The sequence below is a fragment of the Grimontia sp. AD028 genome (assembly GCF_000973155.1).
In the GTDB taxonomy this organism is placed as follows: Bacteria; Pseudomonadota; Gammaproteobacteria; order Enterobacterales; family Vibrionaceae; genus Enterovibrio; species Enterovibrio indicus.
The window spans coordinates 1-57,671 of the sequence record NZ_LASY01000026.1; the positions used below are offsets into that span (position 1 = coordinate 1).

Sequence of the window (57,671 nt, forward strand, 5' to 3'; positions counted from 1 at the left end):
CTGATCGGCATTAAGCCGATGGGCTCCCTTTTCTTCTTAAATGCATATCTGTTTATTCAGGATGTGACCTTAAAATGCGCAGTGCTTCTTTTGCATGCTCAACCGCATCTCGACCAATCGAAGTTAAGTAACCACCGTCTTTTGCTGTTATCAGCTTTTTGTCATAAAGGCGTTCTGTTGCAGCCACAAGATCAGGATCCGCATCACTGTGAACCTTGATACCCATGAGATCAGAAGAACGAGAAAACTTCACCAGGACGTTCATTTCGTCGACCAGTTCAGACGTAAATGGCATAGCGCCTCCAACATTTATCCGTGTTTCGTTACCCTTGAATATAGTTGGTCGTGACACATAGAATTTGTGCCGAGATCAAGAACTGATCGATAAGCACAATCAAGCAGCTACAAATAGACAGAAGTTTGAATCACGCCACATCCTGAGCACGTTTTCGACCTAAGAAACTGACTTCGTTACCGGATTCTGGCGCCAAAGGCACCATTCGCGACAAAGTCAGTGATCCCAAAGCAAGGCCGGTACCGACTAAGAAGACTGTTGTTGGTGAGTACAACCACACCACACCCAGAGCAGCAGGAATCACTACTGCCGCAATATGGTTAATGGTAAAGCTCACACCTGCCGTAGATGCAATGTCTTCCGGATCAGCAATCTTCTGGAAGTAAGTTTTAATCGCGATTGCCATAGCGAAGAACAGATGATCTACCACGTATAGCACTCCCGCCATCGTTGCACTTTCCACAAAGGCATAGCCGGTAAACACACACGCCAATCCGACATACTCGACGGTCAGGGCGCGTCGCTCACCCACTCTGCCAATCCAGGCACCAATTTTGGCTGCAAACAGCATGTTGAAAAGGTAGTTGATGATAAATAGTAGACTGACATCACCCACGGAATAGCCGAACTTCTCAACCATCATGAAACCGGCAAAAACGATGAAGATCTGACGACGAGCTCCACTGAGGAAAGTCAGGCCGTAATAAAGCCAATATCTTTTGCGAAGAATCAGCTTACGAGTCTGAGCGTGTGGACTTTCGAAGGAAGGGAATATTGCCCACAGAACAATTACTGCTGCCAAACTGACGAAGCCAAACAGCATATACACGATGTTATAGCTGACCGCCATCCACTCCATTAACAGCCAAACGGCGGCATAAGCGACAAGGCTTGCCGCCCCCTTCCAAGCCAGTACCTGTCCCATGAAGTGTGCGCTTTTATCTTTATCTATCCACTGTAAAGTCAGCGACTGATTAACGGTTTCGAAATAGTGAAAGCCAATCGACATCACAATCGTGGTCAAATACAGCCCCCATACCGTTGGAAACCAACCTGTCACGGCAACACCGAGACACATCACAGCCAGAAACAGCAAGGCAAAACGCTGCTCTTTGATAAACAACAAGAGGTAAATTGCCGTAAACGCCAAGAAGCCAGGGACTTCGCGCAGACTTTGCAGCATGCCGATTTCTTTACCGGTAAACGCGGCCTTTTCTACCACAAAGTTGTTGAGTAATACGTTCCAGACAGAAAACGCCATGGCCATGATAAAAGCCATTGCGATAAGAAGGTGGGCGGGAGTTCTAAAGCGTTCCACGTTGTTGTTTCTCGATATTTATTGAAAGTCGTTTCCGCCAATGTAACTGCGAATCAATAAATAAGCTAACGGGAATCGTTGAAGTCATTGTTCAAAAATCATGAACAAAAAAAGAGCAGCCACTTGGGCTGCTCTTCTCAGGGGGAATAACTTTAGTGATTAAGCTTGAATACCAACAATCAACCAAGGCGCGTTTGGTTGTGTCATATCACGCTCAAGGTGCCAGATATCAGTAATGTCTTCTTCAACACCTTCCTGACGGTCAGTGTAGCGGCCGCTGAACTGCAGGCTCAGTTGAGCAAGTTTGCCGTCGTAATCAGCACGGACGATTTCCGCATCGACATACATGACTTCAGTGTGCTGCTCGCCTTCCAGCTTACGGCGCTCTTCAGCCAGATCGTTATATAGCTCAGGCGTCACGTATTCCTGAATAGTTTCAAGCTGGTTGTGGTTCCATGCACCTTGCAGGATACGGTAGTGCTCACGCGCACCGTTTACAAATCCAGCCATATCGAAGTTCGGTGGGAAGTTAAAAGGTACATCGTTATTTACTGCACCAAAACCACCCGTCGAAGACGTCGCCGCTGACTCACGGAACTGAGGCTGTTGTTGCTCGTGGTAGTAACCTTTGTTTTGCGGCTCTTGGCCACCAGCGTAAGCCTGTTGATGCGGTCGGTTCATCGAACCGTTCTTCGCCGCCATCAGGCTCTTGAAGATCTTAAACAGCACGAATGCTATCAGTGCGATGATCAGGAAATCCATGATTTGGAAGCCTTCAAATGCTCCCCCCATCATGGCTGCGATCAGACCACCAGCTAGCAGGCCGCCCAGCAAACCACCCATCAAGCCTTTCTTAGAAGACGACTTCGCTGCAGCTGCAGGATCGTTTTGCTTATTGATAGAGTTAGTGTTGGTCGGTTGGGATTTTGGTGCTGGCGCCGTCTTAAAGCTTTTACCGAAAGACTTACCGCCACCAAACTTCTTCGCCTCAGCGTGTGGTGCAGATACCACCATCACGAACATCAGCGCGAATAGAGTAAAAAAGCGTTTCATTGCAAACCTTTTGTTTCAATGTCAAATAACGCAACAAGCGTAAGGTACTTTCATGCTATGTCAGCGGCACGGAAAGTCAAACCCTGTTACGGGCGAATATGTTACCAATCGTTTAAATTTCCTTCTTTTACTCACTCGGAATTGCGATTGAGCTTTATCCTTTTGGCAACTTTTTGAGAAAAATGCGGTAAACCGTTGAGGAGATAGCGATCGTTAGTGAACAATTGCCTTACAATGCAGTCCATATTCACAGAGAGAAAACAACAGACTGAAAGGTTGATGCGATGAACGATACACACAGTAAAACCGTCGGGTACATTTTATGGATCTTCGGTTTTCTCGGTGCACACCGTTTTTATTATGGTAAGCCTGTGACAGGAACCATCTGGCTGTTCACATTCGGACTTTTGGGGATTGGCTGGTTGATTGACCTATTTCTTATTCCATCCATGGATCGCGAAGCAGACCTTCGCTTTAACAGCGGACAAGTCGATTACTCTGTCGCTTGGATATTGCTGACCTTCCTAGGCATCTTCGGTATTCACCGTATGTATATGGGTAAATGGGTGACTGGTATCATCTATCTCTTTACTGGCGGCTTCTTCATCGTTGGTGTGATTTATGATTTTTGGACACTGAACGATCAGGTTTCGATTAAAAACGCCGAACGTTTCAGCTAAGCTTTTGCTTTCAAAGCCTCTCAGTTGTTGGCATTTAGCTAAACTGAGAGGCTCGTAACTTGCCCTTTCCCGACCCCACTCCTAAAATATCGAACATTGTTCACTATTTGCAGCAGAAGTAATGGCACGCAGGAACGACCACAGCCGCGAAGAGCTGGTAGAAATGACGCTTAACTGCGTTGAAAAGTATTTAGACACCCAGCCTTACCATGCCCTGAGCTTGCGAAAAATCGCCGCTGAGATCGGGTATGTCCCCAGCACCTTGGTCAATGTCTTTGGCAGTTATAACATTCTGCTACTGCATGTTGTCGCTCGCACGCTGGACGATCTGCGTCATCAGGCCCAACAAAAGCTGACCGACACATCAAACTGCCGTGAAGCCCTGTTTACACTCGCGCATCTTTACCTCGAGTTCGCATCGAAAAACCCTTACCGTTGGCAACTGGTGTTTGAGCACAGCATGAAGGGTGACAAGCTTCCAGATTGGCAAAGTGATCGAATTCAAAGCATGACAGGGATGCTGGAAAGCCTGCTTAAACAACTTTCTCCCACCAAAAACGATGAGGAAGTGGTAGAGGCAAGCCGCGTACTCTGGGCAGGAGTTCATGGCATCACGCTGCTTGCAGTTGACGACAAGTTCTTCACCTCAGTGCCAGTCAATGGCGCAGAGCTTATCGATAACCTGCTGACAGGCTACCTTAAGAGCTGGACAGACGCTTAATAGCCGGGAAGGAAAGGATGACAAGCCAAACCGGGCTTCTGAAACAGCGACGTTTCCTGCCTTATTTTATCACCCAAGCACTCGGCGCGTTTAACGACAACGTCTACAAGAATGTCCTGTTGATCCTTGTTGCATTTGCTGGTCCCGGCGTCATCGGGATAAGTACCGACCTTTTCATCAACCTCGCTGCTGGCCTGTTTATTCTCCCCTTTTTTCTGTTCTCAGCTTTCGCCGGAGAACTCGCGGATAAATTCGAGAAATCCCAATTTATCCGCGGCGTGAAGTTACTGGAAATCGGCATTATGAGTCTCGCTGCCATTGCTTTTATCTACGAAAGCTACATGGCACTTTTAGTTCTTCTTTTCTTGATGGGTACGCAATCTGCTTTCTTTGGCCCTGTGAAATACGCCTTACTGCCTCAAACCCTAAAACCTCAGGAACTGGTTTCGGGCAATGCTTTGGTTGAAACCGGTACATTCCTAGCGATTTTACTTGGCACCATGGTGGCCGGGGTTATCGCGAATATGGATGGAGCACGAGATATTGCTGCTATCTCAGTAGTGGCATTTGCAGTGCTGGGTTATTTGAGCGCCCGTTCTATTCCTGAGGTAGCTGCCGGAAACCCTTCTCTCAAAATCCGTTTCTCTCCTATCCGGCAAATGAAAACCACGCTGGCGATTGCCCGTAAAGATAAAGTCGTGCTGCAGTCAATTCTCGGGATCAGTTGGTTTTGGTTTCTCGGTGCCAGCTATCTCACGCAATTCCCCAACTACGCCAAGCTTCACCTTGGCGGTAATGAAGCGACCGTTTCGTTTCTACTGACGCTTTTCTCCGTCGGCATTGCTGTTGGCTCTTTGCTTTGTGACAAGCTTTCGGGCCATCGTATTGAACCAGGCATTGTGCCAATTGGTGCACTGGGATTGACTATTTTCGGCATTCACCTGATGTTCTCGACACCTGCGGTGCCTTCAACTGCGGCAAGCTTTGTAGAATTTATTGCCGACCCGTCTCTGTGGTGGGTGTTTGTCGATTTACTCTTGATTGGCATATTCGGAGGGATTTTCATTGTTCCTCTGTATTCCATGATGCAGGCACGTTCAGAAGATAGTGAGCGCTCACAGGTCATTGCCGCCAATAACATTTATAACGCTCTCTTCATGGTGACCAGCGCCATTCTCGCCATGATTTTTCTTGGTGTCGTGGGCATCAGTATCCCCGAATTTTTCCTGGTACTCGCCCTGCTGAATCTTGTTGTCACCCTCTATGTCGGCAAGCAGGTACCACTGTTCGCGTTGCGCTTTGTTATTTGGTTCTTAAGCCACAGCTTCTATCGCGTGACCCACAAAAATCTCCAAAACATTCCAAAAGAAGGCGGCGCATTGCTGGTATGTAACCATGTCAGCTATGTCGATGCCTTGATACTGGCAGGCGCTTGTCCACGCCCTATTCGTTTTGTGATGGACGAAGATTACTACCACCTGCCCGTCCTGAATTATTTCTTCCGTGCCAGCCGTGTCATTCCTATCAAGCTCACCAGCGGATCCATCCGTTGTGCGCTCAAGGAAGTCAAAACACAACTGAATGACGGCGAGATAGTGTGTATTTTCCCGGAAGGCCAGCTCACGTCAGATGGTGACATGCAGCCATTCAAACGTGGCATAGACCTAATTCTGAAACAGTCACCAGTTCCTGTGATACCTATTGCTTTGAAAGGTTTATGGGGAAGTTATTTCAGCCGTGAAGGTGGTCGTGCCCTGCTCAAATTACCAAAACGGTTTTGGTCAAAAGTGGAAGTCGAGGCGGGAAGTCCGGTTCAGCCAGAAGATGCAAGATGCGACCGATTGTTTAGTGATGTGAAAACGTTAAGAGGTGATTATCGTTAATTCAGCTGTTCGCTTGTCAGCCAATCAGCTAACGCGAGGCGGGAGATTTTTATCCCGCCGTCTAGCAAATGCTTCGGTATCGAGTATGCGGCTTTAGGCACCTGATGTGGCGGCAGCAACGACTTTGCATAAGCCAGAAAGTCACCTTGATTAACATTGCCCATCACCAACGCAACAGGAGCCTGTCCCCACTTGGCATCCACTACGGGCAAAATAAACAATTGCTCAATCCCTTCAAAGCCAGAAAGCGCCCTTTCAATACTTTCCGGCTGCACATTCTCGCCGCCACAGATAAACATGTTATCCAAGCGGCCAAGAATCTGAAGCTCGCCCTCTACCCATTCACCTTTATCTTTAGTCGCAAACCATCCGTCCGACAAAGGCTCCAACTTTCCGCCAATCAGGTAACCCGATGAAAGCATGTCTCCTTTCACCATGATTTCACCAAGGCTGGAAAGCATAAGTTCACGATGCGGAAGCGGGCGACCTACCGAGAAAAGTCCATTCGCCCGTTTCGCCGTGATGGTCGATGCCATTTCTGTCATCCCATAACCACACCAACAGCCAATGCCTTTTGCTTCTGCTTCATCCACCAGCGCTTGGGGTATCACTGCACCGCCCAAAAGTACGGATGTTAACGAAGAAGGATGCTCTCCTTCCAGCAATCGCTGCAATTGCGTCGGTACCAAGGAAGCGTGAGTCACACCTTCTAAAGCTGAGCGCAACGCATCACCTTTGGTGTCTGCAATCTTCAGAGTCGCCCCACGCTGTAACCACCGCCAGATAATGGCAAGACCGGAAACATGAAATAGCGGCAGGGAAAGAAGCCAGCAATCACTCTCACTAAATGGCATCAATGAAAACAATCCGCTGGCACTCGTCAAATGGGCATTGGCATTGTGAGTGACCGCTTTGGGTGTCCCCGTCGAGCCGGAAGTCAGCACAAGAGTCAGGATATCTTGGGTATCAAATGGCACCACTTCAGACTGTTGCCAATAACCAGAGGGACATGCGGTGTGCGGATCGATAGCCATCTCAACCCCCGCTTTCTCGAGTACCTCTTTCTGGAATGCTGGAGAGAAAGCTGGATTCAGCAACAGTGTTTTCAAGCCTTGTTGCCAGGCAGCAAGAATAACCAAAAGGGTTTGGTAATCATTTCGAGAGGAGATGGCTACATAGCGATTATGAGGTTTGGGCAGCAACGGCATACTGCCAATATCTGAAACAAGGCGCTGCCAGCTGATGGCCTCGCCTTCCAGAAACAAAGCAGTATGTTGGGGTTTAACCTCACCCCAGTAAAGCCAGGGCAAAGTGTCGAAGCTTATTGGTGCGCCTGCCATACCACTTCACAGTCAGTCAGTCTTCTAAGTGGTAACTCACAACCTGGCCACGCTTTCTCTAACTGCGCCCCAAACAATGAGACCGTATCGAGCCCTGGCACGGTCTCTGGCGTTAGCCAGTGGGCGATGCGAGCCAATGTATTGAGACCAAAACTGGATTCAATACTGGAGCTGATCACCGCTTCCATACCCATAGTATGTGCTTGTTCAACCAGTGATTTCACTGTTTTGAGCGAACCCACTAAAGTGGGTTTAATCACGATCGCAGACAATCCGGTTTTGTATTCTAGCGAAAAGCCTTCATCGCGCAGGGTTTCATCCCATGCAATGGCAATGCCGGTTTCTTCACTGAATGCGAGGCTTTGCTCGGGCGTCTGACAAGGCTCTTCTAAAAAGGCGATGCGGGAACGGAAAGCGGGATTCACATAATTGGCAAACTGCGCTGCTTTTGCCGGCGTCCACTGGCGGTTGGCATCCAGTCGAAGGCGCAAGTCCGGAAGGATTTCCAGAAACATGTTCACCACCATGCCGTCGCGAATAGGCTCGTAGAGGCCCACTTTAATTTTCGCCACTTTCTCGCCCGGCAATTCAGCGAGCTTTTCAACCAGCTCATCTGGATCGCCGCTACACAAGGGCGCTGTGAGGAAATTACCTTCAGCAGGTATTTCACCTTCAAGATCTGCCAGTGCAACGGACAAACCAAAAGCGACGGATGGATAGAGCAAGTCCCAATCTATTTCGCCGCCTTCCAGCCACTGCGCTAAACAAAGCTCAATCTGAGTTTGTGCTTGCTCGATGGATTCAGCGCTGAATTCCGGCAAAGGCGCAATTTCCCCTCTGCCAACTTTCTCACCGTTTTTAAGTTCGACAATCAAGCCATCTCGCTGCGCCAGACGGGTGTGACGCAAAATCACACCACTGTCCATCGGCAACGAATAACGGTAAAGCGTTGCGTGCTTCATCTTCCCGACCTGTTATGGGTTACGTGGGAATTTGTCGAAGTCTGGGCGACGCTTTTCATTGAAAGCGTTGCGGCCTTCCTGACCTTCTTCGGTCATGTAGAACAACATGGTCGCGTTACCCGCCAGTTCTTGCAGACCCGCCTGACCATCACAGTCAGCATTCAGAGCCGCTTTCAGGCAGCGCAGCGCCATTGGGCTGTGCTGAAGCACTTCACGACACCAACGTGCAGTTTCACGCTCAAGCTCCGCGTAAGGCACTACGTGGTTAACCAGACCCATATCCACCGCTTCTTGCGCATCGTAGAAACGGCAAAGGAACCAGATCTCGCGGGCTTTTTTCTGACCCACTATACGCGCCATGTAAGATGCACCCCAACCGCCGTCGAACGAGCCGACTTTCGGGCCAGTCTGACCAAATTGCGCGTTGTCTGCTGCTATCGTCAAGTCACACATCATGTGAAGCACATGACCACCACCCACAGCGTAGCCAGCTACAGAGGCAATCACAGGCTTAGGACAGGTACGGATTTGGCGTTGGAAGTCCAGCACGTTCAAGTGGTGTGTGCCTTCGTCGTCACGGTAGCCGCCGTAGTCGCCACGGATCTTCTGGTCACCACCAGAACAGAATGCATGTTCACCCTGACCGCGAAGTACAATCACACCTACTTTTTCGTCGTAGCGTGCATCGGCCAGCGCTTTGATCATCTCTTTCACGGTTTGAGGGCGGAACGCATTGCGGACTTCAGGACGGTTGATGGTGATTCGCGCGATACCGTCTTCCGATTTTTCAAAAAGGATATCTTCATAGCCTTCAGAGCAATCATTCCACACCACTGGTGCATACAGTTCCTGTTCGGTTAAACCTGTTGTTCTAGCCATAGCATTACCATCTAAATCATTAAGTTAATTAGGTTCAATCAGCCGCTTAATCGACTGGCAATACAGCAAAGGCTGCTCTGCATGAATGTTGTGGCCGGCGTCCGGGACAATGGAATAAGACAGTCCCGACTGCATCGCCAATGCCAGAAACTTATTGTCCTTCTCACCACACAGGTAGTGCACCTTTGCTGGCAACATTCTGAGCAAATCGCCCAGAAAATCCTGTTGGGATAAGGATGTAGCACGCAGCATGCTTGCCACTTTTGTACCGAGGTTATCACTGCGCTTAACGATCAAACTTTGTCTTTGCGCATGATTTAGTGAGGAAAATACAGGTTGTTGGTACCAATCTTGAAGCACATCAACAATGGGCTCATTTTCAAAACGCACCGCCCATTGTTCATCATGTTCACGCCTTTCCGCTCTCTCGGATTCAGGTAAACCTGGATGCCCATTTTCGATAATAAGCCCAGCTAAAAGCGTGCTTATTACTTTGAGAGAGCCAGGGCAGTGAGTGGCGAGATACATCGCAATGCGTGCGCCCAGCGAATAGCCCACCAGCCAAAAAGGTGAAGACAATGTCTCGTTGATTGTTGCTATTACTTTGATGCAGGTATCTTCAAAGCCGACCGCTTCGATATGTTGGCTACCACCGTGTCCCGGCAAATCGATAGCCAGGCACAGATACTCTTTGGAAAGCTCATCAATGACAGGTTGCCAATCCCTATGGTCGCCAAGTAGGCCATGAAGGAAAACAAGGGCAGGTTTGTCTGCCTGCCCTTGGAGGGAATAATTCAATCTTTCAGAGCAGTTCTGCATTGGCAATGTCACCAAACAGCGCTTTAAGTGCCTTGCCACATTCGCCTGCCCCAACCTTGAGTTCAATGACCGTCGTTCCCGGCGTAGACTGCGCATCGATGCATTGTGCTCGCGCGGTTTCCAGCGATGAAGGGCATATATAATTGAGCCCGAACATCGCAGCAGCATGAGAAAAATCGATGCCATGCGGCATGCGATAGAAGGTTTCTTTGTTCTGATCAGGCACCGGTAACATATCGAAAATGCCGCCGCCATCATTGTTAATGATGATCAGCGCAAATGGCAGCGGATTGTTTGCCAGTAACGCAAGGCTGTTGAGGTCGTAGAGTGCGGAAGTGTCGCCCATCAGCATCACCATAGGCCGCTGTCTGCTGCGTTGAACGCCTGAGGCAGTAGCAATCAGACCATCGATGCCCGATGCACCGCGATTGGCAAATACGGCTTTTTCTGGCAGTTGACTACACATGTCCAACAGGCGGATTGCCATGCTGTTTCCAATGAAGATGTCGCTATCTTCCGAAAGCCAATGACTGAAGTCAGCAGCTAAGGAGACTTCTGACAGCGATTCACCAGACAAACCGTTAAAAGCCACCAATCGCTCAAAATATTGTTGGCTCGCCACAACCAACACATCAGCCCAATGCGCGTGTTCGTTATCACGGGTGATATCAGAAAAAGCCAGCGCCATATCAGCCAATGGCGCATTGATACGCAACCCCTGTTTATGACTTGGGTCCAGCCTTTCTGGATGTTTCTCTACCAACCAGTACGTCCCCTCAAACTGGTTAATAAACTGGCCGAGGCGCTTTGACACCAAACGGCTGCCAAATTGAACGATAATATCAGCTTGGTTCAGCACTTCAGCACACGCAGGGTTTTGCAGCCAAACATCAAAGCCTGCGAATGCAGAGCCTTGGCTCGCTTGCGGGTCGCAGAGAATAGGCCAGTGAAGTTTCTGAGCCAGCGCATCAATGGCTTGGCGCTCTCGTAAAGAGGCCTTACCCACCACCAACACACCTTTTTGTTGCTGGAGCTGAGCCCAATCGCGCAAAGGCTGGCTTAAATCTGCGCGTGAAGGCGTGAAGGACAAGTAAGGCTCATCACTCTCCAGCCAGGTTCGTACTGGCTCAAGGTATACCGAAGCGTCTTCCATTTCCCCGTATAAAGGTTCAGGGAACGGACAGTTGATATGATAACTCCCGCCCAGTTCTGACTGACGATGGAGCCCCTCTGACACTGTCGACAATAGCCAAGCTGGCGAAATATGTTCTGTAGGAGATGGAAGGAAACTCGTTATTTCTGCGTGCTCGCTGAAAATGCCCTGCTGACTGATTGCCTGGTTGGCGCCACATTGAATAAGCTCAGGCGGACGGTCTGCCGTCAGCAGCACCAGCTTTTCACGGGTTAAACGGCTTTCTGCCACAGCTGGCAGCAAATTCGCCACCGCTGTACCGGACGTGACAATCACAGCGACAGGATTGTCAGAGGCTTTCGACAATCCCAGCGCTAAAAAGCCTAAACCACGTTCATCGAAGTGGGTATGTAGACGAATAGAGGAATCAAGGCTTTGGAGTCTTTCCGCTTCCAACGTTAGCGGTGTTGAGCGCGAGCCCGGTGCAATACAAATGTCTTTCACACCCGCACGTTGCAGCGACATCAAAATCAGTCGTGCCCAGATACGGTTGATGGTTGAAGGCTTCATCCGGCCTTTTTCTCCATGTGTTTGTCCGGCGAAGGACCCAGCAGGTTTCTGAGTGTCGCCATTTTCCGGTCGAGCTCTTTCCACTCGCTTTCCGCCACTGAACCCGGCACGATGCCTGCACCCGCAAATAGATGCACCTTGTTATCAACAATCAGGGCGCTGCGGATAGCGACACAGAATTCACTTTGCTCAGGGCTAAGGTAACCCACCGAGCCGCTGTACCAGCCGCGAACGAAGGGTTCATTCTCAACGATAAAATCCACTGCTTTCTCGCGGGGTAAACCTGCCACCGCAGCGGTTGGCTGTAATAAATCCAGTAATGTGGAAGAAGGTACGTCAGGGATTAGATTCGCTTCAATATCGCGCTTTAGGTGCTGCACATTGCGAAGACGCACTAAGTGCGGAGTGACTTCAACATCCAATTGCTCGCTGTGGGGATTCAGTCGTTGGGTAATATCATCAACAACCAAACGGTTCTCATAGATGTTCTTACTGTCATTGAGCAGCCAAGTCGCCAGTGAGAGGTCTTCCTCGGCGTCTTTGCCGCGACCTATGGTACCTGCAAGAGCTTCAGTATAGAGTTCGCTGTCATTGCGCCAGAATAGACGCTCTGGTGTCGAGCCAACAAAACAGTGCTTTTCATCCAACGCCAGCAGGAAGTGAAAGTTGGACTTATTGATCTCTACAGAAGCTTTAAGCAGGCTGGCTGCGGGTAAGGCTCGATCAAGCTCAAGCGTTGTCTTACGCGCCAGTACCACTTTCTGCAGTTCGGTTGTTTCAATCGCCGACAACGCATCACCAATCATGGTCGACCATTGGCCAAACTCTGGCTGATGCTGGGTTGCCAACACGTCGCAATCCAGATGGGATAAGCGTTGGGATTGAATGATTAGCTTAGATAATGCCGAGCGAACTTTTAACAGGTCCGCGCAAACGTTCAGCGTGATGAACCACTGCCCATCACGGCAAATAATCTCAATCTGTGGAAGGAAAAAGAAAGACTTGAGACAGCGTTGATTGCGCTCTGTGCGTCCATCGAACGACCGCCCTCCCCAAATGCGTTGGCCTTTAGCGAGTTGATGCTCTGCACAGGCAGGATCAGAAAAGGTTTTTACCTGCCCAAGCGCCAATACCTGTTCTTTACCATCACGGGTTTGCCAGTAGAATTTAGGAAATAAGGGCTGCGAGTGAAACCAATCCAGAGGGTCAGTATTCATCGACCAACAAAATGGCTCAGATAACTGAGGAGGTAATGGTGTTGTAGCTAACAGGGATTCTACAATTCTATCAATAGCTTGCCGCAAATTTGTCAAACTAACCTCGCTTAAAGCCACTGCCCACAAGCAATAGTTCTTGTGGGTAAATGTTCAAGTTCCCAGAAGTTGATGCTTCGAGGCACTGGCGGTGTGGCTAAGAAAACAATCATTCCTCCTCAATGCTACGACGACCTTTGCATGCATTGCCTTCATCTAGATCAATTTCACGTGCTACTTTTTAAAAATTAATCGCCTGCCACTTTTACCCGCTGTGACCACTCTGAACGGCCAAATAACATCCAATGTCTTCTGAGCCGTGGCCTAACGCTCTCTCATCCATCCAATTTTTACCAACATTTCCTTTTGATAATTCGCACTAAGGCACTATCAATTGTGACGAAACTCACCTCTAACAGAACAAAACACCCGTACTTAGGATTTAATCACTGATTTTGGGTGTTTTCGCCATTTCTTACTATTGACTACTTATAAATCGACTTTTATTAGTGTAATTTACTGCAAAACAGCAATATTTAAGCTCAGGAACCAAGATGCAAGAAATCGGGATGTCGACCAAGCTGGACAACGTTTGTTACGACATACGTGGCCCAGTGATGAAAGAGGCGAAACGCCTCGAAGAAGAAGGCCACAAAATTCTAAAACTGAATATCGGCAACCCAGCCCCATTTGGTTTCGACGCACCAGATGAAATTCTGGTAGACGTGATCAGAAACCTGCCAACTTCTCAGGGTTATTGTGACTCCAAGGGAATTTACTCGGCGCGTAAAGCGGTGGTTCAGCACTACCAAAAACGCGGTATGCTGGATTTGGATGTTGAAGATGTTTACCTTGGTAATGGTGTCTCTGAACTGATCGTCATGGCTATGCAAGCACTGCTGAACGGTGGCGACGAACTCTTGGTACCTTCTCCTGACTACCCACTGTGGACAGCGGCAGTATCACTGTCTGGCGGTAAACCCGTTCACTACATGTGTGATGAAGAATCGGACTGGTACCCAGATCTGGATGACATCAAAGCCAAGATCACGCCAAATACAAAAGGTATTGTGCTGATCAACCCAAATAACCCAACGGGTGCAGTTTACAGCAGAGACTTCCTGTTGGAAATTGCGGAAATCGCCCGTCAAAACAACCTGATTATTTTCGCGGACGAAATCTACGACAAGATCCTGTACGACGGTGCTCAACACCATTCTATGGCGCCGCTGGCACCGGATGTTTTCTGCGTAACCTTCAGTGGCCTATCGAAATCTTACCGCGTGTGTGGCTTCCGCTCTGGCTGGATGATCCTGTCAGGCCCACGCCATCTTGCAAAAGGCTATATCGCAGGACTGGAGATGCTGGCGTCGATGCGTTTGTGTGCAAACGTACCCATGCAGCATGCTATTCAGACAGCACTAGGTGGTTACCAGAGTATCAATGAACTGATTCTACCGGGTGGCCGTTTGCTGGAGCAGCGAGATAAAGCGTGGGAGTTGTTGAACCAGATCCCGGGTATTAGTTGCGTGAAACCAAAAGGCGCGCTGTATCTGTTCCCAAAAATCGACACCAAGAAATACAGCATTCATAACGATGAAAAGATGATGCTGGACTTCCTGCTACAAGAGAAAGTGTTGATGGTGCATGGTACGGGCTTTAACTGGCACAAGCCAGATCACTTCCGTATTGTCACACTGCCTCGCGTAGATGATTTGGAAATGGCGATCGGCCGTTTCGAGCGATTCCTAACGACGTATCGTCAGTAAACTTCTATGAAATTAGGAGCTGGAACCACATTCTGCGATCCAGCTCCTAGGTCCTAGGTCCTAGGTCCTCATTCTTTAATCTGTTTTCTTTCCACACCAGCGCGAAAGCCAACCCAACGCACGCCCCGGCTAAATGCGCCTGATAGGCAACACCTGCGTCGATCAAGTCCGCAGTCATCGAGTCCCCGCCTGTGTAGGCTTCAAATCCCAGCTTCAAAATCACGCCGATGAGCATCACCCACCCCAACGGCATTTTGTTTTGAATATCCCGCACCACGCCCCAAACAAATAAGCCATGTAACACACCTGAAAGCCCGGCATACCAATCAAAAGGGCTGACGAACATGACCGCGCCTATCACTGCCATCATCACCCACACCATAGGGATAAGACTTCTGCTGCCATAGTATTCGCGATGAAGAAAAGCGAGCACCACCAGCCCAGCTAGATTCATAGCAAGGTGGATACCATTGGTGTGTGTTAGGTTTCCTGTTACGATTCGCCACCATTGCCCTGCAAGAATATCTGTACGATCCCACACCATCAGTTGATGGATAGTAGGGATTTGGGCAATGAGTATGATGATGGCGAGTAAGCCAACAAACCTAAGATGAGCCAATATGTGCTCCAAGCTTCGTGATATTAGTAAGTTATAGCGTACCGTGGTCATGAACCAGAAAGCCAGTCGATATTGTCCGCAGTGCGGAAAAGCCAACAAAGCCTGCATTTGCACTTTCATCCAGAAGATTGAAAGTGATGTGCCTGTGATCGTTCTTCAGCACCCTTCAGAGGTCAAGCAGCCCATCGGTACGGCGCGTATTCTTTCTCTGTCGCTCCCTAACTGTCGACTCATCGTGGGAGAAGACTTCAGCAACAATGACGAGCTGAACCAACTTTTGGACAGCGATGTTCATTACGCCCTGCTTTACCCAGCAGAGACATCTGAGCCGATCGGGAACTGGCAACTAGATGGAATGGCTCAAAACAAACAACGCGGTATAATTTTACTCGACGGCACCTGGCGAAAAGCCTTTAAAATGTATCAGCTTTCCAAAAACCTGCAGGCACTTCCTTGCGTGAAGCTGGATGATATCCAGAGTGGAAATTACCGCATCAGAAAATCCCCGGTCGATGGAGGCCTTTCAACCGTTGAAGCCGGCTTCTATGCCCTGTCGACAATGGCAGGAGACAGCGTGCCTTTCGAGCCACTAATCAATGCCTTCAATGAAATGATTGAGTTTCAGATAAAACAAATGCCGCCCGGTGTGTTTGAGCGGCATTATGGGGGAAGGGGTAGAGATTTGAGATTTGAGATTTGAGATTTGAGATTTGAGGACATGGTTTCTAACCTACTCTCTCCCATCTATCATTTCTCGTTATCTGCTCGTTCTCTAATCTGCTCTTTCTTCAGTCTGCTCTCTCTGCTTCTCACCTAATCGGATATAGCGGCCCCTGACTTGACGCGGTAAACATGGTGGCGTGAAGGCGTTGAGCATAGCCGTCTGTCATGCCTGATATGTAGTCAGCAATAGCACGGCGACCGCTTTTTCCTTCCGCGATTTCCTGTTGCCATTGAGCGCGTATCGCGACAGGTAACAACCTTTGTGGGTCCGCATCGAACGCATCGAACAGTTCCATTACCAATTGCTGGCCCTTGTATTCGATCACCTGAAGCTCCGGTTTTTGCACCACAAATTCACTGACAAAAGCTTTCAGTACTGACAGTACATAGTCCATGGTATCTGTCAGCTTGGCATTCCATTGAAGCAAGGGATCGTCAAAACGATTCACGCCATCCTGTACGGAAGGCTCGATGGCTATCGAGGTCAGTAGCGTATTCACCAAAGCGCCAATGGCATCTTTTCGCTCATAGTGCGGACCAAACATTTGATCGCTCAAATGTCCGATATTGGCTTCCAGCCAAGGATCACCACATTCCGCGAGTTTGCTGGCTACGGCTTCCTGCCATTGGTCGCGGTGAACAATACCCATCACAATGGCATCTTCAAGGTCGTGGACACCGTATGCGATGTCGTCTGCCAGTTCCATGATCGAACAATCAATAGATTTGTATTGTGTACGGCCATGCTGCTCTTTCGTTGGTGCCAATTTCAACGAGGTAAACAGTTTAGCGTCACTTTCAGACATGCCACCCAACACCCAGTTAAACCTTTCCAGGTCATCTTGATAGATACCCTTGGCTGGGTGCCACTCAGAGGCTTTCAGGTGACGAAATTCGACAACATCAGGCGGAAGCACTGAGCGCATTACAGATGCAATCGGTACGGGGTATTTCAGCAGGCCAAGTAAAGTACGACGGGCAAGGTTCATGCCGTCATGTTCGGTATAAGGTTCGAGCAAGGTAACGATGCGAAAGGTCTGCGCGTTTCCTTCAAAGCCGCCGTCGTTGCGCATCATATAGTTCAGCGCGATTTCACCACCATGACCGTAAGGCGGATGACCAATGTCGTGTGCAAGGCACAAGCTTTCCATCAAGCTGGTTGAAGGCAAGATATCGCGAAACTCAGGTTGCTTTTCTTTGATTTGAGCGAGGATGCCCGTCCCTATCTGGGAGACCTCAAGTGAGTGTGTCAGACGCGTGCGGTAAAACTCGCTATGTTCTGCGCCGAGCACCTGTGTCTTCGCCTGCAAACGCCGGAACGCGGCAGAATGCAGAATCCGAGCACGATCTCGCTGAAACACAGAACGCTTGTCATTACGGCGTTTTTTGTTTTCTTCAGCGAGACGCGTTTCCCAATCAGGTGATAGTGCAAATTCAGTCATCGCTGATTTCATCCAAAGAGAGCTCAAAACTTGGCGCAAACGTCGTCATAAAATATTCAGTCGCCTCACTGCCACGCTCGCTCATGGTTTTTTCCAGGCGACGTCTGGCTTGCAGGAACTCATGATTGCCCGCAGAAAGCTCTTCAAGACATTTAAGATAGGCACAAATGGCATCAGCCTGCTTCACCAAACGATAGTCATCTTGATTGATGGCTTCACTGTCGATAAGCGGCCGGTAATCCTCGCGAAATTCTTCCGGCAGCATGCCAACCAGCTTGTCTTCGGCTATTTGCTCGATTTTTTTGTATTCATCAGCGATGGCTGGGTTGAAGTACTTAATTGGTGTCGGCAGATCGCCTGTCAGCACTTCACTGCAATCATGAAACATCGCCAGCAGTGCAACACGTTCCGGAGAATATTGTCCACCAAACTTTTTGTTTTCTATCAGCGCGAGCGCGTGAGCAACAAAGGCAACCTGGAGGCTGTGCTCTGAGATATTTTCATTAGAAACATTGCGCATCAACGGCCAACGGTAAATAAGCTTCATACGCGCGAGATGGGCAAAGAAATGGCTGGTTTTCTGACTCATGGCTTCCTTGACGTCATTAGAACAGTTCTTTACTCATTCTGTTGTCGTCAGGCGGATTTCTCAAGCCTTATTCTTGATTTGCGGGATTTGGGGAGAGCGTGCTCCCCAGCACACAGCGGTTGAGATAGTAAATTGACTTTGGGGTATCAGAGCACGATACGGTCGCGGTTTTTCTCAACAATTGAGTCGCCAATACCTTTCACGCCCTTCAAATCATCTGCCGATTCAAATGCGCCATTAGTGTTTCGGTAATCTACGATTGCCTGCGCTTTCGCCTTACCGATACCGTCCAAATACTTATCCAGCTCTTCTACTTCAGCAGTGTTGATATTCACTTCAACCGGTACACCTTGCGCACCATCCTGTGCTGATGCCAAAGGCGAAAGTATTAGTGAGATGGCAAAAACGATTGCCGATACCATTGATTTCATGTCTTTTCCTCTTTTGAGTGATTAATACCAATCGTAGTAAATATCAGCTCATCCTAGCTTGTTAAAATACTCGATAACTGCGTTGGAAAATTTGACTGTAGAATAACTACTTATCGAAATTTTCCGCCTTGTTCTCGAGCATTTTTCCTGCGCTATTTCTGATCACCTACTTACTGTGATTGGTATAACAAAGGCCACCATAAAGGCTGAGGAAAAAGGTTCGAGTTGAAGGGATGAAAAAAACGACGGGGGACATAAAGTCCCCCGTCGATGCAACTTATCAATTACAGTCGCCTTGCAATCATATCAAGTTGGATTGATTTATTGCTCAACAGCGTCAAGTGTGTAAGTCACTTCAGTGCTTTCTTTCAGCTGTGCGATGACAGATTCCAGATCGATGTTAGCGGTGTTACGCGCAACACGCTCCGCCATCTGGCTTTGTAGACTGATTTCTTCGGTTGCTGGTTCTTTCACTGCATCTAGGGCAACAACCAGTACATCGCCATTGAAGGTGCGGGTAAAGCCGTATTCTGCTTTGCCTTCAGCCGGTGTTGCCATAGTGAACGCAAGCTCAACCACTTCACGCTCCTGAGAAACGCGCGCCAGCTCAGCTGCTTCACCAAACGCATAGCCTGATGCATTCAGACCCGCGTCATTGCCTTCACTCAGCTCCGACACTAAGGTGTTTGCCAATGCTTCAGCAGCCTTCTCACCTTCCTGACGCTTCAGCAAATCTGTCACTTGAGTTTCTACCTCTTCGAAAGGCAGCACAGTCTCAGGGCGAACTTCGTCTACACGCACAACCACAACATGCTCAGGAGCAATCTCAATGATGTCAGAGTTCAGACCGTCTTCACGCACTTCCGGTTGTTGCAGAGCCTGAGCAACAAGAGGGTTGGCCAGTGCACCTTGCAACTCGCTCAGAGATACGAAATCGGTTTTCTCTACCTTCGCATTCACTGAGTTCGCCGCTTCATCAAGGTTATCTGGCATTTCGAACGCTTTCTCTGCCAGCTCGTTGGACAGAGCGTAGAACTTCTCAACCGCGTGGTTTTGCTTCAGTTGTGCCATGATGTCATCACGCACTTCCGCAAAAGGCTTTGCATCAGATGGCTTGATATCATCCAGCTTGATGATGTGGAAACCAAACTCAGACTGAACCACTTCAGACACATCACCGTTGTTTACCAGCGCAAATGCCGCTTCTTCGAATGCTGGATCCATGACACCTTTATCGAACCAATCCAGCTCACCGCCTTGTTCAGCACTGAAAGTATCATCAGAACGGGTTTTCGCCAGCTCAGCAAAGTCAGCACCGCTATTCAACTCAACCAAGACTGCTTCTGCTTTTTCTTTTGCTGCGTTGTCATCACCCTGAATCATGATGTGGCTGACTTTACGCTGCTCAGCAGTGCCGTAATTGGCTTTGTTTGCTTCGTAGTAGTTCTTCGCTTCTTCTTCCGTCACGTCAGCAACGTCAGCGATACCTTCACCAGAGAGCTCAACATAAGAAATCTTGAATTGCTCAGGACGAACGAACTGCGATGGGTTTTGCTCGTAGTAAGCCTGCTTTTGCTCATCATTGATATCCGCTTTATCAGCGAAATCTGCGAGCGGCAGAGTCAAAGTGCGAACCATGCGCGTTTGACCTTCAAGCTTGTACAGTGCTTCCAGTTCACCTTCCAGCGCGAATTCACTGCTGATCAAGGCATTAACGAACTGTTCGCGAACCAGATCCTGGCGCACATACTCAGCAAACTGGTCAGGAGACAGACCGTTACGGCGAAGTGCTGCCAAATATAAATCGTTGTCAAACAGACCTGTTGAACCTCGGAAAGCTGGCATATCACGAATGGTTTGTTTGATTTGTGCATCGCTCACACGAAGACCTAAGTTCTTCGCTTCCTGATCCAACAACGCCTGATTCACCATACGGTCCAGAACATTGCGGCGGAATTGAGCCAAATAATTAGGATCACTCAACAGAGTAGAGAAGAAGTCACCGGCCTGTGCTTGCATCTGTGCACGCTCATTTTGGTAAGCTTGCTCGAATTGATTGCGGCTAATTTCTTGATCACCTACTGTTGCCGCAGGTACCACGGTGCCACCTGCCAGGTAGCCGCCAACACCAGCGAAAACAAAGGAAAAGATAATAAGGCCTAAGATGATCTTAACCGCGATGCTGTTTACGCCTTCGCGTAGTCGCTCCATCATAACGCGCCGTCACTCCTGCTTATTGAAACGTTCGTCTTTCATACAGCTTCTCTTGCACAGCAAAAAGCCAGTGCACCGATAGGCACTCAGTCAATTTGTATCAAGAGGAGTTGTTTCGATTAAAACTAAAAAAGCGCATCGAGAGATGCGCCTTTACACTCTGATTGAGCCTGATTATACGCTGATGTCGCACACTTTACAGCTTAAAACTAGGACTGGTGCGACAAAGAGCAAAACGAAGCGTTTAAGATTAGTTAACCGCGTCTTTCAGAGCTTTACCAGCTTTAAAGCCTGGGACTTTAGCAGCTGCAATTTTAATTTCCGCACCAGTTTGTGGGTTACGGCCTGTACGTGCTGAACGCTCACGAACAGAGAAAGTACCGAAACCAACCAGAGCCACTTGATCACCGTCTTTCAGGCTATCTGATACTGCTTCAATCAGTGCATCCAGAGCGCGACCCGCTGACGCTTTAGACAGGTCAGCATTTTCTGCAATTTTATCAATTAACTGCGACTTGTTCACTTTTTCATCCCCTTTACAAACGAACCACAAATCCCATTTTTTGCGGCGGCAACCGATTAATGGCGCCAATAGTTATTAAAACAAGACTTAAAAACGCTGTAGCTGTTATGAATTAAGGGCTTGCAGCGTTTTAATTAACTTAGCCCTCAAAAAAAACGCTGACAAGCCTTTTACCGACTGTCAGCGCTTTACGTTGCTTAATTTTGCTGCACGTCACTCTTTTGCGACGAAACCAGCTCTATTCCGAGAGGGTTGTCTTGTAGCGCCAGAGTCAGAACTTCGTCGATCCAGCGCACAGCGTGGATGTCGAGGTCTGCTTTGACGTTTTCAGGGATCTCTTCCAGATCACGTTCGTTCTCTTTTGGAATGATCACTGTTTTGATGCCACCACGGTGAGCTGCCAACAGCTTCTCTTTCAGACCACCGATTGGCAGCACTTCACCACGCAGGGTAATTTCACCCGTCATGGCAACATCTGCACGCACAGGGTTGCCCGTCAGGCTAGATACCAACGCCGTACACATGGCGATACCCGCACTTGGGCCATCTTTTGGTGTTGCACCTTCTGGTACGTGCACGTGGATATCACGCTTCTCGTAGAAGTCGTTATTGATACCCAGCTTCTCAGCGCGAGTACGAACCACAGTCATCGCTGCCTGAATCGATTCCTGCATCACATCGCCCAGAGAGCCAGTTTGTGTCAGCTTGCCTTTACCTGGCATGGATTCGGTTTCGATGGTCAGCAGATCGCCGCCCACTTCCGTCCACGCGAGACCGGTTACCTGGCCAATACGGTTGCTCTCGTCCGCTTTGCCGTAGTCAAAGCGTTGAACGCCCAAGTAATCTTTCAGGTTGTCCTGATTGATAACGATGGTTTTGGTGTCTTTATTCAGCAGAATTTCTTTCACTGCTTTGCGGCAAAGCTTGGAAATTTCACGTTCAAGGCTACGCACACCCGCCTCACGGGTGTAGTAACGGATGATACCGATGATCGCTGAATCTTGGATTTCAACTTCTTTCGGCTTCAGACCGTTGCGCTTCACCTGCTTATCAACCAAGTGCTGCTTGGCAATATTCAGCTTCTCGTCTTCGGTGTAACCCGACAGACGAATCACTTCCATACGGTCAAGCAACGGGCCTGGAATGTTCATTGAGTTCGATGTCGCTACAAACATCACGTCTGACAGGTCGTAGTCCACTTCCAGATAGTGATCGTTGAACGCATTGTTTTGCTCTGGGTCCAGCACTTCCAGCAGCGCAGAAGATGGATCGCCGCGCATGTCAGAAGACATCTTGTCGATTTCATCAAGCAGGAACAGTGGGTTTTTCACGCCAACTTTAGCCATCTTCTGGATAAGCTTACCTGGCAGAGAGCCAATGTAAGTTCGACGGTGACCGCGGATTTCCGCTTCATCACGCACGCCGCCGAGCGCCATACGGGTGTACTTGCGGCCGGTCGCTTTTGCAATCGACTGACCCAGAGAGGTTTTACCTACACCAGGAGGCCCTACAAGACACAGGATTGGCCCTTTAAGCTTGTTCACACGGTTTTGCACCGCCAAGTACTCAAGAATGCGTTCTTTCACACGCTCAAGGCCGTAATGGTCTGAGTTCAGAATCTCTTCAGCTTTCGCCAAATCTTTCTTCACTTTCGAGCGCTTCGACCATGGCACGCTGACCATCCAGTCGATATAGCTGCGAACCACCGTTGCTTCTGCAGACATCGGAGACATCATTTTCAGCTTCTGCAGTTCTTGCTCAGTTTTCTCTTTGGCCTCCTGAGGCATTTTAGATTCTTCAATCTTCAGCTTCAGGCTTTCAAATTCGTCAGGCGCGTCATCCAGCTCACCCAGCTCTTTCTGGATGGCTTTCATTTGCTCATTGAGGTAGTACTCGCGCTGGCTCTTTTCCATCTGCTTTTTCACGCGGCTGCGAATACGCTTCTCAACCTGCAGCAGATCGATTTCTGATTCCATCATGGTCATCAGGAATTCAAGGCGCTCAGCGATATCAATGATTTCCAGCACTTGCTGTTTGTCATTGAGTTTCAATGGCATGTGTGCCGCGATGGTATCTGCCAGGCGCGCAGCCTCGTCAATACCATTCAGTGACGTCAGCACTTCCGGTGGGATTTTTTTGTTCAGTTTGATAAAGCCTTCAAACTGACTGATCGCCGTGCGCACCAGCACTTCTTGCTCACGTTCGTCCATTTCTGGCGTTAGCATGTACTCGGCATCAGCGGTGAAGAAGTCGTCTTCACGGAACTTCTTGATTTCTGCACGCTGTAAGCCTTCCACCAGCACTTTCACTGTGCCATCAGGGAGTTTCAGCAGCTGGAGAATAGAAGCGACGGTACCGACCTTGTATAGGTCAGAAATGGATGGGTCATCAGTAGCGGCGTCTTTCTGCGCTACCAAAAGAATCTGCTTATCATTGTCCATCGCTGCTTCAAGGCAACGGATGGATTTATCCCGTCCCACAAACAGCGGGATGACCATGTGAGGATAGACAACTACGTCACGCAATGGCAGGACCGGAATCTCAATGCGCTCGGAACGCTCCAAGTTCATATTTTTCTCTCTTCCGTTTTCGTTATTACTGAGTATATGGGGATAGATTGTCAGGATTCAACGGCATATCCGGCAGAAAGTAAAAAAGGGAGCTAATGCTCCCTTTTTTTCGGTAATTTGTTGGTTAAATAAGCAATTTAACCCTAAGCAACATGCGTCTTATTCCGCGCCTGCCGCCTGATTTTCTGATGCTTCATAAATCAGTAGTGGATCAGACTCACCTTTGATCACAGATTCATCAATCACCACTTTGGTGACATCTTTGCTTGAAGGCAGATCGTACATGGTATCCAGAAGCACCGCTTCCACAATTGAGCGCAGGCCACGAGCACCGGTTTTACGATCCATCGCTTTCTTGGCAATTGCAGTCAGGGCGTCATCACGAAACTCCAGTTCTACACCGTCCAATTCCAGCAAGGCTGCATACTGTTTGGTAAGCGCGTTCTTAGGTTCACGAAGAATCTGCACCAGTGCATCTTCATCAAGCTCGCCCAAAATCGCAGTGACTGGCAGACGACCGATGAATTCCGGGATCAAACCGTACTTCACCAAATCTTCTGGTTCCACTTTGCTGAACAGATCGCTCAGTGTTGCTTCCTGATCTTTTGTACGAACTTCCGCACCAAAGCCGATACCACTGCCTTTGGCCACACGCTGGTCTACCACTTTGTCGAGACCGGCAAATGCGCCACCACAAATAAACAGGATTTTTGATGTATCAACCTGCAGGAATTCCTGTTGCGGGTGCTTACGGCCACCTTGTGGTGGAACAGAAGCAATCGTACCTTCAACCAGCTTCAACAGCGCCTGCTGAACACCTTCACCGGAAACGTCACGGGTGATAGATGGGTTGTCGGACTTACGCGAAATCTTGTCGATTTCATCAATGTATACGATGCCGCGTTCTGCTTTTGCTACGTCGTAATCACACTTCTGAAGCAGTTTCTGGATGATGTTTTCAACGTCTTCACCCACATAACCTGCTTCGGTCAGTGTCGTGGCATCTGCCATGGTGAACGGCACATCCAGAAAACGCGCCAGCGTTTCTGCCAACAGCGTCTTACCACTACCGGTAGGACCAATCAGAAGAATATTACTTTTACCCAGCTCGACGCCATCAGCCGTTGTGTCGCCGTTACGAAGGCGTTTGTAGTGGTTGTATACCGCTACAGACAATACTTTCTTCGCACGATCTTGACCGATAACGTAATCATCCAGATGCGCGCGGATCTCTTGCGGAGTTGGAAGCTCGTTACTGTCGCGCTTAGGCATGACCTCTTTTATTTCTTCACGAATGATGTCGTTACACAGGTCAACACACTCATCGCAGATATAAACAGAAGGTCCAGCAATTAACTTGCGTACTTCATGCTGGCTTTTGCCGCAGAAAGAGCAGTAAAGCAGTTTGCCGCTGCCACCGTCTTTTCGCTTGTCTGTCATTCGCTAACCTCTTTAGGCCTTAGCCCATGTTTACCATGATCTGAGTCTATAACATCTCGGGGAAATTTTCCGAACACCGAGAGACTCAATTCCAGGACGGTTAGTGTTAAGTAAACCTAACCGTCTCAGAATTAATAAATTAATCGCGCTTATTCAGTACCGCGTCAACCAGACCATAGTCAGCCGCATCCTGTGCAGCCATAAAGTTGTCACGATCAGTGTCGCGTTCAATCACTTCCAGCGGTTGACCCGTGTGCTCAGCCAACAGGGTGTTGAGCTTTTGCTTGATGGTCAAAATTTCTTGCGCGTGGATTTGAATGTCAGACGCCTGACCTTGGAATCCACCAAGTGGCTGGTGAATCATGACACGGGAGTTTGGCAGACAGTAACGCTTACCTTTTGCGCCACCCGCCAACAGGAATGCCCCCATTGAGCAAGCCTGACCCATACATACCGTGCTCACGTCTGGTTTAATGTACTGCATCGTATCGTAAATAGACATACCTGCAGTCACCGAACCACCCGGTGAGTTAATGTAGAGGAAGATGTCTTTATCAGGATTTTCTGATTCCAGGAACAGCAGCTGCGCAACAACAAGGTTCGCCATATGATCTTCAACCTGACCAGTCAGGAAGATCACACGCTCTTTCAAAAGGCGGGAATAGATGTCATACGAACGTTCACCGCGGGAAGTTTGTTCAACCACCATCGGCACCAATGCATCCATGATAGAAGGCATTCCGTTTTTTTCTTGAAAGCTCATAGTGTTATATCCCTAAAATAAATGGCCCGGATGAAATTACTTCATACGGACCATTGTTATCAGAAGAGTGAATTCTAAGTCAATTGTCCACTCAACAATTCTAGCACTTATGCTTGAGCTGGGTTCATCAGCTCAGAGAAAGCTTGCTCTTTTTCAGAAACTTGTGCTTTACCCAGCAGTGCGTCGATTGCTTGTTCTTCAAGAGCAACGTTGCGCATGTTTTCCATCAGGCGCTGGTCTTTCTCGTAGTAAGCAACCACTTCTGATGGATCTTCGTATGCAGAAGCCATTTCTTCGATCAGTGCTTTCACGCGGTCTTCGTCAGCTTTCAGCTCTTCAGACTTGATCACTTCACCCAGAAGCAGACCAACCACTACGCGGCGTTTTGCTTGTTCTTCGAACAGCTCACGTGGCAGTTCTGGTGCGTTTTCCATGTTGCCACCGAAACGCTGAACCGCTTGCTGACGCAGAACGTTAACTTCTTGGTCAATCAGTGCTGCAGGTACATCGATATCGTTGTTAGCAACCAGACCATCGATCACTTGCTCTTTAACCTTGTTCTTAACCGCTTGCTTCAGTTCGCGTTCCATATTTTTACGAACTTCAGCTTTCAGGCCGTCAACGCTGCCGTCTTCAACGCCGAAACGTGCAACGAACTCTTCAGTCAGTTCTGGCAGTTCTTGCGCTTCAACTTTGCTCAGTTTGATGTCGAACTTCGCTGCTTTACCTTTCAGGTTTTCAGCGTGGTAGTCTTCTGGGAAAGTCACGTCGATAGTGAACTCTTCGCCTGCTTTCTTACCAACGATGCCGTCTTCGAAACCTGGGATCATGCGGCCTTGGCCCATTACCAGTGCGAAGCCTTCTGCTTTACCGCCTTCGAACTCTTCGCCGTCGATAGAACCAGAGAAGTCCATCGTTACGCGGCTGCTTGCTTCAGCTGCTGCGTCAACTTCTGACCAAGAAGCCTGCTGCTTACGCAGAGTCTCGATCATTTCAGCAACGTCTTCTTCTTTAACGTCAGCCAGTGGCTTAACCACTTCTACTTTGTCCAGATCTTTCAGCGCGATTTCTGGGTAAACTTCGAAAGAAGCTTTGAATACCAGATCTTTGCCTTCTTCAGTGTCAACTGGAGTGAAAGTTGGCGCACCCGCTGGGTTGATTTTCTCTTTGATGATCGCTTCGATGAAATGACGCTGCATCACTTCACCCATCACGTCGTTACGTACAGCTTTACCGTACATACGTGAAACCATCTTCAAAGGCACTTTACCTTTACGGAAACCATCGAAACGACGATTTTTAGCAATGTTGCGAAGCTCTGCAGTTACTGCGTCTTCGATGTTTGCTGCTGGAACGGTGATAGTCAGGTGGCGCTCTAGGCCTTCTGTGGTTTCAACGGTAACTTGCATTGTATTAATAACCTCAAAACTTACTCAGGGTCGCTGAGTGATGTTGCCCGGCTCCTGCCGGTAGCATCCTTTCGTGCTACAGCGAATCGTTCGCCATAGCGCCTGTGAATCTGGATACACAGCGCGTTTGCGCGGGTATCGATTAGCCTCAAAAGACGAGGCATGATTTTTAAGACGCGCCATTATAGCGGCACCGCCCTGTCGAGTCGAGACGGGCTAGGTCCATCGTCATGTTTCTGTGAGATTGGGGCGAGAAAATGGATTTCAAGGGGGGAGATGGAGATTTAAGACTTGAGATAGAAGATTTGAGATACGAGATTAGAGATTAGAGATTAGAGATTAGAGATTAGAGATTAGAGATTAGAGACATTCTGCTCTTCCTGCTCTATCTGCTCTTCCTGCTCTATCTGCTTTTTCTGCTCTATCTGCTTTTTCTGCTCTATCTGCTCTTCCTAGGATCTTCTTTTCAATTAACTTCAGGAATCTAGGGTGCGATGCGTTTGGGAAAAAATTGCGATGAGAGAATATACGAGGAAGAAGTAGAAAGTGGCACGCCCTACAGGATTCGAACCTGTGACCCACGGCTTAGAAGGCCGTTGCTCTATCCAACTGAGCTAAGGGCGCACTTCATTCACACAGTGTGCGAACGCAGGGCAGGATTATAAAGGCACGAGTTTCTTCGTCAACGCTTTTCCTTGTGCTTTGCTGTTAAATGCCTAAGAAACAAACATAGTTGTTACCCTAACGCGAAAAATCCCCTTCTTTTTATCCTCTGTCTCTGTCGGCAAACAACATCTGTTCTGACGATAAAATGATTTCATCGTGCTCCCTATTGTTCTTTTTCTCGCTAAAGCGGATATTTCTGCGCCACAAATACCCCAGGGTCAGCAGACCCAAGTGGTTAAATTTTTTCTAGCCCGGAAGTAAAGAGAATGAATGAGTTTTGGGATATCACCCCGTTTAGCTGGGAAGGCGTACTCACCTGTGCCGCCTGCGGATGGATTTTAGGCCTTGAGCGCCAACTTCGCGGAAAGCCCGTGGGTATTCGTACGGCGATCCTCATTATTCTCGGTACCTACCTTTTTATGCGTCTGGCAACATCCCTTTCAGATAACTCGCTGGATCATGCGCGAGTACTCGGTCAGATCGTAACAGGTGTCGGTTTTCTGGGTGCAGGCGTCATGATGGCACGAGATGGTCAAATCCAAGGGGTGACCTCTGCAGCCGTCGTTTGGTTGATGGCGGGCCTGGGTATGGTGATCGCTTTTGACTACGGACGCCAAGCACTGCTTCTTTGTGCGTTTGTGCTTTTTGTCCTTGTTGGTCTGGATAAAGTTGAAACGACGTTTTCTTCCCTGACAAAAGGCGTGCATAAGCGCTGGGAGAAAAAGCGGAAAAAGACCGGAAAACATGCAGATATCATCGACTAGTAAGCGATCATTCTGCACAACCATTTCCATCAAAAGATTTTATCGTCACCACAAAATTATCTCTCTTTACGTTTATGGGTGGCGAAATAATAATCGCGCCTGAACGCACCATTCTCTGCGTTAAAACCTGCACTTCCTGTGCAGGTTTTTTAATTTCAATTCAGACGATTAAGGAAAAACATTGCAACAGAACCCTGTTATGCAGGCTGATCGCAACAGTCCTCTTGTGCCTGTTCTTAGCCTAAGCCTTTTTGCCGTTGCGTCAGGTTTCCTGATGAGCCTCATTCCGCTTGCGCTTGACGCACGTGGCATGTCGGTGAATCTTGCCTCCTGGCTCGCGAGCGTATTTTACGCAGGTCTGCTTGGCGGTGCGTTGATCAGTGCTCGCATCGTTGGCAAATTTGGCCATCGCAGTGCGTTAGTTGCGTTTTTGCTTATCGTTGTCAGTACCGTGGGTTTAATGATATTCAGCGCCTCACCTGCTGCATGGCTGTTTGCACGTTTTTTTGCAGGTATCGCGGTTGCCGGTGTGTTCGTCGTGATCGAATCATGGCTGCTGATGGCAGACACAGAAAAAGCCCGCGCGAAGCGTTTAGGCCTTTACATGGCATCGCTTTATGGTGGCTCTGCATTGGGTCAGTTAGGTATCGGCATGTTCGGTACAGAAGGCGCCATGCCACTGATTGTTGTCGCCAGCCTATTCTCAGCTGCAATTTTGCCACCACTGGTGTTCAAAAGGGGCCGCCCGAAAGCGGTTGGCCACGCGAGCATCAAAGTGAGCGAGATGAAAACCCTGCCAGCAGCGGCCTACATTGGCTGTATTGTGTCTGGTCTGGTGCTGGGGTCAATCTATGGCCTATTACCGCTGGAACTTGAAAGCAGTTACAGCCACGATCAGGTCGGCGCATTGATGGCTATCGTGATCCTTGGTGGCATGGTGGTGCAACCGCTGGTGAGCTGGTTGAACTCACGCATGGAGAAAGCTCTACTGATGGCGCTGTTCTGCTTCCTCGGTTTGCTTTCCATTGCCATGATTGAAATCGCGACCGTATCAGCGGGCGTGATGGCGGGCTTGTTCCTGTTGGGCGCATCAGCATTTGCCCTCTACCCTGTCGCAATCACGCTGGCTTGCCGCAACGTGGATGAATCAAAAATCGTAGCAGCTGCAGAGTTGATGCTACTGAGCTACAGCGTGGGTTCGGTGATTGGCCCGATCGTCGCCGGTGAAGCCATGTCCATGAAAGGCGGCCTCATGCTCTACTTCGTGGTCTGTTTCGCAGCAACTTTGCTTTATATGCTTGGCTCAACCAAGCGCAACCGCTCAACCGGCACTGATGGTGTTGATAAAGCAGTATCGATAGATATCTGAATTTTCGGAGCCCAATCCATGACGTTGGGCTTTAAATTCAACCCGCACGCAAACGTTTGCCCTATAGCCATGTCACACTTTTTTTGTCAAAATAGCGCCACTTTCGAGTCTATCTTCGCCAAAGGAAAAACATGGCCGCTCAAATCATTGATGGAAAACTTATCTCTCAAACTGTTCGTCAGGAAGTTGCTGCACGTGTAGAAGCCCGAAAAGCAGCAGGCCTCAGAGCGCCGGGTCTGGCCGTGGTGTTGGTGGGTGATGACCCAGCTTCTCAAGTTTACGTTGGCAGCAAGCGTCGCGTGTGTGAAGAAGTAGGTTTTGTCTCTAAATCCTACGACTTACCATCAACTACCAGCGAAGCAGAACTGCTTGGTTTAATTGATGATCTAAATGCCGATCCAGAAATTGATGGCATTCTGGTGCAATTACCGCTTCCTGCACAAATGGACCCAACTAATGTCCTTGAGCGCATCCACCCAGAGAAAGACGTCGACGGCTTCCACCCCTACAATGTTGGCCGCCTATGCCAGCGCATGCCAAAGCTGCGTTCATGTACACCGAAAGGCATCATCACACTGCTTGAACGATACAACGTGCCACTGCGTGGTAAACATGCTGTTGTTGTTGGCGCTTCAAACATTGTTGGCCGCCCAATGACGATGGAGCTGCTGCTTGCTGGCTGCACCACCACAACATGTCACCGTTTTACCAAAGATTTGGAAGGACATGTTCGCCAAGCTGATCTTTTGGTTGTTGCTGTGGGCAAACCCAACTTCATTCCCGGCGATTGGATTAAACCTGGCACAGTGGTGATTGATGTGGGCATTAACCGATTGGAAGATGGCAAACTGGTGGGTGACGTGGAATATGGCGTTGCTGCAGAGAAAGCCAGCCATATTACTCCAGTACCCGGTGGTGTTGGCCCAATGACAGTGGCGACGCTGATTGAGAATACCTTGCTGGCTTGCGAGCAGTACCATTCTTAATGCAAAAGGGCAGCGATTCGCTGCCCTAATCTTTTCCAAACAAATCTCGGGTATAAACTTTATCTTTCACGTCTAACAGTGCCTCGTCCATTCTGTTCGAAATAATGATATCCACCCTTTCTTTGAACAGCTCCAAATCCGTCACCACCCGCGAATTGAACAACGTTTTCTCTTTATACACAGGCTCGTAAATCACGACTTCTAAGCCTTTGGCTTTGAGTCTTTTCATCACCCCCAGAATGGAAGAGGCACGAAAGTTATCAGAGCCCGACTTCATGATAAGTCGATATATCCCTACCACTTTGGGGTTTCGCTTCAAAATGGAGTTGGCGATAAAATCTTTTCTTGTTCGGTTAGCATCAACGATGGCACCAATTATGTTGTTCGGCACTGACTGATAGTTGGCGAGAAGCTGCTTGGTATCTTTTGGCAAGCAATAGCCACCATAACCAAAAGACGGGTTGTTGTAGTGATGACCGATCCGCGGATCCAAACATACACCTTCAATGATTTCTTTTGAGTCCAACCCTAAGGATTCCGCATAAGAGTCCAACTCATTAAAGTACGCCACGCGCATAGCGAGATAGGTGTTGGAAAATAGCTTGACCGCTTCCGCTTCTGTCGAATGCACAAAGAGTGTTTGGACATTATGAGCCAACGCACCTTGGTTCATTAACGCCGCATACACTTTGGCCTGCTCAGAAAAATCACCCACGATAATTCTGGAAGGGTAGAGGTTGTCATAAAGCGCGCTACCTTCCCTCAAAAACTCCGGCGAGAACAGGATATTGTCAGCTTGGTGCTGTTTTCGAAGAGAGTCAGTAAAACCGACAGGAACTGTCGATTTAATCACGATGCTAACGGAAGGGTTCACTGACAGAATATCGGCGACGACAGTCTCCACCGAACTGGTATCAAAGAAGTTGGTTTCAGGGTCGTAATCGGTGGGGGTGGCGACCAAAACAATTTCCGCCCAGTTATAAGCAGTTTCTGCATCGATGGTGGCATAGAAACTGAGTTCGGGGTTTTGGAGGAACTGTTCTATCTCAGTATCAGAAATCGGAGACTGGCCCTGATTAAGTAGATCCACCTTTTCTTGAAGAATATCAACCGCAACGACCTCATTGTGTTGCGCCAGCAGCATCGCATTTGAAAGACCAACGTAACCCGTACCAACGACCGCTACCTTCATCTACTGCACATCCCCTTTTTATTCCTTTAGCAAAGCACATTGCTTAATTCGCTTCAGGGTACGTATCAATCATGACACTTTTCTTATTATTCAGAGTATAGGAGATGAATGTTTAGTACGGGGATTGACCAAGCCATCTATCATGCCAACCAAATCTGGGGGCAAAACGTGTCTACATATGTTCTGAAGCTAGCATTAAAACCAACAAAGAGGGCGATGGTTTTCCATCGCCCTTGGCTGTGTGTTTGCAGCACTGAAAAAGTCACGTCTGCTATCGTGAAGGCAACACTAGCAACGTAAAACGCCACTCTGTTTTTTTGGAGAGTTAATTCCTTACCATGAGCGTTATTTAGAGAGCAATAGTTTATTTGGCATTATAAACATTCTGGAAACAGTAATTCGTCGCTTCAATAAAGCCTTCTACTGAACCGCAATCAAAACGTTTCCCCTTGAACTTATAAGCAAGAACACAACCATTTTTGGCCTGCTCTAGCAAAGCATCAGTGATTTGAATTTCGCCACCTTTACCCGGTTCTGTTTTCTCAATGATGTCGAAGATATCAGGTGTCAGGATATACCGACCGATAATCGCCAAGTTGCTTGGCTCTGTGCCTGAGGCAGGTTTTTCAACCATATCAGTGACTCGGATAAGGTTGTCGGTTAACGCTTCTCCCGCGATAACACCGTACTTGTGCGCATCCTCGGCCGGGACTTCTTCAACCGCGACAATTGAGCATCGGAACTGTTTATAAAGTGTGGCCATTTGCGCTAAAACGCCTTGCTCGAGGTTGATGCATAAATCATCAGCCAACACCACGGCAAAAGGATTATCACCGACCAGCTCACGCCCAGTCAAAATGGCGTGGCCAAGCCCTTTCATCTCGCGTTGGCGAATATATGTGAAGTTCGCAGCATCAATCACCTCGCGGATATCTGCCAACAACGCCTCTTTGCTGGTTCCGGAAATTTGATGCTCAAGCTCATAGTTTTTATCAAAGTGATCCATCAAAGAGTGCTTGCCCCGGCCTGTGACAATACACATATCTGTCATACCCGCCTGAATCGCTTCATCAACACCGTATTCAATCAGGGGCTTGTTGACGATAGGCATCATTTCTTTAGGCATAGATTTGGTTGCAGGAAGGAAACGTGTGCCGTAACCGGCAGCAGGAAATAAACACTTCTTAATCATTGAAAAATCCTAAATCTAAATAAACATCCCTAGACTTGCGAGGGAACAAGATTATCTCTTTTGCTGCATTTTAAAACATATCAACTCTCTTTTCCCCTTAAACTTTGCTGTCCCAGCCGAGAATCAGCGCAATAAACGCATTGAATTTATTGAGTTAATTCTATTCAGCGATACTAACATTATTGACCACATAAGAAGAGTTCAGATTTCTGCGGCCAGTGATACAGTCTGGGCAAGATTGGCTTGGACAATGCGGTTAGCCAGAGCCTGTTGCGCATCAAAATCGCCATGGACGATTCTTACCTCTCTTGGACTTTCCTTAATACCACGAATAAATTGAAGCAGATCGTTTTGGTCAGCATGAGCGGAGTAGCCTGACATGGTGTGGACGTGGGCGTTTACATCAATCAGTTGATGGTCAATTTCTACCTGCTTTTTCCCGCGTTGGAGTTTGCGCCCGAGTGTTCCTCTGGCTTGATAGCCCGCTAATATCACGTCAGTTCTGGCATCAGGCAATAGCGCTTTCAAGTAGTTTAGAATGCGTCCGCCATTACACATGCCACTGGCAGCGACGACAATCGCGGGTTCGCCAGTTTGTTTGAGGCGGTTAACAAGTGCTTGGTGATCGCGGTGCGAATCGATGGTAATGCATTGCTCGAAAGCGAGCGGATGCCTACCCGTTTCCAATCTGGTTTTCGCTTCTTTTCCCCAAAGGGTTTTGAACTCGCGATAGCGATCAGTTACCTTGGCCGCCATTGGCGAATCGAGAATCACTGGGATTTTCGACCATTCGCGCTTTTCAAACTCATCCAGCTGTGTGGCGATAATGGCTTCGATATCAAAGAGCAGCTCTTGGGTTCTTCCGACGCTAAATGCGGGAATAAGTATTACGCCTCCATCAAGCAATGAACGGTCTATTAAAGCTTTCAGTCTTTGGGCACGGCGCTCAATGGATTCATGCACACCATCACCATAGGTGCTTTCGATCACCAGCACATCTGCTCTTTCAGGTGGCTTTGGGTCTGGGAGTAAAGGCGTGTTGTTCGGGCCAAGATCGCCCGAGAAAACAATCACCTCTTTGCTTGGGAATTTCACTTCAACAAAGGCAGAGCCAAGGATATGACCTGCTGGCTGAAAACGAATATCTGCGACTAATTGAGATTGGTGATTCACGCTATGCCAACTGCCGTAATCGACGGGGATTGTTAGCGCTTCAATGAGTTTAAGAATTCGCTGCCTGTCTTTTCGCTTAAGTCCCTGCTGCAAACCAAGTGAATCGTCGAGCATCATGGGCACCAGTTTTGCTGTGGCGAATGTGCAATAAATAGGAGAGCTGAAACCTGCCGCAAGCAACCAGGGTAAACGCCCGATATGGTCTATGTGAGCATGGGTCAGGATCAAGGCATCGATATCATGAACATCAAATTCGACATCGAGCGCTCTCTCCTCCTCACCCTGAAACGTGCCACAATCGATGAGGAGCTTTCCGCTTTCTGTGGTGAGTTGATGGCATGAGCCTGTTACGCCGGTTTTGGCGCCGTGGTGAATAATCTGCATACGCGTTGTTTTCGGCAATGGCTTGTCAGGCCAGTCTGCCGTATATCAAGCAAGCATAAAGTGAGGAAGGTTATGTGCCGGACAGAGTTGGAAATTTAAAGTGAAAATACGAGAGTATTTCAGAAGGGTTTCGAGAGAGTGGGTACTTGGGTTTGGCGCGTTGACAAAGCGCTCCATTAGGGAGCGTTTCATAGAATCTTTGGCTAATTTTTGATTCTGTCGCCAGCACCACCGCCAGTAGCCGTTTGAATAATAAAGGTAAAGTAGAGCTTCACCGTTAGCGTTTGAATCATCTTTTGATCCCACTCTGCAAGCAGCTTGGGTGTCGACATATCAATTTCGTTGACCTGCGCCAAGCCGGTAATTCCTGGTAAAACGTCAAAAACGCCTCTTGAATTGCGCTCAGCAATAAGCTCTTCTTGGTTGAAAAGACAAGGACGAGGACCAACTAAACTCATCTCCCCCTTTACCACATTAATAAGCTGAGGCAATTCGTCTAATTTAGTCTTTCTCAGGAATGCTCCAAGCTTGGTAACTGACGAAGCACTGGCGAGATGTGTCGCGACTGATGCTGTATCCGGTGCCATGGTCCGGAATTTTATCAGGGTGAATGGTTTTTGGTTTTTGCCTACCCGCGTTTGTCGAAAGATCGGAGAGCCAGTATCAAAGTAACCGATCACTATCACGATAAGAAGCACGGGCCAAAGCAAAAGAAGCCCCAATAGGGCAAAGAAAAAGTCAAAGATTCTCAACATCATTTTTTCTCATCGATTACTTCATTTATCAGACAAAAATGCACTGACCGTTTCCTGAATGCCTTTCTCGAACGTGACTGGAGGCTTCCAGGACAAGGTGTTTAATGTCTCGGTAACGTCTAATTGAAGGTTGCCACAGAGGCGATCAGACAAGTGGGATTTACCCAAAACTTTAGCACTCACTTCTATCAAGCTCTGCGGTATTGGAACAAGCCGAGAAGAACTGGCCATACTGTCGGCAATCTGCTGCATCAGGCGCGTTGTTGAAACGTCATCGTTATCGGACACCAAGAATATTTTATTGGCTGCATTCGGGTGTTTGCAACAGGTCAAAATGAGCGAGACGAGGTTGTCTATAAATACCAGGCTACGTTGATTATTGATTGCGCCAAATGGGAGCGGAATGCCCTTACGCATGAGCTTCATCATGGATTCGAAGTTAGCTTTAACGCCGGGGCCATAAACCAAAGGGGGTCTGATGATAACCACTTCCATACCAGTTTCAGCAGCCACGCTTTTTAAACCTACTTCCGCTTCATATTTGCTCAAGCCGTAGGGATCAGTGGGTGGTTCAGCCAGAATGGGTTCAAAAGCTCCACCTTTTTTGGTTCTCTCTCCATTGACTTTAATGGAGCTGATAAAGACAAAACGCTTAACACCACTTTGAGCTGCCTGCCGAGCGAGGTTTAAAGTGCCTAAGGTGTTAACTTCCTGATAAGAAGCCAGAACATCTTCAGGGCTTTGTGACTCCGTCATTTGATGAACACGAGCAGCGCAATGAACAAGCACTTCTACACCCGTTAAAGCGGGAAACCAGTCAGTGTCACCATTAATCGAAGTAACAAACTGTGATTCAAGATTTATAGTTTCGCTGCGTGACTGGTATGTGCACTGCCATCCCAATGATTTTCCAGCCTCAACAACCCGCCTTCCTACAAAGCCACTGCCACCAGTCACAAAAATGTTCACTGTTTCACTTACTCTAGGACTTAAAACGTAAGATTCTAGCATGTGACTATAGCTAGCAGTAGCAAACACCTTTAAAATGTATCAACAGTTGGCTTGCGATTGCTAATAGGCTCATTCTAAAACTATAACGAGAATCACTTTACCTAATGTTTACACCGATCCAACTTCTTCTGAGCGCTCAGCGCAGAAATAAACGAATTATCAGTATTATCTATGACCTTCTAGCCGTCATTTTCTCTTTTTATTTTGCTATGGCGTTGCGGCTAGATTCTGTCCACATACCTTTTGGATTTAAAGAGGCCTTGTGTTTAGCGGTAACTGGTAGCGTAACTGTTTTCTGCTTCATCAAACTCGGAATGTATCGCGCAATTCTTCGCTACATGATGATGCCCGCAGTCGGAAACATTTTCATAGCTGTCGTTCTGTCTTCTATCACTTTGGCGCTGAGTGGATTTTTCCTTCAAGCATTTATCCCCCGCAGTGTTCCATTTATTTATGCTGGCATCGCAATGATAATGCTTGGTGCGCCGCGCATCATTATTAGAACTGTCTACTACCACTACTATCGTCGTCAAAAGCCCAACGTGTTTATCTATGGCGCAGGAAGTACTGGGCGCGATTTGGCTTATGCGCTAATCCAAGGAGATGAGTATCATCCAGTTGTCTTTCTAGATGACGACCCTAAAAAGGTGGGCCAAATTATTACTGGTGTACGTGTATATCCAGCCGATGAGTTTGATCGCCTAATGAGCCTATATGAGCCAGTAAAATTGCTGCTGGCGATCAACAACATAAACAAAGGGGAAAGATTAAGGCTCCTGGACAAGCTTTCGAATTGGCCAATCGAAGTACAATCCGTGCCATCTGTGGAAGATATTGCTTCTGGTAAAGCACTTGCAACGGAGATCAGGGATTTAGAGATAGAGGATCTGCTTGGGCGCGAACCGGTTAAACCTGACTTAAAGCTCATGAGTAAAAATATTACGGGCAAAAATATTCTCGTTACCGGAGCTGGTGGCTCTATCGGCTCAGAGCTCTGTAGACAGATATTAACGCAACAACCAGCTAGACTGGTTCTGGTTGAACTGAATGAATATAACCTCTATACCATTCACCATGAACTTGTAGAAACTGCCAAGAGTTTGAACCTAACTGTCGACATAGTTGCTGCTTTGGGCTCTGTGCAAAAAGAAAATCGGATGACAAAGCTGATGGAAAACAACTGTATTCATACGGTCTATCACTCAGCCGCCTATAAACATGTTCCTTTGGTCGAAGACAACATTATTGAGGGCATTCGAAACAACGTCTTTGGTAGTTTGCACTGTGCCAATGCTGCAATAGCTGCTGGTGTAGAAAGCTTTACGCTGATTTCCACTGATAAAGCGGTCAGACCCACGAACATTATGGGAGCAAGTAAACGGATGGCTGAGCTCATCCTTCAAGCGCTTGCCGAAAAAGGAACGTCTACCTGCTTTACTATGGTGCGGTTTGGTAACGTGCTTGGCTCTTCCGGCTCTGTTGTGCCACTATTTAAAAAACAAATACGGAACGGCGGCCCAGTAACGGTTACCCACCCAGACATTATTCGTTATTTCATGCTGATTCCAGAGGCCGCACAGTTGGTAATTCAAGCTAGTGCTATGGGACACAACGGACAAGTATTCGTTTTGGATATGGGAGAGGCTGTAAAAATACATGACCTTGCCTTAAGGATGATTCATCTGATGGGCATGAAAGAGTATGTAGTGGGAAGTGGTGAAGAGGGGGATATTGAAATCAAGTTTACTGGTCTAAGACCGGGAGAAAAACTATTTGAAGAACTACTAATTGGCGATAACGTAGAAGGGACTGGCCATCAAAAAATCATGACCGCACGAGAAGAAAGCCTAAGTTGGTCAGAAATGGCGGAGATAATTGAAAAACTCGATGAGTGTTGTCATGATTTTAACATTGCCTGCATTAAGCGCATTCTTTTAGATGCACCTACTGGGTATAAACCTGAAGTTTAGCTTTTAGCACTCCCCATAATTTCATAGGATACTTTGATAAAACCCATAACCAGTTAGACCTTATTCCATTTTTACGCAAGGAGTATAATATTTCCTTATTGAGCAATACTTTGGAGTCGAACCCTGAAGTACTCACACCCCCCTCACGCATTTTCACCAATGGTTGAGAGAGATATTTAAGTTGGTATTTTTTTCTAGAAAATAGGCGTACAACAAAGTCAAAATCGGCTGCAATCTTATAATCTAGTGAGTAAACACCCAAGTCCATAAAACACTCTTTCCTCAAATACAAAGAAGGATGCGCTGGCATAATTCCTCGCTTAAGCCCCCTATAACTTGCTGATTTTGAAGAGTAAAACCTAGTGACTGAGTTTAAATCATCTTGCTTACAAAAAACAACATCACCATACACCCCGTGAATGTCAGGCGAAAAAGCCTTGACTATATTCTCGATGACAACCTCATTCATTAATACATCATCTGAGTTTAGAATGCCTATCACATCTCCGGTTGCCAGTTCAATACCTTTATTCATCGCATCGTATAAGCCCTCATCATTCTCACTGATGTGTAAATCAACAACTTCCGAATAGCAATTTACAACTAGATTTGTATTATCTGTAGAACCTCCGTCAACAACAATATATTCAATATCTTCATATGTCTGACGTTTAACAGACTCAATCGTATCTTCAATTTCTTTTTCAGAATTAAAACAAACTGTAATGATTGAAATTTTCATAATCTTCTAACAATAAACCCTTCTATCTGGCCCCTTTTCATACAATGCTAGATGAATAGTATCGACTCAGCAGACACTTTTGAGCTTTTTTCGTACTGCTTTCATACTCTACAGGTGACATTTGGTCGTTGAAATTGTTCTGACATTTTGCGTTGTAGAACATCTCAATACATTAAAAGATATCAAGCGACTTAAAGTTTGAATTCAGTGGAAAATGAATTACGTTGACTTGTCATGGAGCACCTCCTTCTTTGGTAGAGACTTTACCACTTTAAATGATTGTCAGTTCATTAAACCACTACACAATGCGACTCCCAAAAATGGAGTTATCTATTTGCTTTTTCAAACGAAAATATCACAAAACTGATGTTTTGCAATGGAGAGTTATACCTTAGCATATAGCTCTACTCTTAGTTATTACAGATTAAAAAGCAATAAAATGCTAAATGAATCTGATTCTGCATAACACTTTATCAACCAAACTAATCGCATCTTCCATTCGTTCAGCTTCCGCATAACAACGAAGTTCAGGGGCATTACCAGACGGACGCAAATGAATGATCGAACCATTAGATAGCCCTAACCTTAAACCGTCAGTATGATCAATACTAACAACATTAAGAGCCGACAAACCAAGAGACTCCAATAACGGTTTAGTATTTTGACGACCACTTTCTAATATCGATAAACTCTTTTCTGTCGCAAAGTTTTGAATACGGTCACTATGCGTAAAACGCTGTGGTAATTGACTTACCAAGCTTTTGATCGATGATGCTTTCGCTAAAAAAAGCAACATAAGCGCAGGTAAAATAGCGTCTCGGGTTGGCAATGCTTTTAGAGATTTCCCATTCACCGAAACATCACTTCCGAGCAAATATCCCCCGTTAGCTTCAAACCCTGCAATTCTTTTATAAGTTTTTGCCAATTTGGAAAATTCAGCGATAACATAGGGCGAGCCAATTCGTGTTTTAGACACGGCTTCGAATTCAGGAGATTCAGCAATAATAGTGTTACAACTAACAGGCACAGCCAATGCTTCAATTCGAAGCGCCTTTGAGCAAAGCAACCCTAGGATATCACCTCTCAACCATTCGCCGCTCTCATCAGCAACTAAAGGACGATCACCGTCTCCATCAGTCGAAAATATAAAATCCAAATTATATTTTTTCGACCAACTGCGTGCTTTTTCCTTATCAGATTCAGCAACTGCTTCAGTGTCAATTGGAACAAATTCGTCAGTACGCTCCAATGATATGACTTCAGCCCCAAGCGATTCAAAAAGTCCTTGGTAAATATCTCTCCCGGCACTTGAATGCTCATATATACCAACACGCTTTCCTGCCAGTAAATCTGCATCAAACAAATCGGTATAACGCGTTTGGTAAAGCTCAGCAGCTCGGGAGTCAAGCGTTAACGGAGGAAGCTCATTGATAGAACTAAAATGTACCTCCTCGGTTAAGATTACCTGTTCATCTGCTTTAGTTATCTCTCCGTCCGGGCGGTAGAACTTAATACCATTACGATCAAATGGAATATGAGATCCAGTCACCATTATGCAAGGTATGCTATCTTGCATTGCGGTATACGCTAGAGCGGGGGTAGGCACAACACCATAGTAAATGGCATCCACACCTGCATCAGTCAGCGCTTGAATAACTGCTTGCGCCATAGCAAAGCTGCTTGGGCGATTATCAATTGCCACAGCCATTTGGGTGAAAGAAAAGTTACTACGCATTGAAGCAACAAATGCGTGAGTAAATGCAGCACAGACGTCCGGTGTAAACTGAGTAACGAGTCCTCGCGCGCCACTAGTACCAAACTGAACGCCTGAAGCTCCAAGCACTTCACTACTGATTAATTTTGTTACCATAATTTCCTATCTCAATAAGTAGTTAGTAGTCGCCGCCAAACTTAGATGCTTGTTCATCAAAGCGAACAATATCGTCTTCTTCTAAGTACGATCCAGAACGAACTTCAATAAGCTCCAAAGGCACTTGTCCTGGGTTTTCTACGGAGTGCGGAGTCCCTACTGGAATATAAGTTGACTGATTTTCAGTAAGAAGGAAAGTTTCATCACCTTTTGTCACTTTAGCCGTACCTGACACGACAACCCAATGCTCAGCTCGATGGTGGTGCATCTGAAGAGCAGTCTTCTCTTTTGGCTTAACTAACACTTGTTTCACATGGTAACGCTCACCTTCAGATACCGTCTCATGAGAACCCCATGGGCGATATACCTCTTGATGCTGCTGACACTCTGCTCGGTTTTGGTGCTTTAGTTGATTAACAATCGACTTTACATCTTGAACTTTGTCTTTATCAGCGACTAGCACTGCATCTTTTGTCTCTACGACGATCAGGTTTTCGACACCAACGGTTGCAACGAGTTTATCTTGTGAATAAATATAACTATTCTGAGTCTGCTCAGTTAACACATCACCGCGAGTTGCATTACCCTGTTCATCTTTGTCATTCACGTCCCAGAGTGCCGACCAAGAACCAACATCGCTCCAATTTGCGTCCATTGGAACAACAACAGCTTTTTCTGTTTTTTCCATTACCGCAAAATCTATTGATTCGTCTGGTATTTGTGAGAACAGTTCGGATGACATGCGAATAAAGTCTAGGTCGTCAAAATGACTATCGTAAGCACTTTCACATGCATTCAAGATATCTGGTCGGAACTTTGCTAACTCTTCTAGATAAGTAGATGCTTTGAACAAAAACATACCACTGTTCCACACGTAACTACCATCCGCTAGATACTGTTTTGCGGTTTCAAGATCTGGCTTTTCAACAAAGCTATCAACACTAAAGCCTCGACTCTCATCCGCAACAGTAACCGTAGCACCGGTTTTAATGTAGCCATAACCTGTTTCTGGTGCATTCGCTTTGATACCGAAAGTGACCATATCACCTCGTTGTGCGTACGGAATAGCAGCTTGCACCGATTGATGGAAAGATTGAGTGTCTTTAATCACATGGTCAGCTGCAAGAACTAACATCAAAGCATCTTCACATGAAGTTTGATTTTCAGATAGGGCAAATTTTGCTGCTAGAGCGATAGCAGGAGCAGTATTACGCCCTACTGGTTCCAACAGTATTCCGCTATGATTGCCATTAATACGGCGGAGTTGTTCAGCAACTAGGAATCTATGTTCTTCATTGCAGATCACAAACGGCGCATTGTGTTCTAGACCAACCATACGGCTCAACGTTTGTTGAAGCATGGTTTGTTCACCAGTTACTGCAAGGAATTGTTTAGGATATTTTGCACGAGATAGAGGCCATAAACGACTGCCTGAGCCGCCGGCCATAATTACAGGAATAAGCATAGTCAACTCGTTGTTTTTAATTAGGTGATAGTTTTAGTTATTTTTTGAAAATACCATTTAGTATGAATATGTACTTTATCACTGATCAATAATTCATCTTGATTACACCAACGGTAACGAGAATGCTGTACATCCATGGGTAAATTCAATTCAGACCGAACGACAGTTAGCTTATAGGCAATAGCGACATAATGAGTCGTAAACTCATTGCTAAATACATTATCATCATAGAGGTGTGTATAAGGTCCCATCAGCGTTGCTTGAGAGAGCTTAAACTCATGCCCAAGCTCCTCTAAAGTTAAACGAGCAAAGGCATCTTCAAGCTTTTCATCTTTAAGAATACGACCACCGGGAACGAACCAGAAACCTTGAGCCGGTCGATTTAAACGCTCTCCAAGTAAAACTTGACCACTTTCGTCCTCAATAACTAAGTCAATTGAAACTAATGGCGTACTTTCAATCACTTGAGAAAAACGTTGTTTGCTTAAAAACATATGCTTTGTTTGACCCCTTATATTTGCCCTACCCTCGGCACTTTAACCACGATAATTGTCTTGATTTTCAAGGAACCACTGGTAAGTCATAGTTAAACCATCTTCTAGGCTCGTCTTCGCTTCCCAGCCTAAGCTCTTTAAACGTGAAACATCCATTAACTTACGAGGAGTACCGTCTGGTTTCGTCGTGTCAAATTCAATATCACCCTCAAAACCAACCACTTTTGCCACAGTTTCAACAAGTTCACGGATAGTACAATCCACACCTGTACCTACGTTTATGTGACTAAGCATTTCTTGCGTATTTTCTAGATACACCTCTTGAGCAAGATTCATTACGTAAATTGAGGCTGCTGCCATATCATCTACATGCAAAAACTCTCGCATAGGTTTACCGCTACCCCACGCAACAACTTTACTATCGCCATTCAATTTTGCTTCGTGGAAGCGACGCAATAATGCGGGAATAACGTGAGAGTTTTGAGGATGAAAATTATCATTTTCACCATACAAATTAGTTGGCATTACTGAGCGATAGTTGCGACCATATTGGCGATTATAGGATTCGCACATTTTGATACCTGCAATCTTAGCAATTGCGTAAGGCTCATTGGTTTCTTCCAAAGTTCCAGTCAATAAAGAGTCTTCACGCATCGGTTGTTGTGCAAACTTTGGATAAATACAAGACGACCCCAAGAATAGTAAATCTTGAACATCATGCAGATGTGCAGAGTGAATAATATTGTTTTGAATCGTCAAATTTTGGTAAATAAACTCAGCGGGGTACGTATTGTTAGCAACAATCCCACCGACTTTCGCCGCCGCTAGGTAAACTTGATCAATATGGTGAGTCGCAAAAAACGCCTCGACGGCTCGTGTATCTAACAGGTTAAGCTCATCACGATCTTTAGTAATAACTTCTACTGAAGAATCTTTAGATAGTTGACGAACAATAGCTGAGCCAACCATACCTTTATGACCAGCAACAAATACTCTTTTCATACTAGTTCCGATAATATAAATAGAAAAAGCAGAGCCCAAAATGAGGAACTCTGCAATATAAACGAATCAGTATTACTGATTAATTAGCTTTCTAATGAGATCGCAACGTCAAATCCGTGTTCTTTTAGAACTGCGTGTTGTTTTGCCTTATCGATATCAGACGCAACCATTTCTGCACACATTTCTTCTACAGTGATCTCTGGAGTCCAGCCAAGTTTAGCTTTTGCTTTACTTGGGTCACCAAGTAGTGTCTCTACTTCGGCAGGACGGAAGAAGCGAGGGTTTACTTTTACAATGACATCACCAACTTTCACTTTTGGTGCCTTTTCTTCATCAATAGCAACCACAGTAGCGATTTCATCAATTCCTTCGCCGGAAAACTCAAGTTCGATCCCCGCTTCCTTCGCTGACAAGCGAACAAACTCGCGCACAGAGATCTGCTTACCAGTAGCGATAACAAAATCTTCAGCTTGCTCTTGTTGAAGCATCATCCATTGCATGCGAACGTAATCTTTAGCGTGTCCCCAATCACGCAACGCGTCCATGTTACCAAGCTCTAGACAAGATTCTAGACCTTGAGAAATATTAGCAAGCGCTCGAGTAATCTTACGGGTTACAAAGGTTTCACCACGGCGCGGTGACTCGTGGTTAAACAAGATACCATTACATGCGTACATACCATAAGATTCACGGTAGTTAACCACAATCCAATATGCGTACATTTTAGCTACAGCGTATGGAGAGCGTGGATAAAAAGGAGTTGACTCGCGCTGAGGAATTTCACGAACTTCGCCATAAAGTTCAGAAGTTGAAGCTTGATAAAAGCGAGTTTTCTTTTCCAAACCATTAATACGGATCGCCTCAAGAAGACGAAGGGTACCCATGCCATCTACATCAGCAACATACTCAGGAGACTCGAAAGAAACCGCTACATGTGACATTGCACCTAAATTATAGATCTCATCAGGTTGAATTTCTTTAACCAATCGAATTAGATTTGAAGAATCTGTTAGGTCGCCATAATGCAGTTTAATATTGGTGCTTTCGTTTACTAATGTATCGATACGCTCCGTGTTATATGATGATGCTCGACGGATAAGTCCATGAACATCGTACCCTCTTTCAACTAAAAATTCAGCCAAATAAGAACCGTCTTGGCCCGTTACGCCTGTGATTAATGCTATCTTTCCCATTATTTCATCTCTTAAAATGGCTACGTATGTTATTTAAAATATCTATTGGCAAGAGAAACAGGCTTCCGATTTTGAATCTAATTGAGCCTAATACTACGTCCCTTTGCAATAATATGGATTGGTAAAGTTGTTGCAGAGCCAGATTATCCTCTTGTAGAGACTGGTTGTGCTCTTGTAGAGACTGGTTGTGCTCTTGTAATTCTTTATAAGAGTTTTGTAGCATAGTTAGTTGTCGAAAACCTAACTGTTTAACCTTCAATAATTCCACACTAAGGTTTTGGCTATTCAAAGCCCCGTGATATTCTACTAACTGTGCTACATCGTAAGACTCGCATTCATAACTCATTGCAAGCAATTCAGTGCGATTTAGCACTTCAAAGACTTGTCGTTCCTGTTGCGAAAAACTAGATTTCCAAGAGGCCTTTTTACCATTCCTGAAAAAGTTAGGATATTTAGAATTCAAGTCAGAGAAAGGTGGAACTTCCTTTATTTTAGTGAGTTCATCACTATTTCGAAATAGAAAATAGTTGATATCCCTGAGAGAATCGTCGAAATTATCAAGTAAGTCTTCAAATTTCAACAATAAGAAATTTCCGGACTTAGAGAATAAACTCCAGGATCGTACATGTTCACCCCAGGATCCAAAAGAGACGTTACCCAATATCACGTCGGACAAATTAACATCCTCTTTCGCAATATCATTCAGATAATGGCAGTATGATAACGAAGCATCTCTTCCATCACGAGTCACATATATAAATCTGTCTTTTTCAAAATTGAAATCCTCACTATCTGGAAGTTTGTGAGTTTTGATATAGAAAACTTCCTCACCATCTCTTAATTGAGACAAATCCAAAGATTCCGAATCGACATGACCAACAACACCGGAAATTTCTCGGTTTTCAGCTATATCTAGATAGTCACCGTGAATTGAGTAAGACTTTATGCCAAAAACACTATTTAGAATTGTCCTAACATATGTGTTACCACTTCTTGGGTAAGAAACTAGCCAAGTGATCATAATATTTTTCCTTCTTTCCAAAGATTATAGCGACACAATACTTCTGAAATATGAGAACCGTTTTTTTCTGAAAGAGGATGAAATATCTTACTAGGTCTCATAGCCTCTGGAAGTCTTTGGTAATCCTTATGCGGAAGTAGTGCGAATCTCAACCCATCAATGAGAGAAGATGAAACCGATTCATTAAAGCATAAGATTGTATTTCCATTATAATCGAGAACATAGTCATGCACGGAGTTAGATAAATCAACTCCTCTACGATTTAAAAGGTGATTTAGACTTCTCTGATCATCTCCATCTTTTTCAACCAAATGAACCCAATCGTTCATGAATTTTTCTGTCACAGATGTGGAACGTATAAAAAACAACCCGCAACAAGCTACAAAACCATGTGATTTATAGAAATCAAGAGGCCAAATGGTGCCTTGACTAAATACCATATCATAATTTCGGTCTGATATGTCTGGCATTATATTATCTAACCAAATTGCATCAATGTCACTATGGACGACCGAAAAACCGTTCTTTACTTGCTCTCGAATATACTTAACTCTAGCTATCCACAAGTCATCAATATTGCCAGTCCATTTCATTTTTTTGATCGAAATCAAGGGAGAAAGAGATCCCTTGGACTGTTGTAGATCGTCGAATAGACTATCATCTAGTGCAACAATCTCCAAATACCGCATTAGTTTCGGAGGGAAAAATTGCAGCCAATTACCTAGAACATCTTTGTATTTAATATCAGCAAAAATCACTATTTTGGTACGAACGAAAATCCTTCTTAGTGCTTTCTTCACGATAGTCTTTTCCAAATATAACGCTTAACAAATAATAAAACTCGATAAATCGGGGACCGCGATTCTATTGAATTGAGCAAATTTTTAAGCAAAATCAGGTCTTGGCTAGGCCCTTCAAGCTTCTCTTTTAAAGCCAAAGCGGAAGCTCCTAAACCAGGGCTCACTAATAACATTTTCTCCATTTCCCAGACACTGGAAATAATCCCCGACTGCAATATAAAAAGGTCAGATGCATCATTAAGGATTTTAGAAATAATGAAGTCAAATTCGTAAATGTCGTTCTTTTTAATGTTATCCGCGTAGCTATCTATATTTCTATTGAATAGCCCTCTATCGGGCCTAATCTTAAACCTTCTGTTTATGGCGTCGTTAGAAACGTCATATCGTTCAATAAAACTCTGCATAACATCTTTTCTAGCAGTAAATTTACGCCCTTGAAAGTTTAACTTTCTTATATAGGATTCAAAATCAGCACATAAATCCAACCTATTTATTATATGGCCAATATATATGTCATTACTTCTTAAACTCACGTTACTTCTAAATAGTCCCCCGTTATAGTCGACACCAAGTAAACTGAAAAAGTCAGTGACTGCATCGCCTCCGGTAAGGGCTGTTTTTTCGAAACACCTTATAGATAGCTTATCATCACCAAACACATCTCCCCATAAACCAATCCTATAATTATAATCCAGATATAAGTCTAGTTGCTCGTCCGTTACAAGATCGTCTAGATCGATGCCGCTATAAAATCCAAACGCAGGCCCTTTTGCCTTAGATGCCTGTTGATAATGAGACAGAAGATGTTGATCTTGTCTTCTCAAATAAACTACTATTTCTACGTCAGAAAAAAAGCAATATGCTTCTAATTTAACCTTTTTTATTGATTTGTAATAAAATAGCCAAGAGAAGTTCTCACATGAAATGATTACTTTTTCAGTTTTCATCTTCCGAGAAAAAGATGCTGCTCTCTCAAACAATAGTCGTAGTTTACTTGTCTTTAGATCTTCGTCGAATACCGTGTCACTCATACACGGGATCCAACAAGAACAATCGCCATTTAATATCGCTTCCCCATTTGGATTTTCGGAGAAAATGGAAATACTCTTACTAAGAAGAAGCTCTTTGTTATCAATCAGCGACTCTTGAATTGAAGTGGTTCCTGTTTTATGAGACCCTATGTGAAGTATCAATTTCATTGCATTTCCTTTTGACTATAAGTTCTCATTTCAGAGGTTTATTTTCATCTTGAAATCTATTTTTCTAAATTTCCAGATGGAATCTCAAATTTCTTGCAAAATCCTCAAACTTAAATTCTTTCGATTTTTTATGACATTTAAACTTGTAGTTTCTCTGCGCACTAAAGTCATTCAATAATAAATGGACTTTGTCCGACATAGAGCTCGTATTATATCCATTTACGACATAATCATTAATTGGAAGTACTTCATGAATGTTGTTATGCTTGTATAAAACTACGGCTAAACCATGAGCCATGGCTTCAAGTAAAACAAGTGGAGAGGCTTCAGTTTTGTATTTACTAGGAAACAGAAGTATATCACATTCTCGTAGAAGTTGTTCTTTTTCCTTTCTGTAGACAGGCCCATGAAAATATATACGGTTATTACGTGACAATATTTTTTGAAATTCGTTGTGTTGCATTTCACTCAATAGTGATGCACCTGCAATATCTAAAGTTGAATCCGGGTGCGTTTTTAACACATTTTCGAATATCTCAATTGCTTCAAACAATCCTTTATCTTTAGTAAGATTGGATAAAAAAAGCATTCTCTTCCCGGCGCAGAAATCATTTATATCAGCAGTATATTCATGGTAATTATTAAGAACTTTCACCTTTCTTCCATCAATACCGATTTCCAAAAACTGTGATGACATATATGAATTTGGAATCAGTATCAAATCAGCTTTTCGATACAAAATTCGGCTTAATGTCTTCACTACCCAAACATTTGAAGAAAATATATTTTCAAAGTCATTGCCATGTGCATGTATGACAGTTTTTGTTGAAAAACAGAGAGAAATTAGCAGAAATGGTGCATCCTTTAAAAAACCAGCTGTACTTCTAGAAGCAGAAATCAATGTGCTATTTTTCTGGTATACACTTTTGGTTGAATATTTTATTATCGCCATTATTAGCAACAAAACTTTGGAGACTAAATGTTCACCTTCCGCTCCACTTGAAATAAGTTCGCTTTCAGTAATGGCAGCAACACACCCCTTTAACACCTGATTTTGTCCAGTAACAGTTCCTTTACCAGGCCCTATGAATATTATTTTATTGTCTTTATTCATTGAGTAGACTTCTGTAAACATCGATATACTGTTTGCTTACTTTCATTTCAGAAAATCGACCTTTTTTAAATTCACTAGATACCTTGGTCTTATCCAAGGGGCTTTCCAACATATGTATTACCCCTTGTGCTATTTCCGTCGGGTCAAAGGCGGTAGCCAAATAACCTTGTATATTCGAAAAGACTAGATCTGATATTCCACCGATATCAAATGCTACTGTTGGTGTACCGCAAGCCTGTGCTTCAAGTATTGTATTTGGAAGGTTATCTTGCATAGATGGAGCGACAAACACATCAACCGCATTATATATTGCTGATAAAGATATCTCATCGGAAAATTTCCCGATATAATTCGCTTTTATCTTCCCAAAGTGTTCATTCGTATACTGTTCTGATCCATAAATAACAAACTCAATATCTTTTGCCATTTCATTTTCATTAAGAATGTCGATTGCCTTTTTAACGAACTTAAATCCTTTCCGTGGATCGTCTTTGCCATTGAAAGCACCAAACAAAATCAGCTTTTTCCCAGTTGGTAATCCAAGTAATTCTCGACAAACATTTTTGTTTAGTGGCTTAAAAATGTTGGTATCTAAAGTGTTTGGTATTACTTTGTGTGGGTTGTGTTTTAGCAGTTCACTCCTTGAAGCACATTCCTTCATCCAATTTGAAGGTGAAACTATATAGATTTCACTTGAGTATGACTTCTTCTTTCTTTTAAATACTGAAAGGTCAAGATCTTTTCCAATGTAGTGCATGGGTCTGTTCGATTTAGTATAACCTTCAACATAGCGATTAGGGTGCTCTAAGTCATCGTAATGCTCTGCTCCACTAAATGGCCACATATCATGCAATGTCCAAACAATTGGCTTATTAATCTTCGCAATATCTTCAATACGAATGAATTCCGCATTTATCCAATGTAAATTAACCACGTCACAATCTGATGAATTAATTAGGTGATAAAATTTTGAAGGAAAAATATTTAATGAGTGCAAGATTGGGTTAGTACTTTTACTTTGAGCATTAATTAACTTCTGGCCAAACATATTAACAAACATGTTATACACCTTCCGCTTTAAACTAACGTCCTTTACAAATGTCTTTGAGCTACCCTTTGAATTAACTAACATTGTTGCATCAATACCAGCATTCCTTTGAGCTTCACATATGCGACGTGCTGCGATATGAGCACCGCCACTACAATCTTGGTAACTAACATGCAATACTTTCATCGAAATACTTTCCCTAGTAATAGTTTTAACATTCTTATTTTATGGCCTTTTACAAAAATTGTATATAATGCAACAACTGACCGCGACAAAAATGGCTTTGACTTGAAGATTTCTTTGATGAAAAACTCACCATAATATTCAGTTTCTTCAAACTTAATATTTTTAAAGTTCATTAGATGAGAATGTACGGACTCCAAACAAGAATGGAAAGGGGATAGTACAGATATTCCGTCAAGGCTATGTCTTGCAATTTTTGTTTTTAACTTATGAAAGATTACATCCCTTCTACTCGCTCGTAAGAAAAAGTCGTAATCGGACGATATACGATAGTTTTCATTGTAGGGTATTTTAACATGTAGACTGCGTTTGATAACTGTTGATTGATGGTTAAATGGCATTTTAGACAGAATAAGAGAATGTTCGGCGTGATGAATGAATTCCGAATTGCCCCTAATATAAATCGCATCAGAGTAATAAATATCAACATCAGGCTTATTGGATATTTCATTTTTTATATTAGATAAGGTGTGTTCGTCGACAAAGGTATCGCCGGAATTCATGAATATAATATAGTCCTCACTCGCAAATTTAACCCCCTTATTCATGGCGTTATAGATACCAGAATCAGGTTCGCTTATATACCGAGTTACTAGGTCACTATTGCTATTAATAACAGTATCTGAGCCATCAGATGAGCCTCCATCTATAATGCTTAAAACGCACGACTCAGTTTGAGAACGTATTGATTGCAAGGTACGTTCAAGCCCAAGTTTGTCGTTATAATTAACTGTGATTATTTCAATCATTAAACATTCCTACAAAATCATCGTTTGCTTCCAGTCCGCTATCCCTGATAAACTTTACCAAGTCACAATGTAAACCATATCTTTTTAAATCATATTGCTGAATTTGCTCCGATATTGCATTTAGGATTACCTTAGGGTATTCCTTTGGCCTGTATCTGACAAACTCATCTATACCGATATTTGGAAGTCCCATCGTATCAGAGAGTCCTTCAGTTCTGGAGTCGTGAGTAATAACTAGAGCAGGCACATTAGCTTGCATTGGTAATATATTTCCATGGAGCCTCATTCCCCATGACAAATCAAAACCACGAGAATACTCCATCCATCCAATTGCGTTCGTAAAGTGTACTATTTTTTGCTTCAATATACTTTTTCTATATCTAAATGCCCGCTGGTAGTGATCAGGTATAGTAGAAGTCTCATTCAAAGAAAAGCTTAACAAGTCCGGACTTTGAATTATGTAATTTGAAATGTTGTTACTTAAGAATCGAGCTATATTTAGTAGCACTTCCTGAGAGTTGATATGCCCCTGACTATACTCACATATATGATGTTTTAAATATCTAGTATCTCGTTCAAGTAAAGCACCACACTTCTCTTTAATAGATTGGCCTAAATTTCTATTATAATTAATAAAGTTTGATGGACAGCCTATTATAACAGTGTTATGTATACCGTTATACTCTAGAACGTCTTGAGTATATTGGTCTCTTACACTGATAACATTACTTCTTTCATTCAATAAAGACATCAGTGATAGACTATGTCCCCTGAGTTTAAACATACTATTTCTATCGGTATTTTGTGCTCCTATGGAAAAAGGAACTAGTTTTGTGTCAACTTTTCTAAGGGCTTCATATCTTTTTTTATTTGGTAATTCTGAACGGTCGTTATTACCCAACCAGTTGGCACAAGATATAACTGTTGGTCTATCACACTCAACTCTTTCCCTGCTAACATTAGAGCGAATTTCATGAATATCTTTAAAACTATATGTTTTGTAGCTATTTAAATTTATAATTCTAGACAAACCTAGTCTAAATGCAAAATTGCCAAGATTAAACCCGGTACGCTCATTGATTTCTTGAGAACTAATCGGATCAACATTATCAATTGAATAAAGATCCCTTAGTGTTAAATATACCCCACCCATAATTACACAATGCATCCTAACTTAAAAATATACCACTCAACACATGTATAGAAAGTGACAATTTTCATCCGACTATTTAATCAATCCAACATTGTTTTTGCTAAAGAAACTTTTAAAGTTTAGGCCTAATTCAGTTCTTTTTTTATCATAATCATCCATTTGTAAAATTATTTTTTCAAGTAAAATACTGTTGAGTCTGTTTGTTCTCAACTTCGAAAAATCATTTGCACTTATAGTCGGGATACACATCGTTTCTGATAGGCCAGCCGTTCTCGTGTCATGGGTAACTACAATAGAAGGTACACCCGCTTGCAACGGAATCATATTGCCATGAATCCTCATACCAAATGAAATATCACACGTCCGAGAGAAATCTAACCACGGTTCGATTCCTGAAAAGTGCTGGGTTCTTGTATTCAAGAGTTTATTTATCTTTGGAACAAGCTTAATTAGTCCGGGTAATTTATATGAAAGAGGAACATCTTTAGTCTCTCTCAATAAAAATGGCAATAACTCGGGACTTTGGATAATATACTGCCCTGATGATTTTGATAGTATTTTTATGGTTTTTGCCAACACAAGAGTAGAAACTGGATTGCCAGCACTGTATTCGCTAATGTGGTATCGTGTATCTTCTACTCTCATGTTCGATTGAAGTAATTCAGTAGCTTTTGCCTTTATTCGCATCCCAAGATTTTCATCATCATTAATGAAATTAGATGGGCAACCTGTAACAACAACATTTTTTATCCGATACTTTTCAAGAACTTGTCTCGTAAACTCATCACGAACACTAATTAACGTACTTCGTTCTGAAAGTAATGAAATTAGGTTTTGAGTATTTTTGCCTAAAGAGAATTTTTCTACAGAACCGTGTGACTGTGCACCAATCGCAAGAGGAACCGTTGAACAGTCCATTTTTTTAATTAGCTCATACCTTGTACCATTCGCTTTTTCTTCATGTTCTGACATGCCAATCCAGTTTGCACAAGACAATAACAACTCATTTGGATTTCCATTTTCTTCCAGAAATTTACGACAACCTCTCCAGTTGATACGTCTATGTTCCTTTACATTAACCATTTTAGAGAGACCATATCGGAATGCATAGTTTCCTAGGTTGAATCCACTATAATACATTAAGCCATTGGTATCTTCTTTATATGCATTATCGATCCCGTCGACATATAGAAGATCCATATATAATTTGTACATCCTAATCTCTCTTGCTTTTATTAACAAAGTCAGTAACTTTTTTGTGAATTTCTACAACATCATTTCTTTGAGTCAAAAATCTCTTAACCTTAGGAGCGAGTTTTTTCTTGACCTCATTTCTTTTCACACTTGGCATGCCAGATTTAATAGTTATCAAGCTCTGATTCATCTCTCTTTTATGCTTATTCCTAGTTCTCTCCTCCATCTCAGCCGTAGTAGTCTCTTTATTTATTTTTTTCCCAGTCTCCAACTCTACTGCTTCATAAAGCAATTTTTCATTTTGAATAACATCCTCGAATATCACAATATTAACTCGATATCTGAAACGAAATATTAGTTCGTAATATTCCAAATAGTCATCACATAGTTTCCCCAAATCATTATCTGAATAAATAAGATTTGATAGAATCGCTTCTTGAGGGGAACGAATTACTACAATTATGGGTTTTTTTAGTAGAATCGCTAACTTAATATTGTTCGGTAGATGTGTATGATGCGAAATAGACAAATTTGGATTTTGCATTTCAACCAGATGAACACAGTACGAATTGCCAGACCTAGGATATCCATCAATCACGATGTCTGTTTTTTTATTGCATATTTTCCTCTTATCAATACTAACGAGAAGCCTATTATGCATTTCTCTTATTTTTCTTTTCTCTTCAACTTTAGTCCTGATAAATTCAAGTATGTCTTTATAATTCATTACTAAAGTTCAATTATTCTATCGCAGAGTCTATCAACCTGCGCTTGATTGTGAGATACGAACAATACAGTTTGCTTGTCTTTGATTTTTTCCATCATTGCTTTTTCTGCTTTTTTCCTAAAATTAACATCACCGACACTTAAGATTTCATCTATCAATAAAATGTCAACTTCTGTTATTAGCCCAATCGCAAACCCTAACCTAGACTTCATACCAGAAGAGTAGGTTTTAACGGGCTGTTCAAAAAAGCCTCCTAATTCAGAAAAAGCTTTAATCTCCGATAATGCAGTATTAGCTTCTTTCTTGGTAAGGCCATTTAGCATGCAACTTATTATTGCATTGTCTCGCCCACTCAGGTCTGGACTAAAGCCTAGCCCAAGAGATAATAGAGATTTAGTTGTATTATTTGGTATTATTACTTTACCAGAATTTGGTTGAAGAACACCAGAAGCTACTTTTAATAACGTAGACTTCCCTGCTCCATTTCTTCCCGTAATGCCAATCACTTCACCTCTAGCAACTTTAAAGGACACATTATCAAGAGCCTTATGAATAAAGCTCTTGAATAACCCTGTCCTAGTTTTGTATTCTAAGGTTACATTTTCAAACTCCAGGATTATTTCTTTCATGAGAAAATCAACCTGGTTAGCTTGTTATTAAAAGAACGAAATATAGTTAGAGATAGAGACATAAACACTACAGAATAAATTAATATTGGCTTAAATAGAGATAAGTCGATAATTTTTGACTCGAGTAAGACCTCTCTATATAGAAATATAACCGATGCAAGTGGATTTAAGTATAACACTAAGCTTTTTAACGTTTCATCGTTTATTGAACTAATATCCCAAAATATACCAGAAGCAAACATTAATCCTAACATTCCCATATTTATTAGATTCGTAAAGTCTCTCGCTACAGAGACCAGAATCGAGGAAAGAAGGGAAATGCTCACAATAAAAATGTAGGTGATTACTGTAAGAGGTATCAATTGCAGCCAGTATATTGTTGGCAATATGCCATTAATAATCAAAATAGCACAGAGTAGGGCAAAGGAAATAGTTGATTTGTATGCGCACTCTTGAACATTTGAAATAGGGAAAACCCACTTTGGTATTGCTCTTTGAGATAGTATTCCTTTGTTTGACACCAAGGATGTTGAGGCCGTCGTAACACTTTTTGAAAACCATAAGTATACTATTTTACCTACAATCATAAATGAAAAATAATCATCGCCACCACGATGAAGAATATACTCAAACAACACATAAAAAAGTGAAACAAATAGTAATGGTTCAATTATCCACCATAGATAACTTAACGCTAATTTATTTGCTTGCGATTTCATTCTCATCCTTGCCAAAGTGTCGGATAAAGATAAGTAATTTTTTAATTCAATTAATCTATTCATTTTTGTAACTTTTTCATTAAATCTCTCGTTTAGATAATACTCTTACAACCCCATTCAGGGAACTGCCATCGGACAAGAGCATTTAGTGCTTTTTCAGACTCTGTATAGGTCCGCCTTTCTGTACTATTTTCTTTTTGTGAAATTGAACTAATCATACCTGCACCGACAGTCACATTGTTAATGCGATCAATAACAATAAATGCGCCTGTTTGTGGTAATTGCTGGTATCCATCCATTGCAACATTGTCAGTAAGCTTGATGTTGGTTAGCGCTATCTCGTTAAGCTCTAAGCTTTCTACATCTTCAGCGTGCTTTTCAAGCGTGTTTACATCCACTTTATGGGCAATGCTTGCAACCTTACCTGAACAGCTCTTAGTGGCAAACTTAAATAGGTACTCTTTGTGCGTCAGCATTGGCTGTTCACCCATCCAAACTAGGTGGGCTTCACACTGGTTGGTCACTTTTGGTTCATGGCCAGTATGAACAATCATATCACCACGAGAGATATCTATTTCATCTTCTAGCGTGATGGTAATGGCCTGGCCTGGCTGTGCGGTTTCTAGTTCACCATCATGTGTAAACACTGATTTCACTTTAGATGATTTGCCCGATGGTAGCGCTGTTACGTTATCGCCTACCTGAACTTGGCCAGATGCTAGCGTTCCGCAGAAGCCGCGAAAATCTAGGTTTGGTCGATTTACATACTGTACAGGGAAGCGCATGTGTTCCAAGTTCTTGTCTTTATCAACTTTAACCGTTTCTAGCAGCTTCATTAATGTCGCGCCTGGGTACCAATCCATTTTTTCGCTTGGTGTTACTACGTTATCTCCCTTAAGTGCAGAGATAGGCACAAAGCGAATATCATCAATATTGAAGTTTTTCGCCATTTCACGGTAATCCGCTTTAATTTGCTGGTATACCTCTTGGCTATATTCCATTAAATCCATTTTGTTGATTGCAACAATAATGTGTTTGATACCTAGCAAAGAACAAATGTAACTATGGCGACGCGTCTGCGTCTGAATACCACGACGGGCATCGACCATCACAATTGCTAAATCACACGTCGAAGCACCGGTCACCATGTTACGCGTGTACTGCTCATGCCCAGGAGTATCGGCAATAATGAACTTACGCTTGTCTGTAGAGAAGTAACGGTAAGCCACGTCAATGGTAATACCTTGTTCGCGTTCTGATTGAAGGCCATCCACAAGAAGCGCCAAGTCAAATACTTCATCAGTAGTGTTAAACTTCTGAGAATCTTTCTCGATTGCTGCCATTTGATCTTCATAAATCAACTTTGAATCGTAAAGTAGGCGACCTATAAGTGTTGATTTACCATCATCAACATTACCACACGTTAGAAAACGCAATAGATCTTTGTTTT

Annotated in this window: 51 protein-coding genes and 1 tRNA gene (1 of these 52 running past the window's edge); 9 read left to right on the top strand and 43 right to left on the bottom strand. The window is 44.6% G+C overall.

All coding sequences use genetic code 11. The annotated features are described in order from the left end of the window. Nucleotides 1–52: 52 nt before the first annotated feature. The 3 genes from RN22_RS06150 to RN22_RS06160 all read right to left on the bottom strand — a co-directional run bounded on the left by RN22_RS06150 (nucleotide 53) and on the right by RN22_RS06160 (nucleotide 2,666). Nucleotides 53–295, bottom strand: coding sequence for a TIGR02647 family protein (locus RN22_RS06150; protein ID WP_002535529.1), 243 nt, complete (start codon nucleotides 293–295; stop codon nucleotides 53–55). A gap of 130 nt (nucleotides 296–425) precedes the next feature. Then, the gene (locus RN22_RS06155; protein WP_369700093.1) at nucleotides 426–1,613 is read right to left on the bottom strand and encodes an MFS transporter; all 1,188 of its coding nucleotides are present in this window, start codon (nucleotides 1,611–1,613) and stop codon (nucleotides 426–428) included. 159 nt (nucleotides 1,614–1,772) lie between these two features. Next, a complete protein-coding gene (locus RN22_RS06160; protein WP_002535532.1) occupies nucleotides 1,773–2,666 on the bottom strand; it encodes a Tim44 domain-containing protein in 894 nt (297 codons plus the stop codon). Nucleotides 2,667–2,950: 284 nt separating this feature from the next. Here RN22_RS06160 and RN22_RS06165 point away from each other — a divergent pair, with 284 nt between their 5' ends. The 3 genes from RN22_RS06165 to RN22_RS06175 all read left to right on the top strand — a co-directional run bounded on the left by RN22_RS06165 (nucleotide 2,951) and on the right by RN22_RS06175 (nucleotide 5,950). Continuing rightward, nucleotides 2,951–3,346, top strand: a complete 396-nt coding sequence (locus RN22_RS06165) for a TM2 domain-containing protein (RefSeq protein ID WP_039849496.1) — start codon at nucleotides 2,951–2,953, stop codon at nucleotides 3,344–3,346. A gap of 121 nt (nucleotides 3,347–3,467) precedes the next feature. Next, on the top strand, nucleotides 3,468–4,067 hold the full coding sequence (locus RN22_RS06170) for a TetR/AcrR family transcriptional regulator (RefSeq protein ID WP_046303554.1): 600 nt from the start codon (nucleotides 3,468–3,470) through the stop codon (nucleotides 4,065–4,067). A gap of 17 nt (nucleotides 4,068–4,084) precedes the next feature. After that, the gene (locus RN22_RS06175; protein WP_046303555.1) at nucleotides 4,085–5,950 is read left to right on the top strand and encodes an MFS transporter; all 1,866 of its coding nucleotides are present in this window, start codon (nucleotides 4,085–4,087) and stop codon (nucleotides 5,948–5,950) included. Here the strand turns inward: RN22_RS06175 and menE are convergent. Genes menE through RN22_RS06205 form a run of 6 tightly spaced genes read right to left on the bottom strand, consistent with a single transcriptional unit; the run spans nucleotide 5,947 to nucleotide 12,965 of the window. After that, nucleotides 5,947–7,290 carry an o-succinylbenzoate--CoA ligase gene (menE, locus tag RN22_RS06180; protein ID WP_046303556.1) on the bottom strand — a complete coding sequence of 448 codons (1,344 nt, stop codon included), beginning with the start codon at nucleotides 7,288–7,290 and terminating at the stop codon, nucleotides 5,947–5,949. The genes RN22_RS06175 and menE overlap by 4 nt on opposite strands. Then, nucleotides 7,272–8,252 carry an o-succinylbenzoate synthase gene (menC, locus tag RN22_RS06185; protein WP_046303557.1) on the bottom strand — a complete coding sequence of 327 codons (981 nt, stop codon included), beginning with the start codon at nucleotides 8,250–8,252 and terminating at the stop codon, nucleotides 7,272–7,274. The genes menE and menC overlap by 19 nt, the downstream gene beginning before the upstream one ends. Nucleotides 8,253–8,264: 12 nt before the next feature. Then, nucleotides 8,265–9,131 carry a 1,4-dihydroxy-2-naphthoyl-CoA synthase gene (gene menB, locus RN22_RS06190; protein ID WP_002535540.1) on the bottom strand — a complete coding sequence of 289 codons (867 nt, stop codon included), beginning with the start codon at nucleotides 9,129–9,131 and terminating at the stop codon, nucleotides 8,265–8,267. Nucleotides 9,132–9,155: 24 nt separating this feature from the next. Then, a complete protein-coding gene (gene menH, locus RN22_RS06195; protein WP_046303558.1) occupies nucleotides 9,156–9,950 on the bottom strand; it encodes a 2-succinyl-6-hydroxy-2,4-cyclohexadiene-1-carboxylate synthase in 795 nt (264 codons plus the stop codon). Further along, a complete protein-coding gene (gene menD, locus RN22_RS06200; protein ID WP_046303559.1) occupies nucleotides 9,934–11,652 on the bottom strand; it encodes a 2-succinyl-5-enolpyruvyl-6-hydroxy-3-cyclohexene-1-carboxylic-acid synthase in 1,719 nt (572 codons plus the stop codon). Before menD ends, menH begins: the two co-directional genes overlap by 17 nt. After that, nucleotides 11,649–12,965 (bottom strand): isochorismate synthase MenF, encoded by a 1,317-nt coding sequence (locus tag RN22_RS06205; protein WP_046303599.1) that lies wholly within the window; start codon nucleotides 12,963–12,965, stop codon nucleotides 11,649–11,651. Before RN22_RS06205 ends, menD begins: the two co-directional genes overlap by 4 nt. Nucleotides 12,966–13,459: 494 nt before the next feature. Between RN22_RS06205 and RN22_RS06210 the strand changes: the two genes are divergently transcribed. Then, nucleotides 13,460–14,674: a pyridoxal phosphate-dependent aminotransferase gene (locus RN22_RS06210; protein ID WP_046303560.1), complete on the top strand. Its 1,215-nt coding sequence runs from the start codon at nucleotides 13,460–13,462 to the stop codon at nucleotides 14,672–14,674. A gap of 46 nt (nucleotides 14,675–14,720) precedes the next feature. On the opposite strand, the gene rrtA is transcribed toward RN22_RS06210, so the two are convergent. Continuing rightward, on the bottom strand, nucleotides 14,721–15,293 hold the full coding sequence (rrtA, locus tag RN22_RS06215; RefSeq protein WP_046303561.1) for a rhombosortase: 573 nt from the start codon (nucleotides 15,291–15,293) through the stop codon (nucleotides 14,721–14,723). A 49-nt stretch (nucleotides 15,294–15,342) separates the two neighbouring features. On the opposite strand from rrtA, the gene RN22_RS06220 reads away from it, so the two are divergent. Further along, nucleotides 15,343–15,993 (top strand): tRNA-uridine aminocarboxypropyltransferase, encoded by a 651-nt coding sequence (locus tag RN22_RS06220; RefSeq protein WP_046303562.1) that lies wholly within the window; start codon nucleotides 15,343–15,345, stop codon nucleotides 15,991–15,993. Nucleotides 15,994–16,102: 109 nt separating this feature from the next. Here the strand turns inward: RN22_RS06220 and RN22_RS06225 are convergent, their stop codons facing one another. From RN22_RS06225 to RN22_RS06270, 10 genes are all read right to left on the bottom strand, one after another. Continuing rightward, nucleotides 16,103–17,458 (bottom strand): anti-phage deoxyguanosine triphosphatase, encoded by a 1,356-nt coding sequence (locus tag RN22_RS06225; RefSeq protein WP_046303563.1) that lies wholly within the window; start codon nucleotides 17,456–17,458, stop codon nucleotides 16,103–16,105. Further along, the gene (gene yfbR, locus RN22_RS06230; protein ID WP_046303564.1) at nucleotides 17,451–18,047 is read right to left on the bottom strand and encodes a 5'-deoxynucleotidase; all 597 of its coding nucleotides are present in this window, start codon (nucleotides 18,045–18,047) and stop codon (nucleotides 17,451–17,453) included. Before yfbR ends, RN22_RS06225 begins: the two co-directional genes overlap by 8 nt. Before the next feature lie 146 nt (nucleotides 18,048–18,193). Further along, nucleotides 18,194–18,478 (bottom strand): ComEA family DNA-binding protein, encoded by a 285-nt coding sequence (locus tag RN22_RS06235; protein WP_002535554.1) that lies wholly within the window; start codon nucleotides 18,476–18,478, stop codon nucleotides 18,194–18,196. Nucleotides 18,479–18,799: 321 nt separating this feature from the next. Next, nucleotides 18,800–20,692 (bottom strand): peptidylprolyl isomerase, encoded by a 1,893-nt coding sequence (gene ppiD, locus RN22_RS06240; RefSeq protein WP_046303565.1) that lies wholly within the window; start codon nucleotides 20,690–20,692, stop codon nucleotides 18,800–18,802. Nucleotides 20,693–20,942: 250 nt separating this feature from the next. Continuing rightward, nucleotides 20,943–21,215 (bottom strand): nucleoid-associated protein HU-beta, encoded by a 273-nt coding sequence (hupB, locus tag RN22_RS06245; RefSeq protein WP_002535556.1) that lies wholly within the window; start codon nucleotides 21,213–21,215, stop codon nucleotides 20,943–20,945. Between the two features lie 197 nt (nucleotides 21,216–21,412). After that, nucleotides 21,413–23,785, bottom strand: a complete 2,373-nt coding sequence (gene lon / locus RN22_RS06250; protein WP_002535557.1) for an endopeptidase La — start codon at nucleotides 23,783–23,785, stop codon at nucleotides 21,413–21,415. 159 nt (nucleotides 23,786–23,944) lie between these two features. Beyond that, a complete protein-coding gene (clpX, locus tag RN22_RS06255; RefSeq protein WP_002535559.1) occupies nucleotides 23,945–25,225 on the bottom strand; it encodes an ATP-dependent protease ATP-binding subunit ClpX in 1,281 nt (426 codons plus the stop codon). 139 nt (nucleotides 25,226–25,364) lie between these two features. Then, nucleotides 25,365–25,988, bottom strand: coding sequence for an ATP-dependent Clp endopeptidase proteolytic subunit ClpP (gene clpP / locus RN22_RS06260; RefSeq protein ID WP_002535561.1), 624 nt, complete (start codon nucleotides 25,986–25,988; stop codon nucleotides 25,365–25,367). Nucleotides 25,989–26,095: 107 nt separating this feature from the next. After that, nucleotides 26,096–27,397 (bottom strand): trigger factor, encoded by a 1,302-nt coding sequence (gene tig / locus RN22_RS06265; protein ID WP_002535563.1) that lies wholly within the window; start codon nucleotides 27,395–27,397, stop codon nucleotides 26,096–26,098. Between the two features lie 547 nt (nucleotides 27,398–27,944). Next, a tRNA-Arg gene (locus tag RN22_RS06270) sits at nucleotides 27,945–28,021 on the bottom strand. A 308-nt stretch (nucleotides 28,022–28,329) separates the two neighbouring features. Between RN22_RS06270 and RN22_RS06275 the strand changes: the two genes are divergently transcribed. The 3 genes from RN22_RS06275 (at nucleotide 28,330) to folD (ending at nucleotide 31,182) form a co-directional block, all read left to right on the top strand. After that, on the top strand, nucleotides 28,330–28,827 hold the full coding sequence (locus RN22_RS06275; RefSeq protein ID WP_002535565.1) for an MgtC/SapB family protein: 498 nt from the start codon (nucleotides 28,330–28,332) through the stop codon (nucleotides 28,825–28,827). Between the two features lie 181 nt (nucleotides 28,828–29,008). Continuing rightward, nucleotides 29,009–30,196, top strand: coding sequence for an MFS transporter (locus RN22_RS06280; RefSeq protein WP_046303566.1), 1,188 nt, complete (start codon nucleotides 29,009–29,011; stop codon nucleotides 30,194–30,196). A 131-nt stretch (nucleotides 30,197–30,327) separates the two neighbouring features. Then, complete coding sequence (folD, locus tag RN22_RS06285) at nucleotides 30,328–31,182, top strand: bifunctional methylenetetrahydrofolate dehydrogenase/methenyltetrahydrofolate cyclohydrolase FolD (RefSeq protein ID WP_046303567.1); 855 nt, start codon at nucleotides 30,328–30,330, stop codon at nucleotides 31,180–31,182. Nucleotides 31,183–31,207: 25 nt separating this feature from the next. On the opposite strand, the gene RN22_RS06290 is transcribed toward folD, so the two are convergent. From RN22_RS06290 to RN22_RS06315, 5 genes are all read right to left on the bottom strand, one after another. Then, the gene (locus RN22_RS06290) at nucleotides 31,208–32,374 is read right to left on the bottom strand and encodes a nucleotide sugar dehydrogenase (protein ID WP_046303568.1); all 1,167 of its coding nucleotides are present in this window, start codon (nucleotides 32,372–32,374) and stop codon (nucleotides 31,208–31,210) included. Between the two features lie 364 nt (nucleotides 32,375–32,738). Continuing rightward, entirely contained in the window at nucleotides 32,739–33,566 is an 828-nt protein-coding gene (gene galU, locus RN22_RS06300; protein WP_046303570.1) for a UTP--glucose-1-phosphate uridylyltransferase GalU, read from the bottom strand. A 201-nt stretch (nucleotides 33,567–33,767) separates the two neighbouring features. Continuing rightward, nucleotides 33,768–35,123 (bottom strand): MBL fold metallo-hydrolase RNA specificity domain-containing protein, encoded by a 1,356-nt coding sequence (locus RN22_RS06305; RefSeq protein WP_046303571.1) that lies wholly within the window; start codon nucleotides 35,121–35,123, stop codon nucleotides 33,768–33,770. A gap of 203 nt (nucleotides 35,124–35,326) precedes the next feature. Continuing rightward, entirely contained in the window at nucleotides 35,327–35,881 is a 555-nt protein-coding gene (locus RN22_RS06310) for a sugar transferase (protein WP_046303572.1), read from the bottom strand. Nucleotides 35,882–35,899: 18 nt separating this feature from the next. Beyond that, nucleotides 35,900–36,847: an SDR family oxidoreductase gene (locus RN22_RS06315; protein ID WP_046303573.1), complete on the bottom strand. Its 948-nt coding sequence runs from the start codon at nucleotides 36,845–36,847 to the stop codon at nucleotides 35,900–35,902. A 146-nt stretch (nucleotides 36,848–36,993) separates the two neighbouring features. Here RN22_RS06315 and RN22_RS06320 point away from each other — a divergent pair, with 146 nt between their 5' ends. Then, complete coding sequence (locus tag RN22_RS06320; RefSeq protein WP_046303574.1) at nucleotides 36,994–38,859, top strand: nucleoside-diphosphate sugar epimerase/dehydratase; 1,866 nt, start codon at nucleotides 36,994–36,996, stop codon at nucleotides 38,857–38,859. On the opposite strand, the gene RN22_RS06325 is transcribed toward RN22_RS06320, so the two are convergent. From RN22_RS06325 to cysN, 18 genes are all read right to left on the bottom strand, one after another. Continuing rightward, nucleotides 38,834–39,601 (bottom strand): glycosyltransferase family 2 protein, encoded by a 768-nt coding sequence (locus RN22_RS06325; RefSeq protein WP_046303575.1) that lies wholly within the window; start codon nucleotides 39,599–39,601, stop codon nucleotides 38,834–38,836. The two genes, RN22_RS06320 and RN22_RS06325, sit on opposite strands and share 26 nt — an antisense overlap. Nucleotides 39,602–40,043: 442 nt before the next feature. Then, the gene (locus RN22_RS06330; RefSeq protein WP_046303576.1) at nucleotides 40,044–41,471 is read right to left on the bottom strand and encodes a phosphomannomutase; all 1,428 of its coding nucleotides are present in this window, start codon (nucleotides 41,469–41,471) and stop codon (nucleotides 40,044–40,046) included. Between the two features lie 22 nt (nucleotides 41,472–41,493). Then, the gene (locus RN22_RS06335; RefSeq protein ID WP_046303577.1) at nucleotides 41,494–42,936 is read right to left on the bottom strand and encodes a mannose-1-phosphate guanylyltransferase/mannose-6-phosphate isomerase; all 1,443 of its coding nucleotides are present in this window, start codon (nucleotides 42,934–42,936) and stop codon (nucleotides 41,494–41,496) included. 20 nt (nucleotides 42,937–42,956) lie between these two features. After that, nucleotides 42,957–43,430 carry a GDP-mannose mannosyl hydrolase gene (locus RN22_RS06340; RefSeq protein ID WP_046303578.1) on the bottom strand — a complete coding sequence of 158 codons (474 nt, stop codon included), beginning with the start codon at nucleotides 43,428–43,430 and terminating at the stop codon, nucleotides 42,957–42,959. 42 nt (nucleotides 43,431–43,472) lie between these two features. After that, nucleotides 43,473–44,432, bottom strand: coding sequence for a GDP-L-fucose synthase (locus RN22_RS06345; RefSeq protein WP_046303579.1), 960 nt, complete (start codon nucleotides 44,430–44,432; stop codon nucleotides 43,473–43,475). Between the two features lie 83 nt (nucleotides 44,433–44,515). Next, nucleotides 44,516–45,625: a GDP-mannose 4,6-dehydratase gene (gene gmd, locus RN22_RS06350; protein ID WP_046303580.1), complete on the bottom strand. Its 1,110-nt coding sequence runs from the start codon at nucleotides 45,623–45,625 to the stop codon at nucleotides 44,516–44,518. Nucleotides 45,626–45,629: 4 nt separating this feature from the next. Further along, complete coding sequence (locus RN22_RS06355; protein WP_046303581.1) at nucleotides 45,630–46,646, bottom strand: sulfotransferase domain-containing protein; 1,017 nt, start codon at nucleotides 46,644–46,646, stop codon at nucleotides 45,630–45,632. After that, nucleotides 46,643–47,446 (bottom strand): putative nucleotide-diphospho-sugar transferase, encoded by an 804-nt coding sequence (locus RN22_RS06360; RefSeq protein ID WP_046303582.1) that lies wholly within the window; start codon nucleotides 47,444–47,446, stop codon nucleotides 46,643–46,645. Before RN22_RS06360 ends, RN22_RS06355 begins: the two co-directional genes overlap by 4 nt. Next, the gene (locus RN22_RS06365) at nucleotides 47,443–48,645 is read right to left on the bottom strand and encodes a hypothetical protein (protein WP_046303583.1); all 1,203 of its coding nucleotides are present in this window, start codon (nucleotides 48,643–48,645) and stop codon (nucleotides 47,443–47,445) included. The genes RN22_RS06360 and RN22_RS06365 overlap by 4 nt, the downstream gene beginning before the upstream one ends. A gap of 64 nt (nucleotides 48,646–48,709) precedes the next feature. After that, on the bottom strand, nucleotides 48,710–49,759 hold the full coding sequence (locus tag RN22_RS06370) for a glycosyltransferase family 4 protein (RefSeq protein ID WP_046303584.1): 1,050 nt from the start codon (nucleotides 49,757–49,759) through the stop codon (nucleotides 48,710–48,712). Then, nucleotides 49,752–50,993 (bottom strand): glycosyltransferase, encoded by a 1,242-nt coding sequence (locus RN22_RS06375; protein ID WP_046303585.1) that lies wholly within the window; start codon nucleotides 50,991–50,993, stop codon nucleotides 49,752–49,754. Before RN22_RS06375 ends, RN22_RS06370 begins: the two co-directional genes overlap by 8 nt. After that, nucleotides 50,990–51,799 carry a glycosyltransferase family 2 protein gene (locus RN22_RS06380; protein WP_052737499.1) on the bottom strand — a complete coding sequence of 270 codons (810 nt, stop codon included), beginning with the start codon at nucleotides 51,797–51,799 and terminating at the stop codon, nucleotides 50,990–50,992. Before RN22_RS06380 ends, RN22_RS06375 begins: the two co-directional genes overlap by 4 nt. Then, nucleotides 51,792–52,952, bottom strand: a complete 1,161-nt coding sequence (locus tag RN22_RS06385) for a polysaccharide pyruvyl transferase family protein (protein ID WP_197076260.1) — start codon at nucleotides 52,950–52,952, stop codon at nucleotides 51,792–51,794. The genes RN22_RS06380 and RN22_RS06385 overlap by 8 nt, the downstream gene beginning before the upstream one ends. A gap of 72 nt (nucleotides 52,953–53,024) precedes the next feature. Next, nucleotides 53,025–54,167 (bottom strand): polysaccharide pyruvyl transferase family protein, encoded by a 1,143-nt coding sequence (locus RN22_RS06390; protein WP_046303587.1) that lies wholly within the window; start codon nucleotides 54,165–54,167, stop codon nucleotides 53,025–53,027. 1 nt (nucleotide 54,168) lies between these two features. Continuing rightward, the gene (locus RN22_RS06395; RefSeq protein WP_046303588.1) at nucleotides 54,169–54,873 is read right to left on the bottom strand and encodes a hypothetical protein; all 705 of its coding nucleotides are present in this window, start codon (nucleotides 54,871–54,873) and stop codon (nucleotides 54,169–54,171) included. Between the two features lie 2 nt (nucleotides 54,874–54,875). After that, the gene (locus tag RN22_RS06400) at nucleotides 54,876–55,502 is read right to left on the bottom strand and encodes an ABC transporter ATP-binding protein (protein ID WP_046303589.1); all 627 of its coding nucleotides are present in this window, start codon (nucleotides 55,500–55,502) and stop codon (nucleotides 54,876–54,878) included. After that, nucleotides 55,499–56,221 carry an ABC transporter permease gene (locus tag RN22_RS06405; RefSeq protein WP_052737500.1) on the bottom strand — a complete coding sequence of 241 codons (723 nt, stop codon included), beginning with the start codon at nucleotides 56,219–56,221 and terminating at the stop codon, nucleotides 55,499–55,501. Before RN22_RS06405 ends, RN22_RS06400 begins: the two co-directional genes overlap by 4 nt. A 92-nt stretch (nucleotides 56,222–56,313) precedes the next feature. Beyond that, on the bottom strand, nucleotides 56,314–57,671 hold the 3' portion of the coding sequence (gene cysN / locus RN22_RS06410) for a sulfate adenylyltransferase subunit CysN (RefSeq protein WP_046303590.1). It continues 58 nt past the right edge of the window; 1,358 of the gene's 1,416 nt are visible here — the last part of the coding sequence; the start codon falls outside the window, past its right edge; its stop codon occupies nucleotides 56,314–56,316.

What these genes read in the sequence shown, in the direction of transcription:
- RN22_RS06400 (WP_046303589.1), bottom strand. Translation starts at nt 55,502, where the DNA reads ATGAAAGAAATAATCCTGGAGTTTGAAAATGTAACCTTAGAATACAAA.
- clpP (WP_002535561.1), bottom strand. Translation starts at nt 25,988, where the DNA reads ATGAGCTTTCAAGAAAAAAACGGAATGCCTTCTATCATGGATGCATTG.
- menH (WP_046303558.1), bottom strand. Translation starts at nt 9,950, where the DNA reads ATGCAGAACTGCTCTGAAAGATTGAATTATTCCCTCCAAGGGCAGGCA.
- RN22_RS06175 (WP_046303555.1), top strand. Translation starts at nt 4,085, where the DNA reads ATGACAAGCCAAACCGGGCTTCTGAAACAGCGACGTTTCCTGCCTTAT.
- RN22_RS06165 (WP_039849496.1), top strand. Translation starts at nt 2,951, where the DNA reads ATGAACGATACACACAGTAAAACCGTCGGGTACATTTTATGGATCTTC.
- RN22_RS06320 (WP_046303574.1), top strand. Translation starts at nt 36,994, where the DNA reads ATGTTTACACCGATCCAACTTCTTCTGAGCGCTCAGCGCAGAAATAAA.
- RN22_RS06380 (WP_052737499.1), bottom strand. Translation starts at nt 51,799, where the DNA reads ATGATTGAAATAATCACAGTTAATTATAACGACAAACTTGGGCTTGAA.
- RN22_RS06340 (WP_046303578.1), bottom strand. Translation starts at nt 43,430, where the DNA reads ATGTTTTTAAGCAAACAACGTTTTTCTCAAGTGATTGAAAGTACGCCA.
- RN22_RS06385 (WP_197076260.1), bottom strand. Translation starts at nt 52,952, where the DNA reads ATGGGTGGGGTATATTTAACACTAAGGGATCTTTATTCAATTGATAAT.
- RN22_RS06355 (WP_046303581.1), bottom strand. Translation starts at nt 46,646, where the DNA reads ATGATCACTTGGCTAGTTTCTTACCCAAGAAGTGGTAACACATATGTT.
- gmd (WP_046303580.1), bottom strand. Translation starts at nt 45,625, where the DNA reads ATGGGAAAGATAGCATTAATCACAGGCGTAACGGGCCAAGACGGTTCT.
- menD (WP_046303559.1), bottom strand. Translation starts at nt 11,652, where the DNA reads ATGAAGCCTTCAACCATCAACCGTATCTGGGCACGACTGATTTTGATG.
- RN22_RS06405 (WP_052737500.1), bottom strand. Translation starts at nt 56,221, where the DNA reads ATGAAATCGCAAGCAAATAAATTAGCGTTAAGTTATCTATGGTGGATA.
- RN22_RS06170 (WP_046303554.1), top strand. Translation starts at nt 3,468, where the DNA reads ATGGCACGCAGGAACGACCACAGCCGCGAAGAGCTGGTAGAAATGACG.
- menE (WP_046303556.1), bottom strand. Translation starts at nt 7,290, where the DNA reads ATGGCAGGCGCACCAATAAGCTTCGACACTTTGCCCTGGCTTTACTGG.
- RN22_RS06395 (WP_046303588.1), bottom strand. Translation starts at nt 54,873, where the DNA reads ATGAATTATAAAGACATACTTGAATTTATCAGGACTAAAGTTGAAGAG.
- RN22_RS06220 (WP_046303562.1), top strand. Translation starts at nt 15,343, where the DNA reads ATGAACCAGAAAGCCAGTCGATATTGTCCGCAGTGCGGAAAAGCCAAC.
- RN22_RS06290 (WP_046303568.1), bottom strand. Translation starts at nt 32,374, where the DNA reads ATGAAGGTAGCGGTCGTTGGTACGGGTTACGTTGGTCTTTCAAATGCG.
- lon (WP_002535557.1), bottom strand. Translation starts at nt 23,785, where the DNA reads ATGAACTTGGAGCGTTCCGAGCGCATTGAGATTCCGGTCCTGCCATTG.
- clpX (WP_002535559.1), bottom strand. Translation starts at nt 25,225, where the DNA reads ATGACAGACAAGCGAAAAGACGGTGGCAGCGGCAAACTGCTTTACTGC.
- RN22_RS06275 (WP_002535565.1), top strand. Translation starts at nt 28,330, where the DNA reads ATGAATGAGTTTTGGGATATCACCCCGTTTAGCTGGGAAGGCGTACTC.
- ppiD (WP_046303565.1), bottom strand. Translation starts at nt 20,692, where the DNA reads ATGATGGAGCGACTACGCGAAGGCGTAAACAGCATCGCGGTTAAGATC.
- galU (WP_046303570.1), bottom strand. Translation starts at nt 33,566, where the DNA reads ATGATTAAGAAGTGTTTATTTCCTGCTGCCGGTTACGGCACACGTTTC.
- RN22_RS06160 (WP_002535532.1), bottom strand. Translation starts at nt 2,666, where the DNA reads ATGAAACGCTTTTTTACTCTATTCGCGCTGATGTTCGTGATGGTGGTA.
- yfbR (WP_046303564.1), bottom strand. Translation starts at nt 18,047, where the DNA reads ATGAGTCAGAAAACCAGCCATTTCTTTGCCCATCTCGCGCGTATGAAG.
- RN22_RS06150 (WP_002535529.1), bottom strand. Translation starts at nt 295, where the DNA reads ATGCCATTTACGTCTGAACTGGTCGACGAAATGAACGTCCTGGTGAAG.
- RN22_RS06375 (WP_046303585.1), bottom strand. Translation starts at nt 50,993, where the DNA reads ATGAAAGTATTGCATGTTAGTTACCAAGATTGTAGTGGCGGTGCTCAT.
- RN22_RS06235 (WP_002535554.1), bottom strand. Translation starts at nt 18,478, where the DNA reads ATGAAATCAATGGTATCGGCAATCGTTTTTGCCATCTCACTAATACTT.
- RN22_RS06390 (WP_046303587.1), bottom strand. Translation starts at nt 54,167, where the DNA reads ATGTACAAATTATATATGGATCTTCTATATGTCGACGGGATCGATAAT.
- RN22_RS06310 (WP_046303572.1), bottom strand. Translation starts at nt 35,881, where the DNA reads ATGATGTTGAGAATCTTTGACTTTTTCTTTGCCCTATTGGGGCTTCTT.
- RN22_RS06225 (WP_046303563.1), bottom strand. Translation starts at nt 17,458, where the DNA reads ATGACTGAATTTGCACTATCACCTGATTGGGAAACGCGTCTCGCTGAA.
- RN22_RS06370 (WP_046303584.1), bottom strand. Translation starts at nt 49,759, where the DNA reads ATGAATAAAGACAATAAAATAATATTCATAGGGCCTGGTAAAGGAACT.
- folD (WP_046303567.1), top strand. Translation starts at nt 30,328, where the DNA reads ATGGCCGCTCAAATCATTGATGGAAAACTTATCTCTCAAACTGTTCGT.
- RN22_RS06345 (WP_046303579.1), bottom strand. Translation starts at nt 44,432, where the DNA reads ATGAAAAGAGTATTTGTTGCTGGTCATAAAGGTATGGTTGGCTCAGCT.
- RN22_RS06335 (WP_046303577.1), bottom strand. Translation starts at nt 42,936, where the DNA reads ATGCTTATTCCTGTAATTATGGCCGGCGGCTCAGGCAGTCGTTTATGG.
- RN22_RS06365 (WP_046303583.1), bottom strand. Translation starts at nt 48,645, where the DNA reads ATGAAATTGATACTTCACATAGGGTCTCATAAAACAGGAACCACTTCA.
- menC (WP_046303557.1), bottom strand. Translation starts at nt 8,252, where the DNA reads ATGAAGCACGCAACGCTTTACCGTTATTCGTTGCCGATGGACAGTGGT.
- menB (WP_002535540.1), bottom strand. Translation starts at nt 9,131, where the DNA reads ATGGCTAGAACAACAGGTTTAACCGAACAGGAACTGTATGCACCAGTG.
- RN22_RS06305 (WP_046303571.1), bottom strand. Translation starts at nt 35,123, where the DNA reads ATGCAGATTATTCACCACGGCGCCAAAACCGGCGTAACAGGCTCATGC.
- RN22_RS06330 (WP_046303576.1), bottom strand. Translation starts at nt 41,471, where the DNA reads ATGGTAACAAAATTAATCAGTAGTGAAGTGCTTGGAGCTTCAGGCGTT.
- tig (WP_002535563.1), bottom strand. Translation starts at nt 27,397, where the DNA reads ATGCAAGTTACCGTTGAAACCACAGAAGGCCTAGAGCGCCACCTGACT.
- RN22_RS06210 (WP_046303560.1), top strand. Translation starts at nt 13,460, where the DNA reads ATGCAAGAAATCGGGATGTCGACCAAGCTGGACAACGTTTGTTACGAC.
- RN22_RS06325 (WP_046303575.1), bottom strand. Translation starts at nt 39,601, where the DNA reads ATGAAAATTTCAATCATTACAGTTTGTTTTAATTCTGAAAAAGAAATT.